Origin of the sequence: Pseudomonas sp. OV546, assembly GCF_900116845.1 — a bacterium.
Taxonomy (GTDB): Bacteria; Pseudomonadota; Gammaproteobacteria; order Pseudomonadales; family Pseudomonadaceae; genus Aquipseudomonas; species Aquipseudomonas petroselini.
The window spans coordinates 856,132-911,473 of sequence record NZ_FPCE01000001.1 but is presented as its reverse complement, the minus strand read 5'-3'; the positions used below and the strand labels follow the sequence as shown (position 1 = coordinate 911,473).

At 60.8% G+C, this 55,342-nt stretch carries 56 protein-coding genes (1 of these 56 cut by a window edge); 25 read left to right on the top strand and 31 right to left on the bottom strand.

Annotation, left to right across the window (positions count from 1 at the left end):
• The 3 genes in view from BM403_RS04310 to BM403_RS04300 are tightly spaced (each overlapping or abutting the next) and all read right to left on the bottom strand, a layout consistent with a single transcriptional unit that may run on beyond the window.
• Positions 1-237, bottom strand: partial view of an ABC transporter permease gene (locus BM403_RS04310; protein ID WP_012724724.1) — the start only. 582 nt of this gene lie to the left of the window's left edge; 237 of the gene's 819 nt are visible here — the first part of the coding sequence; it begins with the start codon at positions 235-237; its stop codon lies beyond the left edge, outside the window.
• Positions 238-1,242: an ABC transporter substrate-binding protein gene (locus BM403_RS04305; protein WP_093541726.1), complete on the bottom strand. Its 1,005-nt coding sequence runs from the start codon at positions 1,240-1,242 to the stop codon at positions 238-240.
• Positions 1,226-2,245: a LacI family DNA-binding transcriptional regulator gene (locus tag BM403_RS04300; RefSeq protein ID WP_012724726.1), complete on the bottom strand. Its 1,020-nt coding sequence runs from the start codon at positions 2,243-2,245 to the stop codon at positions 1,226-1,228. Before BM403_RS04300 ends, BM403_RS04305 begins: the two co-directional genes overlap by 17 nt.
• 397 nt (positions 2,246-2,642) lie before the next feature.
• Between BM403_RS04300 and BM403_RS04295 the strand changes: the two genes are divergently transcribed.
• Positions 2,643-3,740, top strand: a complete 1,098-nt coding sequence (locus tag BM403_RS04295) for a carboxynorspermidine decarboxylase (RefSeq protein ID WP_012724727.1) — start codon at positions 2,643-2,645, stop codon at positions 3,738-3,740.
• 28 nt (positions 3,741-3,768) lie between these two features.
• Positions 3,769-5,013 (top strand): saccharopine dehydrogenase family protein, encoded by a 1,245-nt coding sequence (locus BM403_RS04290; RefSeq protein ID WP_012724728.1) that lies wholly within the window; start codon positions 3,769-3,771, stop codon positions 5,011-5,013.
• A gap of 134 nt (positions 5,014-5,147) precedes the next feature.
• Here the strand turns inward: BM403_RS04290 and BM403_RS04285 are convergent, their stop codons facing one another.
• A complete protein-coding gene (locus tag BM403_RS04285; RefSeq protein ID WP_093541724.1) occupies positions 5,148-5,927 on the bottom strand; it encodes an IclR family transcriptional regulator in 780 nt (259 codons plus the stop codon).
• Between the two features lie 215 nt (positions 5,928-6,142).
• Here BM403_RS04285 and BM403_RS04280 point away from each other — a divergent pair, with 215 nt between their 5' ends.
• The 5 genes from BM403_RS04280 to BM403_RS04260 all read left to right on the top strand — a co-directional run bounded on the left by BM403_RS04280 (position 6,143) and on the right by BM403_RS04260 (position 10,309).
• Positions 6,143-6,925, top strand: coding sequence for an ABC transporter substrate-binding protein (locus BM403_RS04280; RefSeq protein WP_012724730.1), 783 nt, complete (start codon positions 6,143-6,145; stop codon positions 6,923-6,925).
• Positions 6,922-7,590: an amino acid ABC transporter permease gene (locus tag BM403_RS04275; protein WP_093541722.1), complete on the top strand. Its 669-nt coding sequence runs from the start codon at positions 6,922-6,924 to the stop codon at positions 7,588-7,590. The genes BM403_RS04280 and BM403_RS04275 overlap by 4 nt, the downstream gene beginning before the upstream one ends.
• Positions 7,587-8,339, top strand: a complete 753-nt coding sequence (locus BM403_RS04270; protein WP_012724732.1) for an amino acid ABC transporter ATP-binding protein — start codon at positions 7,587-7,589, stop codon at positions 8,337-8,339. The genes BM403_RS04275 and BM403_RS04270 overlap by 4 nt, the downstream gene beginning before the upstream one ends.
• A complete protein-coding gene (locus BM403_RS04265; protein ID WP_093541720.1) occupies positions 8,336-9,604 on the top strand; it encodes an NAD(P)/FAD-dependent oxidoreductase in 1,269 nt (422 codons plus the stop codon). Before BM403_RS04270 ends, BM403_RS04265 begins: the two co-directional genes overlap by 4 nt.
• A gap of 465 nt (positions 9,605-10,069) precedes the next feature.
• Positions 10,070-10,309 (top strand): DUF6124 family protein, encoded by a 240-nt coding sequence (locus BM403_RS04260; protein ID WP_093541718.1) that lies wholly within the window; start codon positions 10,070-10,072, stop codon positions 10,307-10,309.
• A gap of 38 nt (positions 10,310-10,347) precedes the next feature.
• Here the strand turns inward: BM403_RS04260 and glsB are convergent, their stop codons facing one another.
• Complete coding sequence (gene glsB / locus BM403_RS04255; protein ID WP_012724735.1) at positions 10,348-11,256, bottom strand: glutaminase B; 909 nt, start codon at positions 11,254-11,256, stop codon at positions 10,348-10,350.
• 55 nt (positions 11,257-11,311) lie between these two features.
• Positions 11,312-11,656 carry a hypothetical protein gene (locus tag BM403_RS04250; RefSeq protein WP_012724736.1) on the bottom strand — a complete coding sequence of 115 codons (345 nt, stop codon included), beginning with the start codon at positions 11,654-11,656 and terminating at the stop codon, positions 11,312-11,314.
• Between the two features lie 91 nt (positions 11,657-11,747).
• Between BM403_RS04250 and BM403_RS04245 the strand changes: the two genes are divergently transcribed.
• Positions 11,748-12,083, top strand: a complete 336-nt coding sequence (locus tag BM403_RS04245) for a hypothetical protein (protein ID WP_093541716.1) — start codon at positions 11,748-11,750, stop codon at positions 12,081-12,083.
• 33 nt (positions 12,084-12,116) lie between these two features.
• Here the strand turns inward: BM403_RS04245 and BM403_RS04240 are convergent, their stop codons facing one another.
• A complete protein-coding gene (locus BM403_RS04240) occupies positions 12,117-12,527 on the bottom strand; it encodes a hypothetical protein (protein ID WP_093541714.1) in 411 nt (136 codons plus the stop codon).
• 109 nt (positions 12,528-12,636) lie between these two features.
• Here BM403_RS04240 and BM403_RS04235 point away from each other — a divergent pair, with 109 nt between their 5' ends.
• The gene (locus BM403_RS04235; protein WP_093541712.1) at positions 12,637-13,503 is read left to right on the top strand and encodes an AraC family transcriptional regulator; all 867 of its coding nucleotides are present in this window, start codon (positions 12,637-12,639) and stop codon (positions 13,501-13,503) included.
• On the opposite strand, the gene BM403_RS04230 is transcribed toward BM403_RS04235, so the two are convergent.
• Positions 13,494-14,123 (bottom strand): ribonuclease T2 family protein, encoded by a 630-nt coding sequence (locus BM403_RS04230; protein WP_012724740.1) that lies wholly within the window; start codon positions 14,121-14,123, stop codon positions 13,494-13,496. The genes BM403_RS04235 and BM403_RS04230 overlap by 10 nt on opposite strands.
• A gap of 42 nt (positions 14,124-14,165) precedes the next feature.
• A complete protein-coding gene (locus tag BM403_RS04225) occupies positions 14,166-15,146 on the bottom strand; it encodes a Gfo/Idh/MocA family protein (RefSeq protein ID WP_093541710.1) in 981 nt (326 codons plus the stop codon).
• Between the two features lie 127 nt (positions 15,147-15,273).
• On the opposite strand from BM403_RS04225, the gene BM403_RS04220 reads away from it, so the two are divergent.
• The gene (locus BM403_RS04220; RefSeq protein WP_064054544.1) at positions 15,274-15,636 is read left to right on the top strand and encodes an NUDIX hydrolase; all 363 of its coding nucleotides are present in this window, start codon (positions 15,274-15,276) and stop codon (positions 15,634-15,636) included.
• 21 nt (positions 15,637-15,657) lie between these two features.
• On the opposite strand, the gene BM403_RS04215 is transcribed toward BM403_RS04220, so the two are convergent.
• Both BM403_RS04215 and BM403_RS04210 read right to left on the bottom strand, forming a co-directional pair.
• On the bottom strand, positions 15,658-18,297 hold the full coding sequence (locus BM403_RS04215) for an MGH1-like glycoside hydrolase domain-containing protein (RefSeq protein ID WP_093541708.1): 2,640 nt from the start codon (positions 18,295-18,297) through the stop codon (positions 15,658-15,660).
• 69 nt (positions 18,298-18,366) lie between these two features.
• Positions 18,367-19,776 carry an OprD family outer membrane porin gene (locus BM403_RS04210; protein ID WP_012724744.1) on the bottom strand — a complete coding sequence of 470 codons (1,410 nt, stop codon included), beginning with the start codon at positions 19,774-19,776 and terminating at the stop codon, positions 18,367-18,369.
• A 289-nt stretch (positions 19,777-20,065) separates the two neighbouring features.
• Here BM403_RS04210 and BM403_RS04205 point away from each other — a divergent pair, with 289 nt between their 5' ends.
• Positions 20,066-21,442 (top strand): 2-oxoadipate dioxygenase/decarboxylase HglS, encoded by a 1,377-nt coding sequence (locus tag BM403_RS04205; protein WP_093541943.1) that lies wholly within the window; start codon positions 20,066-20,068, stop codon positions 21,440-21,442.
• 156 nt (positions 21,443-21,598) lie between these two features.
• Here BM403_RS04205 and BM403_RS04200 read toward each other — a convergent pair whose 3' ends face one another.
• Entirely contained in the window at positions 21,599-21,823 is a 225-nt protein-coding gene (locus BM403_RS04200; protein WP_046034724.1) for a DUF465 domain-containing protein, read from the bottom strand.
• Between the two features lie 174 nt (positions 21,824-21,997).
• Between BM403_RS04200 and tkt the strand changes: the two genes are divergently transcribed.
• Positions 21,998-24,061 (top strand): transketolase, encoded by a 2,064-nt coding sequence (gene tkt / locus BM403_RS04195; protein ID WP_093541706.1) that lies wholly within the window; start codon positions 21,998-22,000, stop codon positions 24,059-24,061.
• 144 nt (positions 24,062-24,205) lie between these two features.
• Here tkt and uvrA read toward each other — a convergent pair whose 3' ends face one another.
• The 6 genes from uvrA to lexA all read right to left on the bottom strand — a co-directional run bounded on the left by uvrA (position 24,206) and on the right by lexA (position 34,280).
• Positions 24,206-26,725, bottom strand: coding sequence for an excinuclease ABC subunit UvrA (gene uvrA, locus BM403_RS04190; RefSeq protein WP_012724748.1), 2,520 nt, complete (start codon positions 26,723-26,725; stop codon positions 24,206-24,208).
• Positions 26,722-28,434, bottom strand: coding sequence for an ATP-binding protein (locus BM403_RS04185; RefSeq protein WP_046034722.1), 1,713 nt, complete (start codon positions 28,432-28,434; stop codon positions 26,722-26,724). The genes uvrA and BM403_RS04185 overlap by 4 nt, the downstream gene beginning before the upstream one ends.
• A gap of 126 nt (positions 28,435-28,560) precedes the next feature.
• Positions 28,561-31,632: an error-prone DNA polymerase gene (locus BM403_RS04180; protein ID WP_093541704.1), complete on the bottom strand. Its 3,072-nt coding sequence runs from the start codon at positions 31,630-31,632 to the stop codon at positions 28,561-28,563.
• Positions 31,629-33,041: a Y-family DNA polymerase gene (locus tag BM403_RS04175; RefSeq protein WP_012724751.1), complete on the bottom strand. Its 1,413-nt coding sequence runs from the start codon at positions 33,039-33,041 to the stop codon at positions 31,629-31,631. The genes BM403_RS04180 and BM403_RS04175 overlap by 4 nt, the downstream gene beginning before the upstream one ends.
• Positions 33,042-33,048: 7 nt before the next feature.
• Entirely contained in the window at positions 33,049-33,663 is a 615-nt protein-coding gene (imuA, locus tag BM403_RS04170; RefSeq protein ID WP_012724752.1) for a translesion DNA synthesis-associated protein ImuA, read from the bottom strand.
• Positions 33,663-34,280, bottom strand: a complete 618-nt coding sequence (lexA, locus tag BM403_RS04165; RefSeq protein WP_034106295.1) for a transcriptional repressor LexA — start codon at positions 34,278-34,280, stop codon at positions 33,663-33,665. Before lexA ends, imuA begins: the two co-directional genes overlap by 1 nt.
• A gap of 201 nt (positions 34,281-34,481) precedes the next feature.
• Between lexA and BM403_RS04160 the strand changes: the two genes are divergently transcribed.
• Genes BM403_RS04160 through BM403_RS04150 form a run of 3 tightly spaced genes read left to right on the top strand, consistent with a single transcriptional unit; the run spans position 34,482 to position 40,110 of the window.
• The gene (locus tag BM403_RS04160; protein WP_093541701.1) at positions 34,482-39,272 is read left to right on the top strand and encodes an RHS repeat-associated core domain-containing protein; all 4,791 of its coding nucleotides are present in this window, start codon (positions 34,482-34,484) and stop codon (positions 39,270-39,272) included.
• 3 nt (positions 39,273-39,275) lie between these two features.
• The gene (locus BM403_RS04155; protein ID WP_046034718.1) at positions 39,276-39,665 is read left to right on the top strand and encodes a hypothetical protein; all 390 of its coding nucleotides are present in this window, start codon (positions 39,276-39,278) and stop codon (positions 39,663-39,665) included.
• 31 nt (positions 39,666-39,696) lie between these two features.
• Positions 39,697-40,110 carry a hypothetical protein gene (locus BM403_RS04150; protein WP_046034716.1) on the top strand — a complete coding sequence of 138 codons (414 nt, stop codon included), beginning with the start codon at positions 39,697-39,699 and terminating at the stop codon, positions 40,108-40,110.
• Between the two features lie 197 nt (positions 40,111-40,307).
• Here the strand turns inward: BM403_RS04150 and BM403_RS04145 are convergent, their stop codons facing one another.
• Both BM403_RS04145 and BM403_RS04140 read right to left on the bottom strand, forming a co-directional pair.
• Positions 40,308-40,895, bottom strand: a complete 588-nt coding sequence (locus BM403_RS04145) for an NUDIX domain-containing protein (protein WP_093541699.1) — start codon at positions 40,893-40,895, stop codon at positions 40,308-40,310.
• A gap of 32 nt (positions 40,896-40,927) precedes the next feature.
• The gene (locus BM403_RS04140; RefSeq protein WP_012724757.1) at positions 40,928-41,773 is read right to left on the bottom strand and encodes an SDR family NAD(P)-dependent oxidoreductase; all 846 of its coding nucleotides are present in this window, start codon (positions 41,771-41,773) and stop codon (positions 40,928-40,930) included.
• Positions 41,774-41,935: 162 nt separating this feature from the next.
• Here BM403_RS04140 and BM403_RS04135 point away from each other — a divergent pair, with 162 nt between their 5' ends.
• Positions 41,936-42,862 (top strand): alpha/beta hydrolase, encoded by a 927-nt coding sequence (locus BM403_RS04135; RefSeq protein WP_012724758.1) that lies wholly within the window; start codon positions 41,936-41,938, stop codon positions 42,860-42,862.
• A gap of 192 nt (positions 42,863-43,054) precedes the next feature.
• Here BM403_RS04135 and BM403_RS04130 read toward each other — a convergent pair whose 3' ends face one another.
• Positions 43,055-44,215 carry an alpha-hydroxy acid oxidase gene (locus BM403_RS04130; protein ID WP_093541697.1) on the bottom strand — a complete coding sequence of 387 codons (1,161 nt, stop codon included), beginning with the start codon at positions 44,213-44,215 and terminating at the stop codon, positions 43,055-43,057.
• Positions 44,216-44,336: 121 nt separating this feature from the next.
• Between BM403_RS04130 and BM403_RS04125 the strand changes: the two genes are divergently transcribed.
• A complete protein-coding gene (locus tag BM403_RS04125; protein ID WP_012724760.1) occupies positions 44,337-45,122 on the top strand; it encodes a DeoR/GlpR family DNA-binding transcription regulator in 786 nt (261 codons plus the stop codon).
• A gap of 40 nt (positions 45,123-45,162) precedes the next feature.
• Here the strand turns inward: BM403_RS04125 and BM403_RS04120 are convergent, their stop codons facing one another.
• Positions 45,163-45,597: a hypothetical protein gene (locus tag BM403_RS04120; RefSeq protein WP_012724761.1), complete on the bottom strand. Its 435-nt coding sequence runs from the start codon at positions 45,595-45,597 to the stop codon at positions 45,163-45,165.
• 2 nt (positions 45,598-45,599) lie between these two features.
• A complete protein-coding gene (locus BM403_RS04115; RefSeq protein ID WP_012724762.1) occupies positions 45,600-45,812 on the bottom strand; it encodes a hypothetical protein in 213 nt (70 codons plus the stop codon).
• 203 nt (positions 45,813-46,015) lie between these two features.
• On the opposite strand from BM403_RS04115, the gene BM403_RS04110 reads away from it, so the two are divergent.
• A complete protein-coding gene (locus BM403_RS04110; protein WP_093541695.1) occupies positions 46,016-46,576 on the top strand; it encodes a type 1 glutamine amidotransferase domain-containing protein in 561 nt (186 codons plus the stop codon).
• A gap of 252 nt (positions 46,577-46,828) precedes the next feature.
• On the opposite strand, the gene BM403_RS04105 is transcribed toward BM403_RS04110, so the two are convergent.
• The gene (locus BM403_RS04105; protein ID WP_012724764.1) at positions 46,829-47,035 is read right to left on the bottom strand and encodes a PLDc N-terminal domain-containing protein; all 207 of its coding nucleotides are present in this window, start codon (positions 47,033-47,035) and stop codon (positions 46,829-46,831) included.
• Between the two features lie 256 nt (positions 47,036-47,291).
• On the opposite strand from BM403_RS04105, the gene BM403_RS04100 reads away from it, so the two are divergent.
• Both BM403_RS04100 and BM403_RS04095 read left to right on the top strand, forming a co-directional pair.
• Complete coding sequence (locus BM403_RS04100; protein WP_012724765.1) at positions 47,292-47,768, top strand: hemerythrin domain-containing protein; 477 nt, start codon at positions 47,292-47,294, stop codon at positions 47,766-47,768.
• Positions 47,769-47,833: 65 nt separating this feature from the next.
• On the top strand, positions 47,834-48,112 hold the full coding sequence (locus tag BM403_RS04095) for a hypothetical protein (protein ID WP_093541693.1): 279 nt from the start codon (positions 47,834-47,836) through the stop codon (positions 48,110-48,112).
• Between the two features lie 95 nt (positions 48,113-48,207).
• Here the strand turns inward: BM403_RS04095 and BM403_RS04090 are convergent, their stop codons facing one another.
• The 4 genes from BM403_RS04090 to BM403_RS04080 all read right to left on the bottom strand — a co-directional run bounded on the left by BM403_RS04090 (position 48,208) and on the right by BM403_RS04080 (position 50,798).
• Positions 48,208-49,470, bottom strand: a complete 1,263-nt coding sequence (locus BM403_RS04090; protein ID WP_012724767.1) for an oxygen-independent coproporphyrinogen III oxidase — start codon at positions 49,468-49,470, stop codon at positions 48,208-48,210.
• 77 nt (positions 49,471-49,547) lie between these two features.
• Positions 49,548-49,721 carry a hypothetical protein gene (locus BM403_RS31845; protein WP_012724768.1) on the bottom strand — a complete coding sequence of 58 codons (174 nt, stop codon included), beginning with the start codon at positions 49,719-49,721 and terminating at the stop codon, positions 49,548-49,550.
• An 85-nt stretch (positions 49,722-49,806) separates the two neighbouring features.
• A complete protein-coding gene (locus tag BM403_RS04085) occupies positions 49,807-50,352 on the bottom strand; it encodes a putative natural product biosynthesis protein (protein ID WP_012724769.1) in 546 nt (181 codons plus the stop codon).
• 62 nt (positions 50,353-50,414) lie between these two features.
• Positions 50,415-50,798 carry a DUF2946 domain-containing protein gene (locus tag BM403_RS04080; protein WP_012724770.1) on the bottom strand — a complete coding sequence of 128 codons (384 nt, stop codon included), beginning with the start codon at positions 50,796-50,798 and terminating at the stop codon, positions 50,415-50,417.
• A 164-nt stretch (positions 50,799-50,962) separates the two neighbouring features.
• On the opposite strand from BM403_RS04080, the gene BM403_RS04075 reads away from it, so the two are divergent.
• Complete coding sequence (locus tag BM403_RS04075) at positions 50,963-51,571, top strand: SCO family protein (RefSeq protein WP_093541941.1); 609 nt, start codon at positions 50,963-50,965, stop codon at positions 51,569-51,571.
• A complete protein-coding gene (locus BM403_RS04070) occupies positions 51,571-52,038 on the top strand; it encodes a copper chaperone PCu(A)C (RefSeq protein ID WP_012724772.1) in 468 nt (155 codons plus the stop codon). The genes BM403_RS04075 and BM403_RS04070 overlap by 1 nt, the downstream gene beginning before the upstream one ends.
• A gap of 28 nt (positions 52,039-52,066) precedes the next feature.
• Here the strand turns inward: BM403_RS04070 and BM403_RS04065 are convergent, their stop codons facing one another.
• From BM403_RS04065 to BM403_RS04055, 3 genes are all read right to left on the bottom strand, one after another.
• Positions 52,067-52,396, bottom strand: coding sequence for a DHCW motif cupin fold protein (locus BM403_RS04065; protein WP_012724773.1), 330 nt, complete (start codon positions 52,394-52,396; stop codon positions 52,067-52,069).
• Between the two features lie 68 nt (positions 52,397-52,464).
• Complete coding sequence (locus tag BM403_RS04060) at positions 52,465-52,971, bottom strand: GNAT family N-acetyltransferase (protein ID WP_012724774.1); 507 nt, start codon at positions 52,969-52,971, stop codon at positions 52,465-52,467.
• Positions 52,972-53,015: 44 nt separating this feature from the next.
• Positions 53,016-53,450 carry a GNAT family N-acetyltransferase gene (locus tag BM403_RS04055; RefSeq protein WP_093541691.1) on the bottom strand — a complete coding sequence of 145 codons (435 nt, stop codon included), beginning with the start codon at positions 53,448-53,450 and terminating at the stop codon, positions 53,016-53,018.
• Between the two features lie 240 nt (positions 53,451-53,690).
• Between BM403_RS04055 and BM403_RS04050 the strand changes: the two genes are divergently transcribed.
• From BM403_RS04050 to BM403_RS04040, 3 genes are all read left to right on the top strand, one after another.
• A complete protein-coding gene (locus BM403_RS04050; protein ID WP_093541689.1) occupies positions 53,691-54,182 on the top strand; it encodes a GNAT family N-acetyltransferase in 492 nt (163 codons plus the stop codon).
• 321 nt (positions 54,183-54,503) lie between these two features.
• A complete protein-coding gene (locus BM403_RS04045; protein ID WP_093541687.1) occupies positions 54,504-54,767 on the top strand; it encodes a hypothetical protein in 264 nt (87 codons plus the stop codon).
• Positions 54,768-54,839: 72 nt separating this feature from the next.
• The gene (locus tag BM403_RS04040; RefSeq protein WP_093541939.1) at positions 54,840-55,265 is read left to right on the top strand and encodes a GNAT family N-acetyltransferase; all 426 of its coding nucleotides are present in this window, start codon (positions 54,840-54,842) and stop codon (positions 55,263-55,265) included.
• Positions 55,266-55,342 lie beyond the last annotated feature (77 nt).

Here is a 55,342-nt window from a genome sequence, read left to right as displayed (position 1 = left end):
GCTGATGCCGCCTATCACCAACGCGACCAGCGTCACCACCACCGCCAGCACCAGGGTTTGCCCAAGGCTGCCCAGGTACTGCGCGCTGCTGAGTACCTGCCAGTAACCGCTGCCGTTGCTGTCACGGCTTTCGGCACCGAGCAGCACCAAGTGCGCAAGCGGCAACAGCCAGAACGCGAGCAGCACCGCAAACGCCGGGGCCAGTGCCCAGGCGGCATGTCTTGCCGATGCTGCCACTTACTTGACCTCGTTCAGGTAACGGGCGGCGAAGGCTTCCTGCACAGCGGCCATTTTTTCGTAGTCCACCACCCCGGCGCGCGCGTAATCGCTGTCGGGCAGGAACTGCGCGGCGACGTCGGCCGGCATTTTCATCGGGCGCACAGGGCGCAGGTACGCCTTGGCCCAGAGTGCCTGGCCTTCGTCCGACAGCACGAAGTCGAGGACTTTTTCGGCATTGGCGCGGTGCGGCGCGTTGGCCACCAGGCTCATCACGTAAGGCACGCTGATGCTGCCTTCCTTGGGGATCACGAAGGCGACATTGGCCTTGTCTTTGTAGCGCGCGCGGTAGGCGTTGAAGTCGTAGTCCACCAGGATCGGCAACTCACCGGACAGCACTCGTGCATACGCGGTTTGCTTGGGCACGATGGGCGCGTTCTTTGCCAGTTTCTGGAAGTAGTCGATGGCCGGGGCAAAGTTGTCGAGGTCGCCGCCCATGGCGCGGTTGATCGCCACTGCCGACACGTAGCCGACGAAGGCGCTGGACGGGTCGAGGTAACCGACCATGCCTTTGTACTCTGGCTTGAGCAGGTCGGCCCAGCTTTGCGGCACCGGCAAACCACCGAGTGCATCGACGTTGACCATAATGCCCAAGGTGCCGGAATGGATCGCGAACCAATGGCCGGCCGGGTCTTTGAGGCCCGCCGGAATCTGCTCCCAGGCCTTGGGTTTGTAGGTGTCGACCACCTGGGCTTTTTGCGCCTGCAGGCCGAAGGTCACGCCGTAGTAGACGACGTCGGCGACCGGTGCGGCTTTTTCCGCCACCAACTGCGCCAGGGACTGGCCGGAGTTCTTGTTGTCCAGCGGCACGTGCACGCCGGTGCTGGCGGCGATGGCCTTGAGCTGAGTGCCCCAGTCAGCCCAGTCCGGCGGGCAGTTGTAGCAAATCGCGGTGTCGGCGGCCTGGGCCAGGCTGGCCGTACCGCACAGCAGCAGGGCTGCCAGGGTTTTACTGAGTGCGCGCATCAAGGGTCTCCTCATGGGGTTGGGTACTGTCGCCTGGTCGAATGTGGCAAGGCAGGCAATGGGAAATCGGGGCGTTGCCGGCGATCTGCGCCAGCAATTGGTCAATCACGGTGCTGGCAAGCAGCGCAATGGGCTGCACCACGCTGCACAGGGTCGGGTGCATCTGGGTGCCGAGGCTGATGCCGTCGAACCCCATCACCGAGAGTTGTTCGGGTACGTTCCAAGCGTTGCGGCGCAACTCAGCGATCAGGCTGATTGCCAGGAAATCGTTGGAGCACACCAAAGCGGTGGGTGCCTCGGCCCCCTGTAGGAAAGGTTCGATAGCAGCGAATTCAGCCTGGGTGTGGGCCGGCATTTCGATCACCGGGCGGCTCTTGAGGCCGTATTCCTTCATCGCATCGCAGTAACCGGCGTAACGCAGGCGGGCACGGTCCGATTGCAAAGCGGGGCCAGCGACCATGCTGATGCGCCGGTGTCCGGCGTCCAGCAGATACCGGGTTGCCATGGCCATGCCGGCGCGGTTGTCGACCGACACGGCGCTGTAGTTGGGGTTGCTAGGTTGGTGGTAGGCCAGTACGAACGGCGTCTGTTCGGTGTTCAGGCTGCTGAGCACGCTATTGCTCTCGGCATCGGTGACCGTCAGCACCAGGCCGTCGACGCGCTGGCGCAGCAGCTCTTCCACCACAATGCACTCGCGTTCACTGCTGTAGTCGGTGGTTGCCAGCAACAGGCTGTAGCCGCGCGACCGTGCAGCGCGCTCCATGGCCTGGAACTGCTCGGCAAACACCGGGTTGAGCAGGTTAGGCACCACCACGCCGATCAATTGGGTGGTTTGCAGGCGCAATTGGCGGCCCAGCAGGTTCGGCCGGAAGCCCAACTCACGGGCGGCGGCGAACACCTGCTCGCGGGTGGTCGGGCGCACTTGGTCGGGGGAGGCAAAGGTGCGGGCGGCGGTGGCGCGGGATACACCAGCCAGGCGCGCAACGTCTTTCAGGTCAGTCATTGTCACTCGCTTGAGATCGATCTCATTGGCGAGGACAGTAGCGGGGGAATGTGGCAGTTCAGTGCCGAGAACATGACGATTTGATGTCAGCCAAGGACTGCTTCTATGCACCTGTGGTGAGCGGGCTTGCCCCGCGCTGGGTGGCGAAGCCACCCCAATAAGGACGCCGCGGAGCTCCAGAAAAATCGTGGTGCCTGGATTCAGGACGGCTTCGCCCCCCAGCGCGGGGCAAGCCCGCTCACTACAAAAAAACGGTGTCGGCCCCTGAACAGTCACACTCCGGCGCTACGCTCGTAAACCAAGGGCAGCAAAATCCGCCCACTAACCTTTCGATTCGATCCAAGTGCGGGCACAATGCGTGTCCTTTTTTGGCAGGCACCGCCGCAGGCTCTCAAAAATGATCAAAACGCCGTACTACCTCATCGATAAACAGAAGCTTCTGGTCAACATGCAGAAGATTGCTTACGTGCGCGAGCAGTCCGGCGCCAAGGCCCTGCTGGCGCTCAAGTGCTTTGCCACTTGGTCGGTGTTCGACCTGATGCAGCAATACATGGACGGCACCACCTCGTCGTCGCTGTATGAGCTCAAGCTCGGCCGCCAGAAGTTCGAAGGCGAGGCGCACGCCTACAGCGTGGCCTGGGCCGACGATGAAATCGAAGAGATGCTGGATAACTGCGACAAGATCATCTTCAATTCCATCAGCCAGCTGCAGCGCTTTGCCGAACGCTCCGAAGGCAAGACCCGCGGCCTGCGCGTCAACCCGCAGGTGAGCAGTTCCGACTACTTGCTGGCCGACCCGGCGCGTCCGTTCAGCCGCCTGGGCGAATGGGACCCGGTGAAGATCGAGGGCGTGATCGAGCAGATCTCCGGCTTCATGTTCCACAACAACTGCGAGAACGGCGATTTCAGCCTGTTCGACAACATGCTCGGCACCATCGAAGAACGCTTCGGCGCGCTGCTGCACAAGGTCGAGTGGGTCAGCCTCGGCGGCGGCATCCACTTCACCGGTGAAGACTATGCCGTGGACGCGTTCTGCGCGCGCCTGAAGGCGTTCTCCGAAAAGTACGGCGTGCAGGTCTACCTGGAACCCGGCGAAGCGGCGATCACCAACAGCGCCTCCCTGGAAGTCACCGTGCTCGACACCCTCTACAACGGCAAGAACCTCGCCGTGGTCGACAGTTCCATCGAAGCCCACCTGCTGGACCTGCTGATCTATCGCCTCAACGCCAAGCTGGCGCCGAGCGATGGCGAACACACCGTCATGGTGTGCGGCAAATCCTGCCTGGCCGGGGACATCTTCGGCGAGTATCAATTTGATCGTCCGCTGGCCATCGGCGATCGGCTGTCGTTCATCGACACCGCAGGCTACACCATGGTCAAGAAAAACTGGTTCAACGGCCTGAAAATGCCGTCCATCGTAGTGAAACAACTCGACGGTACAGTCGAGGTGGTTCGTGAATTTGGTTACGACGACTACCTGTCCAGCCTTTCGTAAGCTGGCGGATAAAGGAGAGATAAAGCAATTGAAAAAGAACGTTCTTATCATTGGTGCAGGAGGTGTCGCCAAGGTGGTGGCCCACAAGTGCGCGCAGCACAACGACGAACTCGGTCGTATTGCTATCGCGTCGCGCAACATCTCCAAATGCCAGGCCATCATCGACAGCGTCAAGGCCAAGGGTAGCCTCAAGGTTCCCGCCGATATCCAAGCCTTCGCGCTGAACGCCCTGGACGTGGAAGCGACCAAGGCCCTGATCCGCGAGACCGAATCGCAGATCGTCATCAACGTCGGCTCCGCGTTCCTCAACATGTCGGTCCTGCGGGCCTGCATCGACACCGGCGTTGCGTACCTCGACACCGCCATCCACGAAGAGCCGGGCAAGGTCTGCGAGACCCCGCCGTGGTACGGCAACTACGAGTGGAACCACCTGGAAGAGTGCAAACAGAAGAACATCACCGCCATCCTTGGCGTGGGCTTCGACCCAGGTGTCGTCAACGCGTATGCCGCGCTGGCGCAGCAACAGCATTTCGACCGCATTGATTCGATCGACATCCTCGACGTCAATGCCGGCTCCCATGGCAAATACTTCGCCACCAACTTCGACCCGGAAATCAACTTCCGCGAGTTCACCGGACAGGTGTGGAGCTGGCAGAACAGCCAGTGGACCAGCAACACCATGTTCGAAGTCAAACGCACCGACGACCTGCCGGTCGTCGGTTCGCAGAACCTTTACCTCACCGGCCACGATGAAGTGCACTCGCTGTCGAAAAACCTCGACGTGCCCAACGTGCGTTTCTGGATGAGCTTCGGCGAACACTACATCAACGTGTTTACCGTGCTGAAGAACCTCGGCCTGCTCTCCGAAAAGCCGGTCACCACCGCCGAAGGCCTGGAAGTCGTGCCGCTGAAACTGGTCAAGGCCGTGCTGCCCGACCCGTCTTCGCTCGCGCCGGGCTACACCGGCAAGACCTGCATCGGCGACCTGGTCAAAGGCACCAAGAACGGCCAACCCCACGAGATGTTCATCTACAACGTGGCGTGCCATGAAGAAGCCTTTGCCGAGACCGACAGCCAAGGCATCTCCTACACCGCAGGTGTTCCACCGGTCGCCGCCGCGCTGCTGGTGGCGCGTGGCGAATGGGATGTGAAGCACATGGCCAACGTCGAAGAACTGCCGGCTGAGCCGTTCCTGAAAGCGCTGGACGTGATGGGCTTGCCGACTCGGATCAAAGACGAGCACGGTGATCGGGCTTGGGATGCAATTGCCTGAATAGGCGATCGCTGACCGAACAAAACGGTGGGAGGGGGCTTGCCCCCGAGAGCGGTAGATCAGTCACAGCTGTATTGACTGACACACTGCAATCGGGGGCAAGCCCCCTCCCACATTTTGTTTTAGGGTGTCTGTTACTCCAAGTTCCGGGCCGAGTTGCTCAGCGCCCTCGAACATTGTAAAAGCGCCGGCGCCAACTGCCGCTCCGCATCTGCCCTGCTCCACCGACTGGTGGGCGCCACCACATGCACCGCCGCCACCGGCCGGCCATTGGCGCCCAGCACCGGCGCACCAATGGTCATGTCGCCCAGGAACAGCTCCTGGCCATTCACCGCATAGCCCTGCTCGCGCACTTGCTGCAACGACTCCATGATTTTGTCGACTTCCGTCAGCGTCTGGCTGGTGTGCGCAATACGCTGGCTGTTCTCGATCAACACCAACGCCTCGTCCTGCGGCAAGGCACTCAAATACGCTCGCCCCGACGCCGTGCAATACATCGGCACCCGCGAGCCGATCGGCATATGCACCGGCACAAAGCCCGAGCTGACGAACCGTGCGATATAGGTCATGTCGTAGCCCGCAGGTTCGGTGAGGCACGAGGTCTCACCGGTCAATCGCGTCAACTCCGAGAGAAACGGATTGGCCACCTCGATCAACGAATGCGCATCCAGGTAACTGAAGCCCAACTCCAACACGTGCGGTGTGAGTTGGTAATGCCGTGTGCGGGAGTGTTTCCGAAGGTAACCCAGGCTCTCAAGGGTAAACACCATGCGCTGGGCCGAGCTTTTGGTCATGCCGACGGCCTCGGCCACCTCTGCAAGGCTCATGCTGCGGCGTTGGGCACTGAAGGCCTTGAGCACCGACAGGCCCTTTTCCAGGGATTGGTTGTGCAGACTGTTGCGTTCTTCGGACATGGAGGACTCGCGGTCAGGTCGATCAGGCGTGGCGATACTTCTACTCTAAATCATTAAAATAGACCACTAAATATCGCATATCGATACGAATAGTTCATTTTATCTACTTTTTATAGCGATATTCGATTTTTTTAAATCGAAATGGCACAGAGCTTGCGATTTCATCGGCAGCCGCTTGCGGTACTGACTTTCCGTTTTCCTTCTGGAGTAACCCGATGAACAGTCTTTCGCCCTTGTTTCGCCGCCTTGCCTTCGGTCTCTGCGCCACGTTCTGCGTCAGCGCTGCGCACGCAGAAAGTGCGTCCTCGTACAAAGTCGGTGCAACGGCCAGTGGTTCGCCGTTTACCTTCCTCGACATCAAGAGCAACAGCATCCAGGGCGTGATGGTCGACGTGGCTGAGGCCGTGGGCAAGGCCGGCGGTTTCACCAGCCAGATCGAGCAGACCAACTTCGCCGCACTGATCCCCTCCCTGACCTCCGGCAAGCTCGACTTCATTTCCGCGGGCATGCTCAAGACCGAAGAGCGCACCAAGGTCGTCGACTTCAGCGCCCCGGTGTATGCCTACGGTGAAGGCCTGATCATCAACACCGATGACAACACCGCCTACCCCGACCTGATGCCGCTGAAGGATCAGGTGGTCGGCGTACAGGCCGGCACCGTCTTCTATGACCAGTTGAACAAGCTCGGCATCTTCAAGGAAATCCGCACCTACGACTCCATCGGCGAGATGGTCCGTGACCTGTCCCTGGGCCGCATCAAGGCCGCCGTGGGTGATCAGCCGGTGGTCGCCTACCAGATCCGCCAGAAGCTGTTCAAAGGCGTGAAACTGGCGCCGGACTACAAGCCCACCAATGTCGGCGAAGTGTGCCTGGTGGTGCGCAAGGGCGACACAAAAACCCTCGAACGCCTGAACACCGCCATCGCCAGCATCAAGGCGGATGGCACCCTCGACAGCATCCTGAAGAAGTGGGGACTCGATACCCAGGTGCGCCCATGAACCCGGCTGAGTTCCTGCAAAACGCCCAGGACTTCTTGCCGATTTTGCTGCAAGGCGCCTGGGTGACGATCCAGATCACCGTGCTGTCGTTCCTGCTCAGCAGTGCCATCGGCCTGGTGCTGGCGTTGCTCAAGCTGTCGCCGATCCGTGCGCTGTCGTGGACGGCGAGCACCATCATCAACGTGATCCGTGGCCTGCCGATCATCGTGCAGCTGTTCTACATCTACTTCGTGCTGCCCGACATGGGTGTGCACCTCACCGCGTTTTATGCAGGCGTGATCGGCATGGGCATCGCCTACTCGGCGTACCAGGCCGAGAACTTCCGCACCGGCATCATTGCCGTTGAACAGGGCCAGCGTGAAGCCGCCGAAGCCTTGGGCATGTGCTCGACGCTGATGATGCGCCGGGTGATCCTGCCGCAAGCGTTTCGCATTGCGTTGCCGCCGTATGGCAACACGCTGGTGATGATGCTCAAGGACTCGTCGCTGGTGTCCACCATCACCGTCGCCGAGATGACCCGCCAAGGCCAACTGATCGCCTCGTCGACCTTCCAGAACATGACCGTCTACACCTTGGTCGCCCTGCTCTACCTGCTGATGAGCCTGCCGCTGGTGTATGGCCTGCGCCGCATGGAACAGCACCTGGGCCGGAGGAAAAAAGCATGATCGAGATTCGCCAACTGCAAAAACACTACGGCAGCCACCGCGTGCTGCACGGCGTCGACTTGGACGTGGCCAAGGGTGAAGTGGTGTGCCTCATCGGCCCCTCGGGCTCTGGCAAATCCACCCTGCTGCGCTGCATCAACGCGCTGGAGGCCTACGACGGTGGCGCGATTACCGTGTTCGGCGAAACCGTGCAGCGCGGCAGCAAGACCGTGCACGCCCTGCGCAGCCGCATGGGCATGGTATTCCAACGCTTCAACCTGTTCCCTCACCGCAGCGTGCTGGAGAACGTGATGGAAGGCCCGGTGTACGTCAAAGGCGAGTCGCCCAAGCAGGCCCGCGAAGAAGCCCTGGTACTGCTGGAAAAAGTCGGCTTGAGCGCCAAGGCCGACGCCTACCCGGAACAACTCTCCGGAGGCCAGCAACAACGCGTGGCCATCGCCCGCGCCCTGGCGATGAAACCCGAAGCCATGCTGTTCGATGAACCCACCTCGGCGCTCGACCCAGAACTGGTCGGCGATGTATTGGCGGTGATGCGCACCCTCGCCGATGAAGGTATGACCATGATCGTAGTCACTCACGAAATGGGTTTTGCGCGGGAGGTGGCAGACCGTGTGTGCTTCCTGCATGGCGGCTACATCGTAGAAAGTGGCGCGGCCGAGCAAGTGCTGGGAAATCCGCAGCATCCGCGCACCCAGGATTTCCTGCGGCGGGTGCTGCACCCCACTGGTGATACGCGGAGCCTGTCATGAAGTCATTGTGGTCAGCGACTGCGCCCTCGGTGGTGCCGACGCCTGCGTTGAGCGAATCGGTGAAGGTGGATGTGGCGATTGTCGGCGCGGGGTATACCGGCTTGTCGACGGCGCTGCATTTGGCCGAGCGTGGCGTCAGTGTATGTGTATTGGAGGCCAACGAGCCGGGCTGGGGCGCGTCGGGACGCAACGGTGGGCAGGTCAACCCGACGCTCAAATACGACCCCGAGCAACTGGTGCAAATGTACGGTCCGGAGCGCGCCGAACCGTTGATCTCAACCGTGTCGAATTCGGCCGACCAGGTGTTCAGGCTGATCGAAAAGCACGGCATTGATTGCGCGCCGGTGCGCAAGGGTTGGATGCAGGTGTCGTACACCGAAAAAGGCGTGGCAGGGTTACATGCACGCGCGGATCAATGGGCCCGACGCGGCGTGCCGGTGCAGCGTTTGAACGCAACGGCGGTGGCCTCGCGCATGGGCAGCGACGCTTTTGCCGGCGGCTGGCTGGACGGTCGCGCGGGTGCGATTCAACCGCTGGCGTATGCCCGGGGGTTGGTGGGCGCGGCGCTGGCGGCGGGTGTGCGGATTCATGGGCACAGCGCGGTGACGGGCTTGCATCGCCAGGGCTCCGGCTGGCAGTTACAGACCGCTAACGGTGCACAGGTCACGGCCGATCAAGTCGTGCTGGCCACCAACGGCTACAGCGGCAACCTGTGGCCGGGCATGGCTCAAAGCATATTGGCGGCGAACAGTTTTATCGTCGCGACCAAGCCTTTGAAAGGCCATGCAGTCGACAGCATTTTACCGGGCCAGGAAACCGTCTCCACCGCGCAAAGGCTGTTGCTGTACTTTCGCAAAGACAGCCATGGCCGCTTGCTGATGGGCGGACGCGGGCTGTTCAACGACCCCACCTCGCCCACCGATTTCGCCCACCTGGAACGCTCGCTGGCGTTGCTGTTTCCGCAGTTGGGGCCATTGGAATTTGAGTATCGCTGGGCGGGCCGTATCGCAATCACCCGCGACTTCATGCCCCATGTTCACCAGCCAGCGCCGGGGCTCACATTGGCACTGGGCTGCAATGGCCGGGGGATCGCACTGTGTACCAGCCTGGGCCAGCAATTGGCGGTCAAGCTGTGTGACAGCCAGGCAGAGTTCGCCTACCCGGTGACACCGTTGCAGCGCTTGCCGATGCATGGGTTGCAGCGGTTTTACATTGGGGCAGGCGTTGCGTGGTATAGCGTGTTGGATCGGTTCAATATCAGCTGAAATACGTCCCCTGTAGTGAGCGAGCTTGCTCGCGCTGGGCTGCGCAGCAGCCCTTAAACCCGACAACCGAGCCGCATCAGGTATACCGCGCAAACCGTCTTGGGGCCGCTTCGCGGCCCAACGGGAGCAAGCTCCCTCGCCACAGGGGATCGCATTTAGCCATGAGTTCCAGGACTTTTCCCACAAGGGTTTCAGGTTGTCGCTCGGAACTTCGCTGACTAACCTCTGCGCCGTCGCTGCCAATTCAGCGGCCGGATTTGACCGTCCGAACCCAAAGTGCATCTGCATCAACATCGATCCAGGCGTTTCTTTTGCGTCTGCTGTATCGTGTCGCGGCAGCTGTACGCGGGATACCTTCGGGTATGCCGGGCTACTTTGGGACCGGTCGGTCAACCCGCGTATAGCTGCCACCCTCTTTCGCTTGACCGCGAATCGTGGCGGCTCAACTCCCAAAGAGATTTGACCATGATCAAAGACAGCCCCAATCCCCCAGAAACACTCTTCACCGTCCGTGCCGACTTAGACACGGAAACCTTGCTGGCCAACGCCTCCCAAGACCTCGCCTCCATCAACGACATCGCGGCCCACCTGGCATTTGAAGTAAACGGCGCCCAACGCAACATCGCGCTGGGCATCTGTCGCATGCAGGAAGGGGTGCAACTATTGGTCGACAAGGCGCTGAATACGGCTTACCCCGCAGCCTGAATCGTCAAAGACGATCGTTCCCATGAACGGGAACGATCTCAAAACACCGACCACCCAATCCGCTCACTCAACAACTCCAACGCCTTCATCCCCGCCAGCGAATTTCCCGCCGCGTTCAACTCCGGCGACCACACGCACACCGTAAACTGCCCCGGCACCACGGCAACGATCCCGCCACCCACTCCGCTCTTGCCCGGCAGGCCGACGCGATAAGCAAAATTCCCTGCCTCGTCATACAGCCCGCTGGTGGCCATGATCGAGTTGACTTGTCGGGTCTGTCGGGCGGTCAGAATCTGTTCGCCGCTGTGGGCACTCGTGCCCTCGTTTGCCAGGAAGCTGAACGCCTTGGCCAGATCCACGCAGCTCATTTGCAGCGCGCAGTAGTTGAAGTAGCTGTGCAGCACGGCATCCACGTCGTTGTGGAAGTTGCCGAAGGATTTCATCAGGTAGGCCATGGCGGCGTTGCGCGCGCCATGCTGGGCTTCGGATTCGGCGACGACGCTGTTGACCAGGATGTGTGGGTTGCCCGACAGGCGCCGCACGAAGTCGCGCATCGACAGGATCGGCACGGCGAAGCGCGACTGGTTGATGTCGCAGATCACCAGCGCACCCGCATTGATGAACGGATTGCGCGGGCGCCCGCGTTCGAATTCCAACTGCACCATGGAGTTGAACGGCTGCCCTGACGGCTCGTGGCCCAAGCGCTCCCAGATGGTTTCGCCGCCGTGGTCGATGGCCTGCACCAGGCTGAACACCTTGGAGATACTCTGCACCGAAAACAGCGTATCGGCATCACCGGCGCGGTAGGCCGAGCCGTCGTTGCCGTACACGGCGATACCGAGTTGGTTGGCCGGTACATCGGCCAGCGCGGGGATGTAATCGGCGACTTTGCCGAGGCCGATCAGTGGACGCACTTCGTCGAGAATCGACGAGAGCATCGCCTGCATGTCTTGTCCTGTCATCTGTGTTGGAATCGCTGGTAAACGGGTCGCGGAGGATACTTCAATGCGCGCGGAAGCCCCACATAATCTCAACCACCCGCTCGGCAATCACCAGGTACACCAGGATCAGCAACAGTTGCAGCGCCAGGTGATAACGCAGCTTGGCCAGCCGGCGAATGCCATCGCTGATATTCAACACCGTCAGCAATGCGGACAGGATGATCAACCCCCACCCCGCGACATCGGACGCAAACACGCCGATAAACAGTTCACGTTGCCCGACCAATGTGTGCGTCCCCGCCGCAAACAACAGTGCACACACCAGCAGGTTCTTCACGTTGTCGAAGATCTGCGTGCTCAGGTCGTTTTCCAGCAGCGCCATATAGCGCTTCCATAAGGTCTGTATCGCTCGGTACCGATCAGGGATGGCTCGTCACTCAAAGTAGTCCAATTGCCCGTACACTGCACCGCTGCGCTCACCCTTTGAGGACCTTTGCATGAAACTGATGATCGCCCTGGCCGCCCTGTTGTTGGTATCGGCATGTACGTCGACGCCGCCGCCCCAAGACGCCACCGCCTCTGTTTGCCTGGCCGGCGGCGGCAGCATGAAGCAAGTCGGCAAACTGCAGAGCTGGAAGTGCATCACGCCCTACAAGGACGCGGGCAAGGCGTGTACCGATTCGAGCCAGTGTGAAGGCGAATGCCGGACCAGCGTGACCACATCCTCCGAAAATCGCCCGGTAACAGGCGCATGTCAGGCGGATAACGGCCGCTTTGGTTGCTCGGCCACTGTCGAGAAAGGCCAGCTGGGCCGGGCGATGTGCGTGGACTGATGAGCGCCACATTTTTGCGGACTGTAGGCCGCGTTAAAAATGCGCCACATCCGACACCCGATCATCCAGCACGTCCCGCGCCAGCGCCCAGGCGCGGTCTTTGGATTCCACCACCAGCAACGGGTAGCCCCACGCCTTGCCAAACATCACGGCAAACGGCTTGAGCGCCAGCCGCTGCGCAGCGCTGGGCTCGACCTGGATCATGCCCTTGACATACGTGCGCAGGGCCGGCCTGTTTTTCTTCATCCAGATCGACGCCTGCTTGCGCTCTTCGTGGGAGTGTTCGTGACTGTTTTCATCTTCGGCCTTTTCATGCAGCAGCACAAAGGCTTGCTGGCGGGCCAGCAGGCCTTCGAAGACCACGAATGCATCGTCGGGCCCGCCTTCGTTTGGCGCATCAAAGACGATTTTCACCACTGGGAATGTTGAACTGTCGAGTCGCATGGCAGAGCTCCTTAATGAGAGTGGATCTCATCATAGGGATCTACCTGCTGGACGGCATTGCACAGAATAGCCAGAATGTTTCGCAATTCAGCCAAGCTGTGAAACCGCCATGAAGCGCCACCGCCTTGATCAATTCGACCCCTCCCGGGCCAAGGACGCCGACATGATCCCGCGCGCCGTGGTGGCCGTGGGCGCTACCAGCACGTCCCAGACCTGGGAGCATGCACCGCATGTCCATCGCAAGGGCCAGTTGATGTACACCCTGCGCGGGGTGATTCATTGCCAGATCGAGGCCGGTATCTGGATTGTGCCGCCCCAGTGCGCGCTGTGGATCCCCGGCGGCCTTTCACATGCGGCGCGGGGGGCCGGCGAAGCCGAGGTGTATTGCCTGCTGATCGACCCGCACGCCGCTGGCGCCCTGCCCCCGCAATGCTGCACGCTGGCGGTGTCCGGCCTGTTGCATGAGTTGATTACTAAGGCGGTGAGTTTTGAGCATTGGTACGAAGAGGACGGCGCTCAGGGCCGGTTGATCACCACGCTGCTGGACGAGTTGGCCCAGGCGCCCATCGAAGACTTGCACCTGCCAATGCCCCAGGACCCACGGTTGCGGCGCCTGGCCGACAGCCTGCTGGCCAACCCCGGCGACAAGGCCACCCTCGGCCAGTGGGCCGTGCGCATCGGCATGAGCGAGCGCAGCATGACGCGCCTGCTGCTGGAAGAGTTCGGCCTGAGTTTCGGCCGCTGGCGCCGGCAGTTGCATGTGATCCTGTCATTGCAACGCCTGGCCAGGGGTGAAAGCGTGCAGCGGGTCGCCCTGGACCTGGGTTATGAGAACGCCAGCGGCTTTATCACCATGTTTCGCAAGGCAATGGGCCAACCGCCCGCGCGCTACCTGGCGGATCGCGCCGGGGCCTCCAGTGCGAACGCGGCCGCGACCATTGCGTTGCACGCGCTCCAGGCGCAGGCTCAACGCTGAACCGGGATCCGGATGTCACCGTCCCGGCACTGGGTCTTCACGCTCCTGGGGCAACCGGCAAAGCGCAATTCCTTGCTCAGGCATATCCGTACTTCAGACAACACCTTGCCCTTGCAGATCACCGCCACACTGTGGTCGCCCATGGCGGGGTTGCTCTCGCGGAACAGCTGTTCGATGTCCCGCGCTTGCAAATAATTAGGCACATTGAACGGCTGCAGTTGCGGTGGGATCTGCACGGCGCCCAACGCCGCATCAGTGGCCTCCAGGTAGCGCGAGGCCTCCAGGCCGCTGCAGGTGCCGTGCTTGGCCCATTCATGCTTGAGCAGTGAGCGCGTGGGAAACATCAGCGCGCCCTTGGCCATGTCTTCGGCCGAGAGTTGCGATTGAGGCTCGCACGACGCCGGCCACCCGCCCCGAGCGTATTGCGGCCACAGTCCGTGCAACACGAAGCCGTAGCCTTTGCCCGAGCACTGCTCGTTGTCCGGGTGCGTCAGGCAGAACGTCGGCGACCATGACAGCGACAGCACATAGAAATCAAAATCCCCCGCCGGCCGCTGCTCCCGTGGCGCCGCCATTGCACTTGTGGCAATGGCCAGCCACAACACCATCCAGTATTTCATCCCCGTGTTCCTTAAGAAAAATGAATCACTACCCTATTGCAACTACCCAGGATGATGGGGGTTACGTTGTAGCACCTTGTCGAGGATCCGATCGGTCTTCAACGCCTCGATCGCCTGTGAAGGGTGTTCGGCTTCCCCACGGATATGGGCGTTCATGGCCAACACATGGTGCCACTGGATATGCGCGTGGCAAGGCACGTCCAGCACCTCGTCGACCTCGCCTTCCAGGCGCAGCGGCTGGTCCTCGAATACTGCAAAGGTAATGCGCCCCTTGCTGCCAATCAGCTCGACCCGGTCTTCACGACGGTCGGCGACAAAGTTCCAGCAGCCCATGCCCAGCGCGCCGGACGCAAATGTCCAACAGGCCGTCACGGCATCCTCGGCGGCATACTGCCCGGCCTGTCGCGCGGTGAAGCCCGAGACCTCGACAATATCCCCGGCCAGGTACTGGAACAGGTCAAACCCATGGCTGGCCAGGTCGGCAAAGTAACCGCCGCCGGCAATCAGCGGGTCGGTGCGCCAATTGGCGGCGTCGGCGTCATCGGCGCCCGGTGGCTTGCACAGGGTCCAAGTCAGGTGGCGCAGTTGGCCGATGCGCCCCTCTTGCAGCCACTGGCGCACTTGTTGGAAACGCGGCAGCGAACGGCGGTAGTACGAAACAAACAGGTCCAGGCCGGCACGCTCGAAGGTGCGCTGCATCAATGCGCTTTGCTCGGCATTCAATGCCATCGGTTTTTCGACACAGCAATGCTTGCCCGCTGCGGCCACCATCAGGCTGTATTCAAGGTGGCTGTCGGGTGGCGTGGCGATGTACACCGCGTCCACCTCGGGATCGTCGATCAGGGCCTGGGCGTCGGTATAGAAGCGGGCAATGCCATGGCGCGCCGCATAATCGCGCACGGCTTCCTCGCGGCGCCCCATGACGGCCACCAGCGCCGAACCTGGCGCTTTGTAGAAGGCGGGTCCACTCTTCAATTCAGTGACACTGCCACAGCCGATCATGCCCCAGCGTACGGTGTTCATCGGTTTCCCTCGTGCGTTTTCGTCAATCGGGCAGTATCCACATCCCCACACGTCAGCGCCATAACCACTTAGCATGACAATTGCATTACACTTTTATGACACTCATCTCACTGCGGGGGCACAGACGATGAAAATCAGGGCCACGGTCATTTGCGAACACGAGGGGCATATCCTCTTCGTGCGCAAGGCCAGATCGAAATGGGCGTTGCCGGGCGGCAAGGTTGAACGCAACGAGCGCCCGGTCGGCGCTGCCGAGCGCGAGCTGGAAGAAGAAACCGGATTGAACGTGGACGGCTTGCTGTACTTGCAGGAACTCAAGGCCCGCGACACCCTGCACCATGTGTTCGAGGCCTCGGTGGTGAACATCGAAGACGCGCGGCCTCGCAACGAAATCGTCGACTGCCAGTGGCATGCCTATGGCGCCATGGATGAACTGGACACCACCGACGCCACCCGGCATATCGTCAGATCCTTTCTACGTCGCCTGTAGTTCAGCGCTCTGTCCGGCGTATTACTCAACCCCAGGCTGCAGCAGCAACGCCACCAACGCACTCCACCCCGTCTGATGGGACGCCCCCAACCCGCGCCCGGTTTCCCCATGAAAATATTCATGGAACAACACCAGGTCACGGCTGGCCGGGTCCGCCTCCAGCTGCGCATAGCCCGCCATCGACGGTCGCGAACCGTTTTCATCCCTGAGAAACAACCGCGTCAGCCGCTGACTGAGGCTGTCGGCCACTTCCTCCAGGGAGGACAGATAACCGCTGCCGGTCGGGTACTCCACCGAGAAGTTATCCGCGTAGTAGCGGTGAAATTCCCGCAACGACTCGATCAGCATGTAGTTCACCGGCATCCACAGCGGCCCGCGCCAGTTGGAGTTGCCGCCATACAGCCGCGAGTCGGATTCGCCGGGTTGGTAGCGTGCACTGAGGGTGTTGCCGTTCATTTGCAGCGCCAGGGGTTGCTCGGCGAACGCCTTGGACAAGGAGCGCACGCCAAACGTCGACAAAAACTCGCTGTCATCGAGCATGCGCCGCAGCAGGTCCTTGGTGCGCTCACCGCGCAACAGCGCCAGTAACAGGCGGTTGCCCTGCCCTGGCTCATTCCAGCGCGAGACCAGCTTGGCCAGGTCGGGCCGGTGCTTCATGAACCCGAGCAGGCGTTCGCGCAAGCCTTCCAACCCCTCATGCTCGCGCTGCTCCAGCACCAGCACGGCAAACAGGGGCATCAGCCCGACGATAGAGCGCAGACGCACCGGCTCGTTCTGGCCGTCGGGCCGGTGCAGCACATCGTAGAAGAACAGGTCCTGCTCATCCCACAGGCCTTCGGCGCTCTCGTCGACGCGGTTGATGGCGCCCGCGATGTACAGGAAATGCTCAAAGAACTTAACGGCGATGTCGACGTACACCCCATTGCGCTTGGCCAGCTCCAGGCCGATACGCATCAAGTCCAACGCATAGGCCGCGACCCACGCCGTGCCGTCGGCCTGATCCAGCTGGTACCCCGGCGGCAGCCCGGCCGAGCGGTCGAACAAGGCGATATTGTCCAACCCCAGGAAACCGCCCTGGAACAGGTTGCGCCCTTCGGCATCCTTGCGGTTGACCCACCAGGAAAAATTCAGCAGCAGCTTGTGGAAAATCCGCTCAAGGAAATCCATGTCGCCTACGCCGTTCAGCGCCTTGTCCTGCTGGTACACCCGCCAACTGGCCCAGGCGTGGACCGGCGGGTTGGCGTCGTCGAAGCGCCATTCATAGGCCGGCAATTGCCCGTTGGGGTGCATGAAGCGGTCTTTCACCAGCAGTAACAGTTGCTGCTTGGCGTACCCCGGATCGATCAGCGCCATGGCCACCGCCTGGAAGCCTTGGTCCCACGAGGCATACCACGGGTATTCCCAGGTGTCGGGCATGGAGAGGATGTCGAAGTTCGACAGGTGCCGCCAATGAGTATTGCGGATATGCAGGCGCTCAGGCGGCGGCGCAGGTTGCGCCGGGTCGCCGTCGAGCCATTGGTTCACATCGAAATAGTACAGCTGCTTGGACCACAGCAAGCCAGCCAATGCCTGGCGTTGCACATTGCGCGCATCGTCGTCGTGGATGCCGTGTTGCAAGGCGGCGTAGAAATCATCCGCCTCTTGGCGGCGTTGTTCGAACAGCTTGCGGGCGTTGACCGGCGGCGCGTTAACGGGGGCAAACCGCAGGTAGAGGGTTTTACTCTCAAGGCCTGCCAATTCGAGGATGAAGCGCGCCGCGACTTTGGTGCCGCTGTCACGCCGAATCGCCGATTGAACACCCTCGACCACGTAATCATTGATGCCGTCCTTGAACGGCCCCGTCGCCGGCTGGCCATCCAGGCGGGGAACGTTGGTTTCGTTCTCGCAGAACAACCACTCCACCCCCTCCTGGCCCCAGGCGCTGAGATGCCGATCCGGCCGTTCAGGATGGCGCGCCAGCACCTGCTCCCCGTCCATCTTCAACTGCGGCTTGGGCGCATCAAAGGTCCAGCTCCAGTCATTGCGCGCCCACAACTGCGGCATCACCTGCAAGCGGGTCGGCTGCTCGGAACGGTTGTGCAGCGTGATACGCATGAAGAGGTCGTCGGGCTGATGCTTGGCGTACTCGACGCTGACATCGCAGTAGCGGTTGTCTTCGAACACGCCGGTGTCAAGGATCTCGTACTCGGCATCCTCCAGGCCACGGCGGGCGTTTTCGCGGATCAGGTCCTCGTAGGGAAAGGCTGCATGGGGGTATTTGTAGAGCATGCGCATGTAGGCATGGCTCGGCACGCCATCGACGAAAAAGTACAGTTCCTTGACGTCTTCACCGTGGTTGCCCTCGGCGTTATTGAGGCCGAACAGGCGCTCCTTGATGATCGCATCGCACTCGTTCCACAGGGCCAGGCCCAGGCACCAACGTTGCGCCTTGTCGCTGAAACCGGCGAGGCCATCCTCACCCCATCGGTAGGCGCGGCTGCGTGCGTGTTCGTGGGGGAAGTAAGTCCAGGCATCGCCATCGGCGCTGTAGTCTTCGCGCACCGTGCCCCATTGGCGTTCACTCAAGTAAGGGCCCCACTCGCGCCAACGCTCGGCATCCTGCTGCGCCAGGCGCTGGCCTTCGAGGGTTGCAAGTATTCGGTTGTCGGGTGTGGCCGTCATCGGGTCCTCCATCGCCTACCAGGTGAGAGGCAGTGTAGAACCCAATGACGCCCGGATGCACATGAAGACTTAGAAGATGGCGTAGGTGTAGTTGAAGATCAGGCGAGTCTGATCCTGGTCGGGGGTGCCGGTGTTTTTGCCGTGATAGGTGCCGGTGCGCAAGGTGGTACCGAAGCCTTTCAGAGGACCGGCTTGCACCACGTAGTCCAGACGGAAGTCGGCTTCGTTTTCTTTCTGGTCAGGGCCGCCGGCAACCTTCGACTTGATGTCCGAACCGTCGAGGTACGCCACGGAAGCCTTCAGGCCAGGCACGTAGGCCTTGAAGTCATACGAGTACTGACCAAAGTTGACCTGCTCGCCCGCGCGGGAGAACTGGCCCACCACAGCGTCGGTAAACAGGTAGAAGTCGCTGCCGCCGGCGCCTTGTGCGTGCGGGTCGGCCAGGCTGCCCTGGTTGACCCACACAAAGCCGCCGTCGTCACCCACGCCAATATGGCCGAGCATCAAGCTGCTGCCGCCCAGTTGGTAAGTGAAGGCCGCACTGTAGGTTTTGTTGTCCACTTCGTTGGCATGCTTGGCAAAGCCACCGTTGTTGTTGAACTGGTAGCCGCTCTCGCCGTTCTTGCCGTCGCTGGTGCTGTCGAAGTAACGCAGGTCGGTCTTGAACGACTGGTCATTGCCCAGCGGCAGCACGTGGACCAGGCCGACGTAGTTCTGTTTGTAGAAGTCTTGCAGTTGGGCGTAGTAGTACTGCAACGTCAGGTTTTTCGCGATGGCGTTGTCGGAAGAACCAAACGGTTTGTAGTCCACCCCGCCGAATTTGAAACTGTCGCTGTCGCGGGTACCGCCTGCCACGCTCAAGCCTGTGGAGTTACTGGAGGCACGGCCTTCGGCGCGGTTCAACTCACCGCCGGTGAAGGTGACATTGGGAATGTCATTCGAGGTAAGGATGCCACCGTCAAAGGTCTGCGGTGCCACGCGGCTGTCGTTGGAAACCAGGATCGGCAGAACCGGCGCCAAGCCACCACCGACGTGCAACTCGGTCTGGGAAACACGGAACTTCACGTTGCCCGCCGCGCGACCGAAGGAATCGGCAGGCTCGGTGCCGTTGTTCTTGGTCGGAAAAAAGCTGTTGCCGTTGCCCGCCAGGCCTGCGCCCGCCGTGTGACCATCGCCGCCGTCCAGGCGCAGCGCGCCGAAGGCCATGACGTCGAAGCCCAGGCCAATGGTGCCCTGGGTAAAGCCGGATTTGTAGTCAAAACGCAGCGCAGTTGCCGCTTCGCGCAGGTCGTTGTTGGTCCCCGAGCGGTTATCCGCGCTGTAGTACATGCTCCGTGAGCTGACAGACGCATGGCTGTCTTCAAGGAAACCGCTGTGACCATTGCCGGTGCCCAGGGCACCGAGCCCGAAATCATCAGCGAATGCGTGTTGTGCAAGAACGGCGGCGGTGATCGACAGCGCCAGTGTAGAAATTTTCATTAACGACGGCCCCTAAACATTTTTTTATGTGTGCGGTGTGCATAACGGCGTTTTCATCCTTGCAAACGTGACGATTCTTTCATGCCGGCCGGGGCGGACTCCGTGAAGAATTAGTTAGGAAAACCGCGCGGAAATGAAATTTTCCGCGGGCTGTTTTTTGTCATATTCACGTCATCTCATTCATTTGCAGAATGAAGTCCTGAGGAATCTTCGTTTGCAAGCACGCCCTGCGCTCAACAAAATCCAGGCAAAGGCCACCTTCACCGTCATCGCCATCAGGAATTTTTCTATGCCCACCACCGCACATGTCTCCCCCGATGAGATCCGCAAGGGCTTTTCCAAGGCCATGTCCGACATGTACCGAGATGAAGTTCCGCTGTATGGCGCGCTGATGGAGTTGGTGGCCGAGACCAATACCCGCGTGCTCGACACTGAACCGGGCCTGGCGCAGCACCTGCAACGCACCGGCGAAATCCAGCGCCTGGACAGGGAACGCCACGGCGCGATCCGCCTGGGCACCGCCGCCGAGCTGGCGACCATCAGCCGCCTGTTCGCAGTGATGGGCATGCAGCCGGTGGGCTATTACGACCTGACCCCGGCCGGCGTGCCGGTGCACTCCACCGCCTTTCGCGCCGTGCACGAACAGGCGCTGCAAACCAGCCCGTTTCGGGTGTTCACGTCCTTGCTGCGCCTGGAACTGATCGAAAACCCCGACCTGCGTGCGTTTGCCGAAACGGCCCTGGCCAAGCGCTCGATCTTTACCCCAAGAGCCTTGGCGCTAATCGAACAAGCAGAAAAGGACGGCGGCCTCAATGCCGTGGACGCGGATGAATTCATCCACCAGGCCCTGGAAACCTTCCGCTGGCACCACACCGCCACCGTCACCGGCGCGCAGTACCAGCAACTGAGCGACCAGCACCGCCTGATCGCCGACGTAGTCGCGTTCAAAGGCCCGCACATCAACCACCTGACCCCCCGCACCCTGGACATCGACCAGGTCCAGGCCGCCATGCCAGGCAAAGGCATCACACCCAAGGCCGTGATCGAAGGCCCACCCCGCCGCCGCTGCCCGATCCTGCTGCGCCAGACCAGCTTCAAGGCCCTCGACGAACCCATCGCCTTCACCGACGCCCAAGGCAGCCACAGCGCACGCTTTGGCGAGATCGAACAGCGCGGTGTGGCCCTTACGCCCAAAGGCCGCGCGCTGTACGACCAACTGCTGAACGCCGCGCGCGACGAGCTGGGCGCTTTCCCCAATGAAGGCAACGCCGCACGTTATGTCGAATTGATGGAACAGCACTTCCAGGCCTTCCCGGACAACCACGCCCAGATGCGTGATCAGGGCCTGGCCTACTTCCGCTACCTCACCACCGAGCAAGGTGTGGCGGCGCGCGGCAGCGCCGAGCAACCGCGTACCCTGGAAGCACTGATCGCAGCGGGCCACATCGATGTGGAGCCGTTGGTGTACGAGGATTTTCTGCCGGTGAGTGCAGCGGGGATCTTTCAGTCGAACCTGGGGGATGCGGCGCAGAGTCACTACGCGGCCAATTCGAACCAAGCCGAGTTTGAACAGGCACTCGGCCGCCGGACGATTGATGAATTGAAGCTGTATGAGGAAACGCAGCAGCGCTCTATTGATGAATGCACCCAGGCACTGCTGGCCTGAATTGAAGTGCCCACCCGGCTCAACAGCGCAGTCCTTGCGCCGCAACAGTCCCCAGAGCCGGGTGGGCGGTGGGCATCATAGGCAGTGAAGAGAAGCCTGTCCTTCAGACAATTCTGAACAAATGTGCGCGCCCCCTGTAGGAACGCGAACGATCCCCTACCCCAACTTCGCCACAATGTCGTCTTTGATCAACAACCGTTTCTTCTTCAGCTTCTCCACCTCTTCATCGCCGGCGCTTGCTGATTCTGCCTTCAGTACCTCCTTGTCAGCGTCGTCGTATTGAGTGAGCAGCGAGTCCAGGCGTTTGTCATTTGCCCTGCGTTCGTGAACGACTTCCTTGCTGAACCCCAAGTCCTGATACAGGTCGTGTTTCACTGGCATGGCGTACCTCCGCAAGTTGATCAATGGCTTACGCCCTAGAAGCTAGACCATTGCGAGGGGTCTTGTCATGTTCAAGGTCAATACATCCCCGTTCGTCGCAACATAGGCGATGGGATCAAACCTTTGGCGCACTGTGCCCTCCACTGTAGATCGCCACCCGAGGGAGACCGGTTCATGAAGCAAGCTGCCACCGCCGTCGACACCCAATGCATCAACACAATCCGCACCCTGGCCATGGATGCCGTACAAAAAGCCAATTCCGGCCATCCCGGCACGCCCATGGGCCTGGCCCCCGTGGGGTATACGCTGTGGAGTCGCTTCCTGCGCTATCACCCCCAACACCCCGACTGGCCCAGCCGCGACCGTTTTGTATTGTCGGTCGGTCATGCATCGATGTTGCTGTATTCGTTGCTGCACCTGGCAGGCGTGGTGGAGTTGGATGCTGATGGTGAGCGCACCGGCCAGGCCGCTGTCAGCCTGGACGATATCAAGCAGTTTCGGCAGGCGGGTTCGAAAACCCCCGGCCACCCCGAGTACCGCATGACCACCGGTGTGGAGACCACCACCGGCCCGCTCGGCCAGGGCTGTGCCAACAGCGTCGGCATGGCCATTGCCGAGCGCTGGCTGGCCAAGCGGTTCAACCGTGAAGAAAAAACCCTGTTCGACTACAACGTCTACACCCTGTGCGGCGACGGCGACATGATGGAAGGCATCAGCAGCGAAGCGGCGTCGATGGCCGGGCATTTGAAGTTGGACAAGCTGTGCTGGATCTATGACAACAACACCATCAGCATCGAAGGCCACACCGAGCTTGCGTTCAGCGAAGACGTGATCAAACGCTTCCAGGCGTATGGCTGGCACACCCTGCACGTGACCGATGCCAACGACTTGCAAGCCTTGGGCAATGCCTTGAAGGCCTTCCATTGCAACCGTGGCGCACCGACCCTGATCGTGGTCGACAGCGTGATCGGCTATGGCTCACCGCACAAACACAACACGGCCGCCGCCCATGGCGAGCCTTTGGGCGAGGATGAAATCCGCCTGACCAAAGCCGCATATGGCTGGCCCGAGGACTCCAGCTTCCTGGTGCCCGATGACGCCCGCATGCACTTGCGTGATGCGCTGCTGGATCGCAGTGAGCCGCTGTATGAAAAGTGGAGCGAGCACCTGGCGCAGCTTGAGCAGTACGAGCCGGAACTGGCCGATGAATTGCGCCGTATGCGGGCCGGGGAAATGCCCGAACACTGGCAGAAACATCTGCCCAGCTTTGACGCCGACGCCAAGGGCATCGCCAGCCGTGCCGCCGGCGGCAAGGTGCTGAATGCGTTTGCCGAGCAAATCCCGTGGTTGCTGGGCGGCTCGGCGGATTTGTCGCCTTCGACCAAGACTAACCTCACGTTCGAGGGTGCCGGGCGCTTCAGCGCTGACGACTACACGGGGCGCAACCTGCACTTCGGCATCCGTGAACACGCCATGGGCGCCATTGCCAATGGCATGGCGTTGTCCTACCTGCGCCCGTACACCTCGACCTTCCTGGTGTTCAGCGACTACATGAAGCCGCCGATCCGCCTGGCGGCGATCATGGAGTTGCCGGTGGTGTTTGTCTTCACCCACGACTCGATCGGTGTGGGTGAAGATGGGCCGACGCATCAACCTATCGAACATCTGACCCAACTGCGCGCCACGCCGGGGTTACTGACCCTGCGCCCAGGCGATGCCAATGAAACGCTGGCGTTGTGGACAGTAGCACTGGCGCAAACCCATCGGCCGAGTTGTGTGGTGTTGTCGCGTCAGCCATTGCCTACGCTGGATCGTAGTAAGTATGCCGCCGCATCGGGTGCTGCCAAGGGCGCCTATGTGCTCGCAGGTGCCGATCATCCTGAGGTCCTGCTGCTGGCGACGGGCAGTGAAGTCAGCCTCGCGGTGGACGCTTACGAGCAACTGAAAAGCGAAGGGATTGCCGCGCAAGTGGTCTCGATGCCCAGCTGGGAACTGTTTGAAGAACAGGACCAAGCCTACCGCGACAGCGTGCTGCCGCCAGCGGTGAAAGCACGGGTGGTGGTGGAACAGGCGGGCCCATTGGGCTGGGACCGCTACGTCGGTCAAACCGGAGCCAAGGTAGTGATGAACAGCTTCGGCGCATCGGCACCGTTGGCCAAGCTGCAGGAGCAGTTTGGGTTCACCGTGGACAACGTGGTGAAGCAGGCCAAGGCACAAATCCACCTGACTCAACAGTGATCAACCTGTGGGAGGGGCGGTGCGACGATTCGACTTGCCCCCGATGGCGATGGTTCAGACACTTATTTAGTTGACTGACACACCGCTATCAGAAGCAAGTCGAATCGTCGCACCGCCCCTCCCACACTTGATCTGTTTTGATTGCTAGATCAGCTCTCGGGCCAGGAATGGTGCGGTGCGGCTGGTCTTGCTTTTAGCAACCTTCTGCGGCGTACCGCTGGCAACCACCTTGCCGCCCAAATCCCCCGCGCCCGGTCCGATATCGATCACCCAGTCACTCTGCGCCACCACGCGCATTTCATGTTCCACCACAACCACCGTATGCCCCGCGTCCACCAGGTGATTCAACTGGCTGAGCAAGCGGTCGACATCCCGTGGGTGCAGCCCGGTGGTGGGTTCATCCAACACATACAGCGTGGCGCCTCGGGCATTGCGTTGCAGCTCGGTGGCGAGTTTGATGCGCTGCGCTTCGCCGCCGGACAGTTCGGTCGCCGGTTGCCCCAGGCGCAGGTACCCCAAGCCGATATCGCGCAGCACCTGCAATGAACGCAATACGCCGGGCTGTTCGGCGAACACCTCCACGGCCTGCTCCACCGTCAGCCCCAGCACCTGGGCGATGCTCAAGCCTTGCCATTTAATCGCCAGGGTCTCGGGGTTGTAACGCGCGCCATGGCAAGTCGGGCATGGCGCGTACACGCTGGGCATGAACAGCAATTCAACACTGACAAACCCCTCGCCCTCGCAGTTCGGGCAACGGCCCTTGGCAACGTTGAAGGAGAACTGCCCGGCATCGTAGTGGCGTTTTTTCGCGGCAGGTGTGGCGGCAAACAGTTTGCGCACGTTGTCGAACAAGCCGGTGTAGGTCGCCAGGTTGGAGCGCGGCGTGCGGCCGATAGGTTTCTGGTCGACCTGCACCAGGCGGCGGATGTGCTCCAGCCCGGCGCTGATCCATCCGCCGCTGGTTTGCGGAGTGTCGTCTTCCAGGCTTGGCTCTTCGTCGCTTTCCAACACACGTCCCAGCCCGCTGCCCACCAGCTCCAGCAGTGCCTGGCTGACCAGGCTGGACTTGCCCGACCCGGAAATCCCGGTGACTGCCGTGAAGCAGCCGAGCGGGAAATCGACGTTCAAGCCGTCGAGGTTATTGCGCGTCACACCTTCCAGTTTCAGCCAGCCCGTGGGCTCGCGACGCACCGGGTTTGCCACGCGTTTTTCAGCGAACAGGTACTCACGGGTCTGCGACGCCTCCACCTGCGCCAGCCCCGCCGGCGGACCGCTGTACAGGACTTGCCCGCCATGCTCACCGGCGGCCGGGCCGACGTCGATCAGCCAGTCGGCGCGGCGCATGGTTTCCAGGTCATGCTCCACCACAAACAGCGAATTACCCGCCGCTTTCAACCGCTCGAGCGCCGTGAACAACGCTTCGCCATCCGCCGGATGCAAACCCGCCGAGGGCTCATCCAGCACATAAATCACACCAAACAACTGCGAGCCCAATTGGGTCGCCAGGCGCAAGCGCTGCAACTCACCGGATGACAAGGTCGGCGTACTGCGCTCCAGGGACAAATAGCCCAAGCCCAACTCGGTCAAGGTGCTGACCCGCTCGAGCAGGTCCTGGGCGATACGCTGCGCGGCCAGGCGCTTTTCCACCGAGAGTTTCATTTTGTCCTGCCCCGCCGCCACCGGCCGCAACAATTCAGCCAATTGCGCCAGCGACAATTGCGACAGCTCACCAATGTCGACCCCGGCAAACTTCACCGACAGCGCCGCCTTGGTCAGCCGCTTGCCCTCGCACAGCGGGCAGGCGCTGCCTTGCATATACTGCGAGACGCGCTTTTTCATCAGCGCACTTTGGGTGTGGGTGAAGGTGTGCAGGATATAGCGCCGCGCCCCACTGAAGGTGCCCTGGTAGCTGGGCTCGAGTTTGCGTTTCAACGCCTCGCGGGTTTGCTCGGGCGTAAAACCGGCGTACACCGGGACCGTGGGGGTTTCTTCAGTGAACAGGATCCAGTCGCGCTGCTTTTTCGGCAGCTCGCGCCAAGGAATGTCCACGTCATAGCCCAGGGTCACGAGGATGTCGCGCAGGTTCTGGCCTTGCCACGCCAGCGGCCAGGACGCCACTGCGCGCTGGCGGATGGTCAGCGACGGATCGGGCACCATCAGCGCCTCGGTCACTTCATAGACGCGGCCCAGGCCATGGCATTGTGGGCACGCACCTTGGGGCAGGTTCGGCGAAAAATCCTCGGCATACAGCATCGCTTGACCCGGCGGGTAACTGCCGGCGCGGGAGTACAGCATGCGGATCAAGCTCGACAAGGTGGTCACGCTGCCCACCGACGAGCGCGCACTCGGCGTGCCGCGCTGCTGTTGCAGGGCCACGGCGGGCGGCAAGCCTTCGATGCTGTCGACATCCGGCACCCCGACCTGGTCGATCAGCCGACGCGCATAAGGCGCCACCGATTCGAAATACCGCCGCTGGGCCTCGGCGTACACCGTGGAAAAAGCCAGGGACGACTTGCCCGAGCCCGACACCCCGGTGAAGACCACCAAGGCATCGCGGGGAATATCCACATCGACGTTTTGCAGGTTATGTTCGCGGGCGCCACGCACGCGGACGAAGCCGTGCTGCTGGGCAGTGATCGGGGGGAGAGTGCGCTGTGAAGTCATGAACAACCTTGTCTGACGCTGAGCACGCTGCGTATCCGTTGCGCCAGGGCTTCGGGGCTATAGGGCTTGCTCAACAGGTGAATATCGGGGCTCAGCAGGTGATTGCTGGAGAGAATGTCGCGGGTGTGGCCGGAGGTGAACAGCACCGCGACCGGCGGCGTCTGCGCACGAGCCCAGGCGGCCAGGTCGGTGCTCTTGATGCGGCCGGGCATCACCACGTCGGTGAAGATCAGCTCGGGTTGCACGCCGGCTTGCAGCATGTGCATCGCACGGTCACCGTCTTCGGCCGTGAGCACGGTGTAACCCGATTGTTCCAGCAACTCCACGACCGTCGCGCGCACGTCTTCATTGTCCTCAACCACCAAGATGGTCTCGTGGCCATTGGCATGCGACACCGGCTCGGCGTGGGCTTCCTCAGCTTCGTCACCGAGGCTGCGCGGGAAATACATTTGCACCACCGTGCCCTTGCCCTCCTCGCTCCACACCTCGACATGCCCGCCGCTTTGGCGCACGAAGCCAAACACCATGCTCAGGCCCAGGCCTGTACCGTGGCCGTTGCGCTTGGTGGTGAAGAACGGCTCGAATACCCGCGCCAGGATCGCCGGCGGCATTCCTACGCCGATATCGGTGACAGCCAGGCGCACATACTCACCGGGCTTGATACTTTTACCGGCACAATCGCCGGGATTGAGGATGATGTTCTCGCCGGTGATACGAATCACGCCCTCGCCTTTCATGGCATCCCGGGCGTTGATGGCCAGGTTGAGCAGAGCGTTTTCCAGCTGGTTGCGGTCAACGTTGATGCACCAGGAATCCTGGGGCAATTGCACGTCGATATGGATGGTTTCCCCCAGCGCCCGTTGCAGCAGTTCGCCGAGGCCCGCGTAGATGCGTTGCGGGTTGTACACCGCCGGTGACAAGGGTTGGCGACGAGCGAAGGCAAGCAATTGTGACGACAGCTTGGCACCACGCTCCACCGCCGCAATGGCCGCCGCAACACGACGCTGCACCTGGGGGTTGTCCGGTTCATGGCGCGACAGCAGGTGCAGGTTGCCGGCGATGACTTGCAGCAGGTTATTGAAGTCGTGCGCCACGCCGCCGGTGAGGCCGCCGATGGCTTCGAGTTTTTGCGATTGGCGCAGTTGGTCTTCGGCAGCAGAACGCGCCTGCACTTCGTCGGCGACCCGCTGTTCCAGGTTGTGCGTCAGTTCCTGGCGCACACGCTCGGATTTCACGTGCTCGGTGGTCTCAGTCACGATCACTAGGACGCCGGCGGGTTGCTGGTTGTCGTCAGCCACCGGACTGTAGGAAAGATCCATCCAGACTTCTTCCGGTTGGCCGTTACGTGACAACTCCAAGGGAAAGTCACGGTACGACAACGTGCCACCGGCAAGGCACGTGTCCAACACATGCCGATTGAAATCGGCCACTTCCGGCCAGCCCAGTTCCACCGGTTTGCCCAGCAGATACGGGTGGCGACCACCGGCAAACACGGAGTAACTGTCGTTGTAGATCATGTACCCCACCGAGCCCCAGAGCATCACCATGGGCATGGGTGAGGCCAGCAGCATCTGCACCGTGCTGCTCAGGCTGCAAGGCCACTTGTCAATCGGGCCCAACTCGGTGGTCGACCAATCGAAGGCGCGGATTCGCTGGGCCATTTCACCGCCCCAGCCTTCGCAGCCGTGGGTATTGGATAAAAATTGCATGTTGGGCTCTTGGCGACGTTAGCGTTGTTGGGGAGCGCTGTTCCACTGTTAAAGCGTTGGAGCCTGGCCGCAATGAATCGTTTCATTTGCGTATAGCTTATCCGTGGCAACCGCTGCAAGGCCTCTTCAGTGGAAATCGCGACTGCGCACAGGGATCCCTTCCAACAGCGACGTCAGGTCGGTCAAGCGCCCGGCGATCAGGTGTCGCACTTCGCCCACCGCCTCCCAGCGCCCATCCACTTTCAGCAACCGCGAGCCCACCAGCGCTTGGCGTTGACGCTCGGCAAGATCACGCCAGACCACCACATTGAGGTTGCCGAATTCATCTTCCAGGGTCACGAAGGTCACCCCGCTGGCGGTACCGGGGCGTTGCCGTCCGGTCACCAACCCGGCGATGCTGACGTTGCGCCCATGCTCGACCAGCATCAGTTCCTGCGAGCTGCGGCAGCGCCGTTTGCGCAGCTCGGTGCGCAACAACGCCAGTGGGTGTGGCCCCAAGGTCGTGCCGACAGTGGCGTAGTCGGCCTGCAGGTCCTCGCCCACCGTCGGCGCCGGCAGTGCCACCACGGCTTCATCAGGGCTTGGCAGGCCGGCGAACAGCCCGAGTTGCTTGTGCACCCCCGCCACCTCCCAGCGCGCCTTGTGCCGGTTGTCGGCCAGGGCGCGCAAGGCACCGGCATCCGCCAACAATGCCTGGGTGCGCGCATCCAGCCCGGCGCGCGCGTCCAGGTCGGCGATGTCGCTGAACACCCCGCGTTCGCGCGCCGTTTCGATACGCCGGCCCTCCTCTTCGCGTAACCCCGCGATCATGCGCAAGCCCATTCGAATCGCCGGCTGCGCGCCGTCGATGGGCTCCAGGCTGCAATCCCAGTCACTGGCCTGCACATCCACCGGCCGAATCTGCAAACGATGGCGCCGCGCATCCTGCAGGATCTGGTCCGGGCTGTAGAAACCCATGGGCCAGCTGTTGATCAGCGCACAGGCAAACGCCGCCGGCTCATGGCATTTGAGCCAGCAACTGGCGTAGGTCAGCAAGGCGAAACTGGCCGCATGGGATTCGGGGAAACCATAGCTGCCAAAGCCCTTGATCTGCTCGAAGATCTGCGCGGCAAAGGCTTCGCTGTAGCCGTTTTTCAGCATGCCGGTGCGCAGGCGCTCCTGGTGCGGTTCCAGGCCACCGTGGCGTTTCCAGGCCGCCATGGAGCGGCGCAGCTGGTCGGCCTCGCCGGGGCCGTAGTCGGCAGCGACCATGGCGATCTGCATCACCTGCTCCTGGAACAGTGGGATGCCCAGCGTGCGCTGCAACACCACCTCCAGCTCCGGTGACGGATAGGTGGTTTCTTCTTCCTTGTTCCGACGCCGCAAATACGGGTGCACCATGCCGCCCTGGATCGGCCCCGGCCGCACGATGGCGACCTCGATCACCAGGTCATAGAACGTCTGCGGCCTGAGCCTGGGCAACATCGACATCTGCGCCCGCGACTCGATCTGGAACACGCCGATGGTATCGGCCTTGCTGATCATCGCGTAGGTGGCCGGGTCTTCCTTGGGAAGGCTCGCCAAAGAAAAGTCCCGGTTGCGATGGCGGCGCAACAGATCGAAACAGCGGCGGATCGCGCTGAGCATGCCCAGGGCGAGGATATCCACCTTGAGCAGGCCGACGGCATCGAGGTCGTCCTTGTCCCACTGGATGATGGTGCGCTCGGCCATGGCGGCGTTTTCCACCGGTACCAGGGTGTCCAGCGGGTATTCGGAAATCACAAAGCCGCCGGGGTGCTGGGACAGGTGCCGGGGAAAGCCGATGAGTTGTTGGGTGAGCGTGAGCACGCGACGCAGGATCGGGCTTTGCGGGTCGAAGCCGCCCTCGCGCAGGCGCTCCAAGGGCGGCGCATCATCACTCCAGCGCCCGCAGCAGTCGGCCAAGGCGTTGATCTGGTCCGGCGGCAAGCCCAGGGCCTTGGCCACATCCCGCACCGCGCCGGCCGCGTGGTAACTGCTGACCACCGCCGTCAGCGCCGCGCGGGTGCGGCCGTAACGCTGGAACACGTACTGCAGCACTTCTTCGCGGCGCTCGTGTTCGAAGTCCACGTCGATGTCCGGCGGTTCATTGCGCTCCTTGGACAGGAAGCGTTCGAACAGCATGCTCGTCAGGCTCGGGTCGATCTCGGTGATCCCCAGGGCAAAACACACCGCCGAGTTGGCCGCCGAGCCCCGGCCCTGGCACAGGATCGAACGGCTGCGGGCGAAGCGCACGATGTCGTGCACGGTGAGGAAGTAGCTTTCGTAGCCCAGCTCGCTGATCAGCGCCAGTTCTTTGTGGATCTGCTGCAAGGTGTGGGCGTCGACACCCTGCGGCCAACGCTGGGCGATGCCTGCTTCGGTCACGGCGCGCAGCCAGGATTCGGCGTCGTGGCCCTCGGGCACCAGTTCGCGTGGATAGTGGTAACGCAACTGGCTCAAATCGAACGTGCAGCGGCGGACGATGGCCTGGGTTTCGTCGAGCAAGGCGTGCGGGTACAGCGCGGCCAGGGCGTCGAGGCTGCGCAGATGCCGCTCGCCATTGGGGTGCAGGCGCGTGCCGGCCTCGGCCACCGGCACGTGATGACGGATGGCGGTCATGGTGTCCTGCAGGGCGCGGCGGCCACGCGCATGCATGTGCACATCGCCGCAGGCCACGGCCGGAATGCGCAGGCTGGCGGCCAGGTTCAGGCGTTGTTCCAGGCGGTGCGCATCGTCCTGGCCGCAATGCAGGTGCACCGCCAGCCACAGCCGCTCGGCGAAGGTGCGGCGCAGCCATTGGATCGAGGCCTGGGTGTCGCTATCCTCGGCAACCCACAGCGCCAGCAGGCCGGGCAGCGGTTGGTCGAAGTCCTCCAGCAACAGGCGATAGCTGCCTTTTTCTGCGCGCCGTCGGGCAAGGGTGATCAAGCGACACAGGTGCTGGTAGCCGCTGAGGTCTTCCACCAGCAGCACCAGTTTCGGGCCGTTCTCGATGCGCACCTCGCTGCCGATAATCAGCGGCAGCTCCACGGCCTTCGCCGCCTGCCACGCACGCACGATGCCCGCCAAGGTGCACTCATCGGTGATCGCCAGGGCACTGTAGCCTTGGCGTTTGGCCCGTTCGAACAACTCCAGCGCACTGGACGCGCCGCGCTGGAAGCTGAAGTTGGACAGGCAGTGCAGCTCGGCGTAGCTCATGCAAACCAGCCTTGCAGCCACAGCCCATCGTTCTGCCCCACGGTGCGGTAGGCCCAGCCTTGCTGGCCGGCGCGGGTCTGGATCAGGTAGTAGTCGCGGCGCACATCGGCGCCGTCCCACCAGCCGGACTCAATGCGTTCCGGGCCCATCAGGATATGCACACCGTGCTCGGCCAGCAGTGTGGGCGTGCTCAGCAGCCAACCCGGACGGTGCACGTTGTTCAGGGGCGGGCACGGGTGTTTATCCGTCGCCGCTTGCCAGGCGCATTCGGGGCGGTGGTCGGCGTGAAAGCGCAGGCCTTGCACCGCCTCATCGCCCAAACGGGCACGCAGGCGCTCGCGCAATTGCGCCCACGGCAACGTCTGCTGCGGACGGTCGTCGAACAGGTCCTGGCGTTGCGGCACGAACACCGGCAAGTCCTGGGCCACCAGGCGAACACCGCGCACCGGCGAGGTGACTTGGACGTGCTCCAGACGGCCACGGGCCAATTCAAACAGCATCGCCGGTTCGCGCTCGGCGCTGAGCAGGCCGACCTTGATCACTGTGTCGGTTGCCTGGGCGTGTTCCAGGTGCAGGTCGAAGCGTTGCACGCCACTGTCACGGCCACACAGGAAGGCGGACAGATCGCCAGTCAGACGTCTTAGCGGAAACAGCAGCGCCTGGTGGGATTGCACATCGAAATTCAGCTCGATGCGCACATCGAACCGGTCGGGCGGCTGGTAAAACGCCAAGGCCAATGGGCGCTGCCCGCTCAATGCATCCAGGTGCTTGAGCAGGCTGGCATCAAAGCGGCGCGCCAAGGTGTGCCGGGGCAACGCCTGCACCTGGGCCAGGGTGCGCAGCCCCATGCGCGACAAGGCCGTGGCGGCCTGCGGGTCAAGGCCGGCGCGGTCGATGGGCAGCGGCCCCAGGGCCTGCATCAAGCCGTCATCCTGCACCGCCAGGCCATCCTCGATATTCGCCAGCGCCCGCGCGGCGGCGGGGTTGGGCGCAGCGACAATGCGGTGACGAAAGCCCAGTTCAGCCAGCTCCTTGCGCAAACGCGCTTCGAACTGCGGCCACGGCCCGAACAGACCCAGGCTCGACTCGATTTCGAACAACAAGGCACGTGGGTAATACAGGCTGACCTGGGAGCTGAACTGGTAGGCCCAGGCGGCGAGGAATTGTTGGTGGCGTTCGATCTCGGCGGGGTCATATTCGGCGCTGGCAAAGGTCTTGGTCAGGGCCTGCGCCGCCGTCAGGGATTGACCGGGACGCAAGCCCAAGGCGCGGGCAGCGTCATTGACGGTTTGCAGGACGCGGCGCTGTGGCGTGCCGGCCAGCAGGGCCAGGGGTTGGTCCGGCTCGGGGTGCACACGCTGCACCCCGTCCAGCGCCAATTGCGGGAAGACAATACACACCCAGCGCATGGCAACCTCAGTGCCCCGCCAGCGCAATCGGCGCCGGATGGGCCAGCCCGCCCCGGCACTTGAGCACCCGCACTTGCGCGGGTTTCGCCTCGACGGCAAGGCGCAAGGCGGCGGGCGATGCATTGATCGCCTCACTCAAGGCGCGCCAGGCAAACGCCAGGGTCTGCCCGGTTTCCGCCGCAACTTGCAGGCGCCGCAGCGCCCGGTCATCGGCCTTGCGCGGCCAGCACAACACCGCGCCGCAACTGCCGGAGCGCAGGCACTGCTCCACGGCCCACAAGGCATCGCGCTCCTCGGCCTGGATCACTGAGAGCAGGCGCAAATCCACTCCGGCGTTCTGCCAGGCGTGGGGGTACGGCGTGTACGGCGGCGCCACCAGCACAATGCGCTCGCCTGCCTTTGATAAGCGCGCCAGGGTCGGCAGCACCAGCTGCAACTCACCCACGCCGTCCTTGGCCATGAGGATTTCACTCAACGCCGCTTCCGGCCAGCCGCCCGAGGGCAGCACCGCGTCCAGCGCCGCCAACCCAGTGGGATAGACACTGGCCGGGGGCGCGGCGGGCCGGCCTTTCCACACGCGCCCGCCATTGAACAGCGTGTCCAGTGCAACGACGGCGCCCATCAACCTTGCCTCACCAAACCGCAAAACACGCCTTCAATGGCCAGGTCCTGATCGGGCCCGACCACGATGGGTTGATACGCGGGGTTGCGCGGCAGCAGGCGCACGCTGTCGCCGCTGCGTTCGAAACGCTTGATGGTCACTTCGCCGTCCAGGCGCGCCACCACAATCTGCCCATTCAAGGCCTCGGCACTGCGGCGTACGCCCACCAGGTCGCCGTCAAGAATGCCGTCTTCGATCATCGAGTCACCTTGTACCCGCAGCAGGTAATCCGGGGTTTTCGCAAAGGTAGACGGGTCCAGTTGCAGGCGGCTGTGCACTTCAGCATCGGCGCCGATGGGCAAGCCTGCGGCCACTCGGCCGAGCACCGGCACATCCAGCCATTCCGGGCGTGCCGGTTGGTTGAGCAGCCGAATGCCTCGGGCCTGGTTGGGGTTGACCTCGATAAAACCGGCTTCGGTCAGCGCCAGCACATGCTTGCGCGCCACGCTGCGCGAGGCAAAGCCGAACGCCTCGGCGATCTCGGCGAGGCTGGGGGGCTGGCCTTGCTGCGCGATGCGGTCGCGGATAAAGGTCAGGATGGCGGTACGGCGGGGGGTCAGAGTCGTCATGGAGTACATTTGTACTCCTGCGGGAAATTTCTGACAATAGCCGCCAGTCGCTTGGGAGCCGACGAGCGTTATCGAAACGTCCCACATAACCGCCGGATAAGCTCTACTCCCCTCCCCTGAAAAGGTCCGCAAAGTCCCTCGCCTGACTACACAGTGCGAGGGATTGCAGATGGCGTTATTGGTTTGGGCCCCGGTTGATGGGGCGGCCTCATGATCGAATTGACCAGCCAAACCATTGGTTTTTTGGTACTGGCCGCCCTGGATTCAAAAACGCGAGACGTCGACTCCGTGATCAGCGACTTCAAGCGCTGCCTCAATCACTACGACGCCTGGGCGGAGAGCTTTTTCAGCTTTTCGGCGCTGGATATCGAGCAAGTCTTCAAGGTTGGACATGACGTGGCGCTGGTCGCGCCGATCAACCACTCCCTGTTTCCCAGCACCACCACCGCAACCTGCCAGGCCAACGGCACGTTGACCCTGGTGCATATGTTCCAGAGCGCTCGATTCGTGCCCATTGGCAATACGCCAGTGATGCTGCAACGCATCGACCCCAAGGGTGGCCCGCTGGGCGACCCCCTCCATAAGACCATCGGCCCCAGCGGCATTCTCGAAATCACGGAATGTGATCGCAACCAGCAGTACCGGGTCAGTTTCTACCCCAACGTGTCCACAGCGCATTTCAAGGCGTTGTACGCCTCTTACCAGTCGGTTATCGAACCGCTGGAAGGCTGGCTGCGCGGTGAATGGGGCACCACCTTCGAACCGTTGTGGAAGGGCTATTCCGAGGCCAACGCTCTCAAGCGCTACCTCTCACTGCATCAAGGCTACGCACGCGGGTTTGGTGAGGCGCTGTACTCACTCTGGGACAACATTCAGCAGATGCTGCAGTGGTTTTTGGACCCATTGGGGCATGCCGAAAAACTGCTGCATTACCTGTCCCAGGATGAATTTGAAAAGCTGTTGAAGCTCGGTACCGAAAGCCTTGCAAAGGGCTTGATGGTGCTGAGCGATGAGCCGCTGTTGTTCGTCTATCTGTCGGCAATGGTCAGTTGGATGCGGATGTTGCCGCCGCCCTACATGAACGAGTTGCTGGGGGAAATCAGCGCCGAAGTATTGATCAATGTGGTGCTGTGTCTCGCTACCGCCGGGATGGGGATGGCGGTGCGCATCGGTACGAAGGTGCTGGGCAGCATCAAGTCTCAGCGTGCGCGCAGATGGTTGGAGCACATGGCTGGGCAGTTCGGGAAGTTTCGTGCGGATGATCACACGCAGGTGGCTAAGCCGGTATTGCTCAGTAGCCAGGCAACGACGATCAAGACGATTCCGGATGTGCCGTTGAAGGCTGGGGATCAGGTGGTTGCCAACCCGGTGCCGGTGGTTCGGGACAAGGCCAAACAACGGACGGTGTTGGTTCGGCAAGAGCCTGTGGATGACGTGCCGGCTGTTGCTAAGAACCCGGCTGGAGAGGCGGCCGCGTCTTCGGACAAAACAGCCACTAACGGTTGCCCGGTGTCGATGGTCACCGGCGAGGAACTGCTGACGCTGACCGATGGGACGCTGGACGGGGTGTTGCCGTTTGAGTGGACGCGGTTGTACCGCACCAGTGCGGTGGAAGTGGATTGCGGGTTGGGGTTTGGCTGGAGTCACTCGCTGGCGCATCGGTTGAGTGTTTCCGGTGATTCGGTGGTGTGGACGGATCATGAAAATCGGTCGACCACCCTGCCCTTGCCTACGGTTTCTCGGCCTGCGATTACCAATAGTTTGGCGGAAGCGGCGATCTACTTGGGGTCGTTGCCTGATGAACTGGTGCTGGCGCAGGCGTCACGGTTCTACCACTTTCGCGACGGTGCGCTGACGGCGATCAGCGATGCGTATGACAACCGGTTGCGCATTTCCCGCAATTATCTGGGGCAGATTGAGCGGCTGGATAACGGTGTCGGGCGTTCATTGTTTTTGCGCTATGCATCGGGTCGGATCGTGGCGGTGGACTACCAAATTCAACGCATCGTCGATGAGGGTCCGTATGTTTGGGTGACGGAACAGACCGTTGTTTCCTACGCCTATGACGGTGCTGGGCGACTGGTTTCTGCGACCAATGCTGTCGGTGAACGCGAGGTTTATCGGTACGACGATCAGCACGTCATTCTTGAGCGTGGCTTGGCCGGTGGGGCGAGTTTCTACTGGGAGTGGGAACGGGCTGGTAAGGCGGCGAGGTGTGTCCGGCATTGGGCCAGCTTTTCGCAGATGGACACGCGGTATGCCTGGGATGACAACGGGCAGGTCACGGTGTTTAACGCCGATGGCAGTCAGGAAGTCTACGTGCATGACCAGCGGGCGCGGCTGGTGCAGCGGGTGGATCCGGACGGTGCCGAGCACTTTAAATCTTACGATGACAAAGGCCGGCTGACGGTTGAGCAGGACCCGCTGGGGGCGGTGACGGCGTATCAGTACGACGAAGCTGGACGCTTGGTGGCGTTGTTTCCGGGGGAGGATGAGCCGACGACCTACGAGCATGACAACGGGTTCGTACGGGTTGTAAGGCGTGGTGAAGCGGTTTGGAAGTATGAGCGGAATGATCAGGGTGATGTGACGCGCAGGACCGATCCTGACGGTAACGCTACTGACTACAGCTACAACAAATATGGGCAGTTGGTTGGGGTTTGGTATCCGGATCACAGCTGTCAGAAGTTGGTTTGGAATGAACGTGGGCAGTTGCTTGAGGAGCAGTGTCCGAATGGCGGGATCAAGCGCTATCGCTATGACGATCTTGGCCGGCAGGTGGCCCGGGAGGATGAACATGGGGCGCTGACCCAGTATCAATGGGACAGTGTTGGGCGGTTGATTGGCGTTGGGCTGCCGGGCGGTGCGCTCAGGGAATACAGCTACAACCCCTACGGAAAAATCACTTCCGAACGCGATGAACTGGGGAACGTCACCCGCTACGAATACGCCGACAGCCTGCACCTGATCAGCCGCCGCCTCAACGCCGATGGCAGCCAGGTCAACTACCGCTACGACAACGTGCGTTTGCTGCTGACCGAGATCGAAAACGAGGTTGGCGAAACCTACCGACTTCAGTACCACAGCAACGGCCTGATCCAGCAGGAAACCGGGTTTGACGGCCAGCGCACGGCCTACGTTTACGACCTCAACGGCAACCTTCAGGAAAAGACCGAACACGGCGATGATGGCAGTCAGCAGGTTACCCGCTACGAGCGCGACCATGCCGGTCGACTCGTAAGAAAAACCCTGCCTGATGGTGGTGCCGTCGACTATGCCTACGACCGTCAGGGCAATCTCCTCAGTGTTGACGATGGTAATTGGTTTTTAGCCTACGAATACGACGTCCAAAACCGCCTTACCGCCGAACACCAAGGCTGGGGCACCCTGCGCTACGGCTACGACGCCTGCGGCCAACTAACAAACCTGCGCCTGCCGGACAACAACCGCCTCACCTTCAACCACGACAAAGGCGGTCACCTTTCCACGGTTGAACTGAACGGCACGGTACTGACCTCACACCAATTCAACGCTGGCCGCGAACAACAACGTACCCAAGGCAAACTGCTCAGCACCTACCAACACGACCAACAAGGACGCCTGTTCAACCAGAGCATCGGCGATGCCGAAGGCCCGTTGTACCGCCGTCATTACGACTACGACAAATCCGGCAACCTCACCCGCCTGCTCGACACCCGCAAAGGCGAGCACCACTACCACTACGACCCACTAAACCGCCTCACCCGCGCCGACCACTCCCAAGGCGAGCAAGAACGCTTCGGCCACGACCCCGCCGGCAACCTGCTCATGCAAGACCGGCCGGGCCCCGACATCGTGGCGGGCAACCGCCTGATAATCCAAGGCGACCACCACTACGACTACGACGCCTTCGGCAACCTCATCCGCGAACGCCGCGGTAAAGGTCATCAACTCGTCACCGAATACCGCTACGACTGCCAGCACCGCCTGATCGGCACTACCCAACCCGACAGCCAAACTGCCAGCTACCGCTACGACCCGTTTGGGCGGCGTATCAGCAAAACCGTTGATGGCCTTACGACCGAGTTCTTCTGGCAAGGCGACACACTGATCGCCGAGCACCACGCGGAGCGACACCGCAGCTACCTCTACGAACCGGACAGCTTTCGTCCACTGGCACTGCTGGAAGGCTTCGGCCCAAAGGAAACCAAGGCTTACCACTATCAACTCGACCACCTCGGCACCCCGCAGGAACTCACCGCCGCCGACGGAGAAATCGTCTGGTCCGCGCACTACCGCGCGTACGGCGAAATCACCCGGCTCGACATCGGAAAAATCGACAACCCGCTGCGCTTCCAGGGCCAGTACTTCGATCAAGAAAGCGAACTGCACTACAACCGCCATCGCTACTACAATCCGGATATTGGTCGGTACCTGACGCCGGACCCGGTGAAGCTGGCGGGGGGGATCAATGCGTACCTGTACGTGCCCAACCCTACGGGTTGGATAGATCCGCTAGGTTTGAGCACGTGTCCAGGCGGGGCTGGATACGAACCACACACAAATACAGAAAACTCAAACACACAGCTTAAGGTAGACGACGGCACTCCTTCGCTACCAGCATCGAGTAAAAGACAAGAGTATTTATATCGAGGAGACTCAAGGCACCCGGACGAAATTTTTGAAACCGGCTTTGAGAGCAGAGGAAAAAGCACTGACCTCTATTTGCACTCGCAAAACAATGCGAGTCCACCAAGCAAATTTGTGAGCACATCAATATCAAGAGAGCAAGGGTTAATGTTCGCAACATCCTTTGGGTTTGAGGAAGGCTATCTTTACACCCTAAAGAAAATCCCAGGTCGGGATGTCAACAAAGAACTAGGCATCTTATCGGACTATAAAAAGGAGCGCGAAATTGCCATACCAAACCGAATAGATACTAAGGATATTCTAGGCGCCACACCCGTCCACGACGATGGAACGCATAAAGGCTACTCACTAATTAATCCAAATAGAAAATAACCAATGAAAAAGATCGACATCACCATAATTAAAAACGCACAAAGAGAGACCGCCACACTTGAGCTCGACAGAGCGCACTCAACGCTATCTATAGCGTTTGCTGACGGTATAAAAAAGATATATTCAGACATAGATATATATACATGCTTTGGGTTACTAAGAAGAGAATTCAGTGAAACAACCTTCTTATGTAAAGGCTCGAAGGTGAATGTTTACCCTTCAGCAATGGCATCACAGATGTCAAGCGGATTAGTTGCTTACGAGGTAACGATTGGCGAGCCAGATGCAGAACTCGTCCGTATATTCGACTACGAAGAAAGCAACCTTACAAACGACATTAATGATCAGATCGCTTACCGTAGAAAATGGGCTGAGTCTCTAAAAATCAATTAACACCCTCTGCACCACTAGAGCTGAAACGATAATGGAAAGCAAAAAAATACTAGTCATTTCCAAAAACAAAAAAATTGAAACGACCGTAAAATATGACTCAATCAACCGCCTGATGACATTTTCAGAATCAAGTAACTTCGGAAAAATCTATCATGGGAAAGATATATACATATGTTTAGCGAAAATCAGAGCAGAGTTTCCAACAATGACATTCTTGTGTAAGGGCGCAAAAATAAATGTCACCCCTTCCAGAATGGCTTCCCAGATGAGCGCCGGTCTCGTCGCGTATGAATTGACTTTAGGCAAGCAGGCTACATTCGACGACATAGTTCACCTATTTGACTATGAGGAAAACAACCTAACCAACAATCCGCAAGAGCAGGTTGACTTCTATAAAAAATGGCTAGCATCTTTAGGTGCGCAAGATTATGAGAAATTCAACTAGATTTTACAAAAAAATCACCATTCAAAAAAATCTACTGATGGAGAATAAACTTACGCGCGCTGGGCTGCGAAGCAGCCCCAATCCAGACAAAGCATTTTTTCAGGTAAATGGGCATCGTCTGTTTTAGGGCTGCTTCGCAGCCCAGCGCAGGGCAAGCCTGCTCACTACAGATCGTGTTCACACACCAATAGGCGGGGTTACCAGCCTTCTTTAAGCATCCGCAATTCCAGATGCTGCAACAGCATGATGGTCTTGCCATCGGCAATCTCGCCGTTTTGCACCTTTGCCAAAGCCTCTTCAAAGCCCAACTCCAGCACTTCGATATCTTCGCCCTCTTCTTCCAAGCCACCGCCAGTCCCAACCCGGTCACCCGGCTGGTATTCACCCATGAAAAAGTGAATCCGCTCCGTCACCGACCCCGGGCTCATGAAGGCCGCATAGATCTTCTCCACATGCCCCACGCGGTAGCCGGTTTCTTCTTCCGCTTCCAGGCGGATCCGCTCTTCGGGGCTGGCATTGTCGAGCAAGCCGGCCGCCGCTTCGATCAGGTAGCCGTGGTAATCGTTGACGTACGTGGGCATGCGAAACTGGCGAATCAGCAGCACCGTGCGCTGCTCGCGGTTGTACAGCAGGATGGTCGCGCCGTTGCCGCGGTCGTACACCTCGCGGGTTTGGGCTTGCCAACTGCCGTCTCGGCGGCGCAGGTCGAAGCTGTACTTTTTCAGCAGGTACCAGTTTTCCGAAAGCGTCTCTTCGGCGGTGATGCGAACGGGGCTGTTGTCCATGGTGGGGTCTTTACTCAAGGGAGTGATCGTTTTCACGCTTGTTTGATACGCGGCCAGGCGGCGGCGACGGCTTCAGCACTGTCCGCTTTGATGCGGGCCAGGTTGCGTGGGTATTCCACACCAGGATTTTCCGTAAACCGCGTGGCCGTGAATTGCCCATTGCTGGCCCGCACGATGTAACCCGTGTCTTCGCACTGCGTCGAGGCGAGAAACAGCACACCCGGCGTCACCCACTCCGGCTTGAGTTCATCCGGCTCGTCAGTCACACCCCACATGCGGGTCTTGGCCACAGGCGAGATCGCATTGACTTTGATCCCCGCGTCCAAGCCTTCATGACTCAACGCGTTCATGATCCCTAATTGCGCCATCTTGCCGGCGCTGTAGGCCACCAGGCCGGTTTGCTCGTACTGCGCGTACATGGCGCGGTCGGAGGTGGTGAGGATGATGCGCGGCGCCGATGAGTGCAGCAGGTGCGGCCAGGCGTGCTTGCACAGCCACAGCGGCGCGTAGAGGTTGATCGCCATGGCACGCTCAAGGAACGCGGCGTCGAGGTCTGCGATGTTCTGGTAACCCACCCAGCCGGCGTTGTGGATCAGGATATCGAGTTGGCCGAATGCCTCAAGGGTATACGCAATCAGTTGCTCGCAGCCCTCGTTCGTGGACAGGTCACCCCCGTGGCCGATCACCGTCAGCCCTTCGGCCTGCAAGGCCTCGGCCGCTGCCAGAACCACCGACGCATCGCTGCCTGCACCGGCAGTGTCGGCGCCGATATCACTGATCACCACGCGCGCACCGCCCAGGGCCAGTGCCCGTGCATAGCTGAGTCCCAGCCCGCGTGCACCGCCGGTGACGATAGCGGTTTTGCCTGTGAAATCCATGTGCTTGCTCTCCTGTTCGGCTGCCCACCCTAACAACCCGTGCACCGTTTGTTCAATGCTGTAACACTTTGCAAGCAATCCCGGTGGACGGCTGTCGAATTAATTCCTGCCTCTGCAAACCATCTGGTAAAACCCCTGCTTCACCTTTTTCCAGGAACCTTCATGTCTTCACGTTTTCTGTCGCGCCTGAGCCTGCGCTGGTTTCCCCTGCTGTGCATGGCACTGTTGATCGTCGGCCTGCCGGTGGGTTGCGCGATGCTGCAACACAAGGAGCGCGAGCTGGTATTTCGCATCGAACCGGGCACCGCCAGTTGGTACAGCGGCTTGCCCAAGGCCGTGCAGGAGTTCGAACTCAAGCCCGCCAGTCTCAAATCGGGGCAGAACATTCATGGCTGGTGGTACCCGGCGGACAACAAGGACGCACCTGCGATTCTCTACCTGCACGGCGTACGCTGGAACCTCACAGGGCAGCTGTTTCGCATCGAGCAATTGCATGCGCTGGGCTACTCGGTGCTGGCCATCGACTATCGTGGTTTCGGCCAAAGCCGCGGCGAGCTGCCGTCGGAAACCACGGTGTACGAAGACGCGCGTATCGCCTGGGAGCGTTTCCAGGTGCTGCAACCCGATCCGCAAAAACGCCTGATCTACGGGCACTCGCTCGGTGGCGCGGTGGCCATCGACCTGGCTGCAGAACTGGGTAAACAGATGCCGTTGCCCGTACGCGGGCTGGTGATCGAATCCACCTTTACCTCGCTGGCGGATGTGGCCACCGCCGTAGCGAACACCTCTCTACCGGTGCGCTGGCTGCTGTCGCAGAAATTCGATTCCATTGACAAGATCGCCGACATCCATATGCCACTGCTGGTGGTGCATGGCCTCGACGACCGCTACGTACCGCCGCGCTTCAGCCAACAGTTATTTGAAGCCGCCCGGGAACCCAAACGGCTGTTACTGGTGCCCGGCGCCAGCCATAACAACAGCATGAGCCTGGCCGGTCGCAGCTATGGCCAGGCATTGGAGAAACTGATGCAAGCGAAGATGCCGGCCCAGGTGGTCACGCACTCCACAGGTCGCAGCGGCGACTCATAAAAACGCTTTTCGGCACTGGGTTCGCGCTTGCCTGTCAAGCGCAAACCCAGCCCATGCTGGGCCAAATCAGAAGTTGATCAAATATTGATCTCGGCTTAAATCGCCAACCCTGCCGGGGCTTCGCAAAGTTATCCACAGAGATACCCACGGTTTTCGTGGACAACTCTTTTTATATTTTTACGTTTTTTTTGCTCAATAAACGCTTTCAGGAAATGTACCCGGCAACAAAATCTCGCGATTCACATCGCGTATATCGTTATACCCACATAACGCCATCGACACGTCCAACTCACGGGCGATGATCTGAAGCGCCTTGGTCACACCCGCTTCGCCCATCGCACCCAAGCCATACAAATGCGCTCGACCGATCATGGTGCCTTTAGCGCCCAACGCCATCGCCTTGAGCACATCCTGACCGGAACGAATGCCACCATCGAGCCACACTTCAATGCGCTCACCCACTGCCTCCACAATCGCCGGCAACTGGCTGATGCTCGACGGTGCTCCATCCAGCTGACGGCCGCCGTGGTTGCTCACCACCAGTGCATCGGCGCCGGAGTTCGCCGCCAGGCGCGCGTCTTCCACATCGAGGATGCCCTTGATGATCAACTTGCCACCCCAGCATTGCTTGATCCACGCCACGTCGTCCCAGCTCAGGCGGGGGTCGAATTGCTGGGCCGTCCAGGAAGAGAGCGAACTCATGTCGGCGACACCTTTGACATGCCCGACAATGTTGCCAAAGCCACGCCGCTGGGTGCCGAGCATGCCCATCACCCAACGCGGCTTGGTGGCCATATTGAGGATATTCGGCAGGGTCAGTTTAGGCGGCGCCGACAGGCCGTTGATCAGGTCTTTGTGGCGTTGCCCGAGGATCTGCAGGTCGAGGGTCAGCACCAATGCGTCCACACCGGCAGCTTTGGCACGTTCGATCAATTGTTCGACAAAGGCGCGGTCGCGCATCACATACAGTTGGAACCAGAACGGCTGGCCAACCTGTTCGGCGATGTCTTCCAAAGAGCAGATGCTCATGGTCGACAAGGTGTAGCGCAGGCCGAACGCGGCGGCGGCACGGGCAGTCAGGATCTCGCCATCGGCATGCTGCATACCGGCCAATCCGGTCGGTGCCAACGCCACCGGCATGGCCATGTCCTGGCCGATCATAGTGGCGCGGATTGAGCGCTCATCGATATTGCGCGCCACGCGCTGGCGGAATTTTATGCGGGCAAAATCGCTTTCGTTGGCGCGGTAGGTGCTCTCAGTCCAGGAGCCGGAATCGGCGTAGTCGTAGAACATGCGTGGGACACGTTTTTGCGCCAGCTTGCGTAAGTCTTCGATGGTGGTAATCAACGACATCTAGGTCACCTCTCCCTGAACTGAATGCTGAGAGTAACCGCCCATCGGCCGTGCAACCAGCCATTGCGTTTATATCGGTGCGCGTCTAATCTCGCACAAACCCGCATAAAGACGCAAAACAATGCATAACACTCATCACGCCATCGACCTGCCTTCTTTGCGCAAACAAAAGATCCTGTTGCTGCTGGAACGCGACGGAAAAGTTACCGCGTCGGAATTGGTCGAACACTTCGCCGTGTCCCAGGACACCATTCGCCGTGACCTCGGCGAGCTCGCTGCCGCCGGCCTGTTGCAACGTGTGCACGGCGGCGCCCTGCCCCGACCGAAGGACACCGGCAAAGACTTCTTCACCCGTGTCGGCGAGACCAACGAGGCCAAGCGCCGCCTCGCACGACTGGCCGCTGAACGCGTGGAAGAGGGCCAGATCGTGCTGTTCGATTCCGGCTCCACCACGTTGCAGATCGCCCAGTCATTGCCCCGTTCAATGCGCCTGACCGTGGTCACACCGTCGCCCATGATCGCGATCGCCTTGGCCGACCATCCCGATGTGAAGGTGATACTGACGGGTGGCCAACTCAACCCGGCGACCCTTTCCACCAGCGGCCAAGAGACCGTGCGCATGATCCAGAGCATCAAGGCCGACCTGCTGTTTACCGGTGTCTGCGCGCTGCACCCGCAAGTCGGTATCAGCTCGCTGCATTTTGATGAAGTGGCGGTCAAACAAGCCCTGCTCGACAGCGCCTCCCACGTGGTGGCGGTGACCATGGCCGACAAACTCGGCGCGGTGGAACCCTTTGTGGTGGCGCCGTGCAGCCGCATTCACACATTGATTACCGAGTGGCACGTGCCGAGTGTGGAGGCGTATGAGCAATTAGGGTTGGAGGTGCTGCGGGTAGAGGTTGAGTGAGCAAAACAGTAGTGTGTCGGCCCTGGACTGACGGCACCCTTCACCAGCGCAACACCTTGGCTGCATCGCGCATGAAAATCTCGATGGTTTTAGGCCCCACGCCTTCGAATTCGCCCAGGCGTTTTTCAAAGGCTTCACGGTCTTCGCTGGCACTGCGCATCCGCGTGATCCGACCGGCGTACTCAGCGTTCAATTTGGCACTCAGATCCAACAGGCGCTGCGCGGTGGTTTCGTCATAGCGCACGTAATGGGCACGCCCCAGCATCGTGACCAATTCCCGCGAGGTGCAATGCTGCAACTTGCGCGCAGTGTCACGCCCCTCCTCCTCGACGATCACCTTGTACGCCTGCGCGGCAATCGGTGCCTGGATGCGCTTGCCCATCAGGAAACTGGCCACAAACCACTTGAACAGGCTGGCGTCATCGTCGGGCTTGAGTTCAATGCCCAACTCCGAGGCGCTGATAGCACGGGCCATGCTCAGTGGCCCAGCTTGCGCTCGGCCTTGGCGGCCTGTTCGTTGATCGCATCCGTCTGGCGTTCGATGTCTTTGATCGAGGTGGGCGTGAGGACTTTATCGACGGTTTCGGTCTTCGGGTTCGGGCGTTCCAGGGTCTGGCCCTTGGCGGGTTTTTCCGTGCCTTTTTGAGCCTCTTCAGAGCTGATCGGCGCAGGGGTTTTGTCGGTGGTCATGGTCTATCTCCAAGTCATTGAAGGCCCACGAAAAAAACGCGGGCAGGTGTTCAGCAGAACTCAGTGAATTTGGATAGTTCAAGGAAATTGCGCGCGCCAACCGTCCAAGAAATAAGCGCAAATTAATTTAAACCTTTGCCTCCTGAGCCCAATCAACTCTCCCATATCGCCTCTTTCCTTCACCCATCAGGAGACACTCGATCATGAGTTCACACCTCAACGGCAAAAAGATTCTGGTCATCACGTCCAACACCGGCATCGAGCGCGACGAACTGCTCAAACCGTTGGAAGCATTGCGTGGCTATGGCGCGACGGTGACACACGGCTCCAGCGATGGCGGCACCACCCAAACCTTCGTCGGCGACACCGAGAAGGACCAGACCGTAGAGTCCGACGCCAAACTGTCCGAGCTCTCGGGTGCGGATTTCGATGCGTTGGTGATCCCCGGCGGCACCGTCAACGCCGACACTCTGCGTCAAGATACGACCGCGTTGAAGCTGATCAATGAGTTCGTCAAAGCGGGTAAAACCGTGGCGGCGATCTGTCACGGCCCGTGGGCGCTGATTGACGCCGGCGTGATCAAGGGCAAAACCCTCACCTCCTACAAAAGCGTACGCATTGACCTGGAAAACGCCGGCGCGGCTGGGTGGGTCGATGCCGAGGTCAAGGAATGCCAGGCCAACGGTTGGACATTGATTACGTCGCGCACGCCGGATGACCTGCCGGCCTTCAACCAGGCGATTGCCAAGGCCGTCGCCGGTTGATAACGCCGCTGAACGAAAACAGGCGCCTCGATGGCGTAATGCCAGTCCGTTAAGACGTAGAAAGGGTAAAAAATAACCTGTGGCGAGGGAGCTTGCTCCCGTTGGACTGCGCAGCAGTCCCAGCCTTTTTAAACAAAGTGCTGGGGCCGCTTCGCGGCCCAACGGGAGCAAGCTCCCTCGCCACAGGTACAGTGTTTGCCCTTAACTGACTGGTATTAGCCTCGATGGCGCCTGTTTTTTTTCACTTATGGATTAACTCTTACGCTGCTCCGGCATCTCGCGTTTAGGCCCGAACATCGCCCAGGCGATCAGGCCAAGCAGCGGCACAAAGATCAGAATCACCAGCCACAGCCCCTTAGTCTCCCAGCCCCCGGTGCTGCGCAGGACGACATTGATTGCCCACAATTCCAACAGCAGCAGAATCACCGCCAAGCCGATCCAGATATATTGAATTTCCATGCTTCACCTCCTAGGTCGTATGCGTTAGGTCAAGCATCTGCGCCGAGGGTTCATTAAAATTTTCCGACGTGGTGGAATGCAACGCGTCTGGGGGCCCACCATGCAACCTGCACGACAGGCACTGTTGCTCATCATCGGTAGCCCATTGAATTACAACACGATTTCAAAAAGCTCAAGTTGGTACAACTGATGCACTACTCCACTGGACGAGGCGTGCATGTCGACGCGCCCTGAGTTTTCCCGTGAGGTGTCACCCATGAATGCCATTGACCTGCTCAAAGCCGACCACGAACGCGTGAAGGCCCTGTTGACTCAACTGAGTGAGTCCACCGAGCGCGGGGTTAAAAAGCGCACTGAGCTGCTGGCCAAGCTCGAAGCGGAAATCAGCCTGCACACTAAGCTGGAAGAAGAAATCCTCTACCCGGCCTTCCGGAAGGCGGGCGGCAAGGAACAAGACATCATGTACCACGAGGCCAAGGAAGAGCACCGCACCGTCGACGCCCTGGTGCTACCGGACCTGAAACAGACCGAGCCGTCGACAACCGAGTTTTCCGGCCGCGTCAAAGTGGTCAAGGAGCTGCTCGAGCACCATATTGAAGAAGAGGAAACCGACATGTTCCCGCAGGCTAAAAAACTGCTGGGCAAGGCGTTGCTTGAAGAGTTGGGCGCTGAGATGGAAGCCATGAAAGCAGCGCATAAAAAGTCGCAGTCGACCAAGCCAATGGCGGCTTGATCGCGGCATGACCAGAGCCTGGAGGTTTTCCAGGCTTTTGATCCATCACGATAGGGGATTGCGTCATGAAGACCACATCGTCCCAAAGGATTTTGCTTATCGTCGGCCTGTCAGCCTTGCTCACCGGCCCTGCCCTCGCCGCCTTCGGCGATAACCCCGAGCCTGCCGCCAACGCCTTGAACGGTGACAGCGCCGCCGGTTCCGCCCTGCCGCCGGGGACCTACCCCAGCAGCCCCTCCTACAGCGCCAAGAAAACCAAAGTGCCCGACAAGCAGCCGGCCAAAACAGCTAAGCCTGTCGACCGCCAAAAAGCCCCCCAGGAAAAACCCCGTTCAGGCAGCTGATGCTCTAAAGGGAGCCCCCCACCCGTGGCGAGGGAGCTTGCTGCCTCACCACGGCATTACGTGCTGCTGAGCATCTGGGCCACTGATGAGGCCTGCTAGGGCGCTTCGAACAACCGGCACAATCTATCCACCTGGGTACGCCCGGCTGGCAGGACACACAGGAACTGTGCCGACAATTCAATCAGGCCATCACGGTTCCACTCTTCCAGCAGCGGCCAGATCGATGAGAAGTAGCGTGCAAAGATCACGCCGTATCGCCGCTCGATGCCCTGGATGTCCAGTTCCAGGTCACAGGCCAGGCGTTCCACTACGCAGTCGCGCAGTGCATCGCCCGCGTCGCGTTGCCAGCCCTGGCAGGTGGCGAGTTGGCCGTTCTCCAACGCCTGTGCGTAGACATGTTCGTCCGTGGCGTTCTGCGCGCACAGCGTGTCGATCTGGCTGATGGCGCCCAGGCCCAGCCCGATATGGTCGCAGTAACCGTGCAGGGTAAAACCTTCGCAGGTGCGACTCAGCCGACCGCGCTCCTGGGCCTGGGTGAGGTCATCGTCGCCACGGGCAAACTGGCCCAGGCCGATGTAGTGGTAACCCGCTGCGTCCAGGTGTTCGTAGCACAGCTGGCGCATGGCGGTTTTATCCGCCGCGTTGCACAGCGCCGAGGGCGATTGCGCCAGGTAACGGCTTGGCGGCCGGGCGTAGTCGAACACCTGCAGGCGGTCCGGTTCCAGGGCGATCAGGCTGGCCAGTTTCAGCTCGAAACTGGCCAAGGTCTGCCAGGCGCTCCCATAGCCCAGGTCGACACTGACCGAGCGAAAGTCAAAGGTGCGCGCCGCATCGATCAACGATTGGATCGGCGCCGGGTCGCGGTAGTACGCCTGGGAATAGGCATCCTCGGCACGCGCATCGGGCACACCAATGCACATGCGGTTGAACCCAAGGTCGCGCAGCAGGCCGACGCCGGCCCAATCGGTGTGGCGAGGGTCGAGGTCGATGCCGTAGTCGCCGCGGTCATGCTCATGGAAGTGCAAACGTTCAAGCAGAGGGGTCATGAGCGCTTGCACATCGCCAATCGGCGCTGCCCCGCGCCACTGGAGGTAGTCCACCGGCTGGCGGCTGCCGAGGTGGCAGCCGATCAAATGAATCTCCTGGGCCAGGCTGCGCCGGTAAGCATCGCTGGGGGTGCTGGCCGGCCAGTGCAGGGTCAAGGCCAGCGGGCGTTGCCGTTGGCGACTGCTGCGCAATGCACGCAATACGTCGAGGGAGCCGATGCCCGCGTGAAACCTGCGGACATCGGCCTGCTCATTCGGGTCCAGTACACCTTGATCGTGGCGCGCACGTACGAGAGGAATGACGGTGTGCATGACGGGCTCCGGGGCCGGCGACGGTCCGTCATTGTCCGGTGCGACGCCACGGCGCACCTTGATATGCATCAAGGGCTTTACCCGCTGAGGTAAAACATGCTTTTGGCCAACAGCACAATCGCGACCATGTGGGCGAACAGGCTCAAGTGCAGCAGCACACTGGCGGCGAGGATCAGTACTTCGAAAAACACCGTGCCGATAAAGATCAGCGCCGCGAACAGGTGAGCCAGCAAAAACAGCAGGTAAAGCATGATGGCCTCGCAGAAGGGCCCGCCGTGGGGAGCCCACTAATGCAGGCCCGCACGCCGAGCGACCTTGATGTCGATCAAGCGCCTCTCATGGCACGCGCAACCAACCACTGAATTCGCCTCGGTCTGTCAACGGGCACCAGGCGAAATCCCATAACGGCGCCGGCAGCACCTGATGTTCGGTGTCCTTGAACGGGGCGCCTTTCCAATCGAATACGCGCATGCCCTGCCAGGCCAGCACCACGCCATGGGCCTCACTCTGATCGGCATTGACCCATCCGGCAGCCGCAGCGGCCATGAATGCCTCGATCGGTTCATCGTCGATCTGCGCACGGTACGGCGAGCCCAGCAGCCAGCGACAGACGTTCAGGTGATAGGTCCAATCCAACGGCGGACGGTTGCGATACGCCCAAGTCATGAAACTGCGGAACAGGTTCAGGCCCTCGGGCGGGTCGAGTTTTAGCAGCGCCGGGCAGAGGTCGAACAGGCTGTGCCAATACGGCAGCAGGCGTGCATCCAGATGCACGAAGCTACGCGAGTTGCTGGGGTAGTCCGGCGGCGTGGGTTCCGCGCGCAGACGACGGGACGCCTTGCTGACCAGGCGGCAGGCGCCTGCAGGCAATAAGGGGTGCATGAAATGTACTCACAGTCGTGACGATAGAACGCCTCCTGGTCTCAGGAGGCCCAAGGCACACGTCAGAATGCGGGGGATGCGCGGGGGTTGGCCGAGGGCCAGAGGTATCGCGGCGGCGCCTTGTTACGCCGTTCATGGGCCGGGCGCGGGGTTTGCCCCAGGCCCAGCAGCCAGGCGAGGCCGATCAGGAACACCAGCGCAACGGTCACGGCGTTGCATACCGGGCAGGCAAAGTAGTTCGAGATGTTGCTGGAAGCCGGGCTGCCCAACCCTTTGTCGGAAAGTGGCGCCTGCTTGCCGTCCACCGAACAGAACGCCCCGCCGATGCCATTGAGTGCCTGCCCCGTCATCTGCCCATGCCCCAAACCGCAGGCGAACAGGTTCATCAGCACGCAGAAGTACAGGGCCCAGGCGATCAGCGAACGGTCGGGGTGGCTCAATTTCATGGCGGCGACTCTACCACCAGCGCCGCAAAAGGATGAAGCGCGGCATGCCCCTGTGGCAGAACGTCGCAGATTACGTGCGCTTCCCAGGGTTGGTAGACTGGGCGCCCTCAAAGCCTGATGTGTCGATCCAGAGCAATGCAGGCGTTTCACAGGATGCACCGTTGATGAGTACGTTATTCACCCGCCGCAAAGTGCTGACCGGTATGGGCCTGTTGGGCCTGGGCGGCCTGCTGGGCGGCTGTGACTACAGCCCCAAGCTGAATTTCAAGTACGGCAAGGACTTGAGCGACAAGATCATGGGCCGCACCTTCAAGCTCAAGAACACCGCCGGCGAAACCGTCACCCTGAGCTCGTTCCGAGGCCTGATGCCGGTGGTGTTCTTCGGTTTCACCCAGTGCCCGGCCGTGTGCCCGACCACCCTGGCGCGCGCCGCCCAGGCCAAGAAGCTGATGGGCCGCGACGGTGAAATCATGCAAGTGGTGTTTATCACCCTGGACCCGGAGCGCGACACGCCAGAGATCCTCGACAGGTACGTCAAGGCCTTCGACCCCAGCTTCGAAGCGCTGTACGGCACCCCGGAAGAAATCGCCGCCGCCGCCAAGGAGTTCGGGATCTTTTATGAAAAGATCCCCGCCGGCGACACCTACACCCTGTCCCACACAGCCACCAGTTTCGTGTTCGATACGCGTGGCAACCTGCGCCTGGGCCTGCAGGCATCCCTTACCGCTAAAGAGTGCGCAGAAGACCTGCTCACCGTCATGGAGGTCTGCTAATGACTGCCGTTCAACACCTCAAACGCACCCTTATCGGCATGACCCTGCTGGGCCTTGCGGCGCACGCCAGCGCCCAGGTGCAAGTGACCGACGCGTGGGTGCGCGCCAGCGTGCCGGGCCAACCGTCCAGCGGTGCGTTCATGACCGTCACCGCCGACACCGACAGCCAGTTGCTGAGCGTGACCTCGCCGGTGGCCAAGGACGTGCAGATCCATGAAATGAGCATGAAGGACGACGTGATGCGCATGGGCCCGGTGGACTCGGTGGCCCTGCCTGCGGGCAAAGCGGTGACCCTCGACCCCAACGGTTACCACGTGATGCTGATGGGCCTGACGGGCCAGATCAAGGAAGGCGACCAGGTGCCGCTGACCCTGACCGTGCAAAACGCCAAGGGTGAGAAACAGGCGATTGAAGTGAACGCGCCGGCGCGTGGCCTGGATGGGATGGACCACAGCAAGATGCACTGATGCACTGCTCGCCACACTGCTCGCCACCTCAATCGACAATAAACAGCTTCGCCCCAACGCTCGTCGATGAACGATGGCCTTCCATGTCATCGCCCACCTGGTAACTCATTCCGGCCGTCAGGATGAACTGGCGGCCATCTTCCAGTTCCGTGTGCAATTGGCCTTCCAGGCACAACAGCACATGCCCTCGCCAGCACCAATGATCCGCCAGGTAGCCGGGGGTGTATTCGACCATGCGCACGCGGGTAGTGCCGAAGTGGCAGGTGCGCCACAGCGCGTTGCCGGTGACACCTGGGTGAATCACAGGTTCGACCGTGGACCAGTCGGTGGTGCCAAAGGGGACGGCAGTCAGATCCATGTCGGGCTCGGTGGTTGTTTAACGGGGCTTGAGGCTAGCCACTTGGAGCAGCGGGCGATAGACACAGATCAAGCGCTTTTGTGGGATACAGGTATCCTGCCTGCACTGCTGTTCAGTGGTTTTGTCATTGCAATACACGCCAACGCCAACCCCGAGGGCGAGTGATAAATCGCCTGCTCATCCCCCACATACCCGCACGCCCGATAGAAACCCGCTGCGTTCAAGGTCGCATCCAGCACCACCTCTTCAATAGCCAGTTCCCGCGCAACATTCTCAAGATGATCAAGCATCGCCTTGCCATATCCGCAGCCGGTAAACCCAGGCAATACAAACAGTGCGCCCACTTCGTGGTTGTCCAGGTCAAGCATTCCGGTGACTACCGGCTGTCCCTGCACCCAGCCCAGGTAAAACAGTTTATCCATCAGGGTGCTGTAGCCGTCTTCGGCTTTACCCCGCGTCCACATCATCATTTGCTCGTGCGTATAGGCGCCAATGCATTGGCTGCGGATGGCCCGCAAGCGGATGTCGAACGCTATTTGGGCATCCTGCGAGGTGGCCCGTTTGATCTCCAGCATGTCAATTTCCTTCCATGAAATCATCGCCCTATTAACGCATGCCCCTAGGCGTTTTCGTCACCGGGGCGGGTGAAGGAATAGCGGTCGATATCGGTGCGCAGGTTCCAACCCTGGCCTTGCCAATAGCGGGCGGCGTGGGTGTTGGTCTTGAACACGTCGAGGTGGCATTTGTGGATACCCAACGACGCCAGTGCGTCGAGGCAGCGTTGCGTTAGCGCCTGCGCAATACCCTGGCGACGATAGTCCGGCAGTACCAGCAAATGCTGCAGGTAACCACGACGCCCGTCGTGGCCGCACATTACGCAAGCGATCAACCGGCCTTCGGCTTCGGCGACAAAACTCAAGCCAGGGTTGCGCGCAAGATAACGCTCGGTGGCGTCACGGGAGTCGGCGTCGCGCAGGGAGATACCGGGGGTATGTTGCATGAGGTGGAGAACGGCGTCGTAGTCGGTCGGGGTCATGATGCGAATGCTGGGCATGGCGTGAAACCTTGTGGGAGCGGGATTGACCTAATGCGAGTCAGTCAAGGGCGAACACTTTACCTGTGGCGAGGGAGCTTGCTCCCGTTGGGCCGCGAAGCAGCCCCAAAAATGGGACTGCTGAGCAGTCCAACGGGACGGTGCGACGATTCGACAGCGCCCACCGAAGATAGCGTTTCAGTGCCAGGCAAGTGATGTTTCTTTATGATGTGGCCTTCGCTTAATGCCTCAGGAAATACCATGCCCGCCCTCAGCTTCCGCAACGCCCTCCCCGCCGACGCCGCCCGTTGCTTTGAAATCGAGATCAGTGCCTACGAAGGCGACGAAGCCGCGACCCTGGAAAAGATCGCCACGCGGATTGCGCAATACCCGCAAGGTTTTTTGATCCTGGAGGCCGACGGTGAGGTAGTGGGTTTCATCAACTGCGGCTGTGCCCATGATGTGGTGATGTCGGACGAGGCGTTCAAGGAGTTGGTGGGCCATTCGGCCGAGGCGCCGAATGTGGTGATCATGTCGGTGGTGGTCGATCCGGCGCATCAGGGCAAAGGGTATTCCAAGGTATTGATGACTGAGTTTGTGGCCCGCATGCGGACGTTGGGCAAGCAGACGATTCATTTGATGTGCAAGGAACAGCATGTGTCCCTGTACGAGCGCATGGGCTATCAATACACCCGACCTTCGCCTTCCGATCACGGCGGGATGGCGTGGCATGAAATGGTGATGGCGCTTTAGACGGTCACCGTTGTGGCCTGATTTATGTGTCTAGACATCTAACGGTGGGCATCCGGTTCAACCGGCTGCTGTCTGCCGATAAGCAAAAACCGGATCGGCGTCGCCTTTTCTGACGCAAAACCTGAAACATCGCGAGCGAACACAGACTTCGCCTGACAGCCAGGCAGCTGATGTTATGAATGTGCTCAGAGCCGGTTTTAACCCGTTACATCCACCCCAAAACACCTCGTTGAATGCCTCTGAAGGCCTCGGTAGCCTGCGAAGCACTCCGCCGAACCAGCGTCTGGCGGGCCTTCAATTGCCTATCAAAGAGGTGCAGTCATGTCTTCAATCAACGGTTTCTCGCCCTACGCTCCGATGCCCCCGGCCTTCAACATAGACCGGATCGATAACGACCATCCACGGCACAACCCTCTCGACCAGACGGCCGGGGAGGATGCAGAAGTATTCGATCCGAACACGCAAACCTGGCAACCCACCCAGGCCTCTGGCAACGGCCGGCCTATGCCGCTTGGCGATCCTTACCGCGAGGCGATAGATTTCGAGATCAGGGCCGATGATATGGGAGGATGGCAGCGCGCTTAAGGCAACCGGCGATGAGGGGCGGTACTTATCCGCCCCCTTCTGCCCAAAAGGTACCCATCGAGAAGCCCTATGATGACGCCACACCGGATAGAAATCAGCGACCAACCCAACACCGAAGCCGAGCACCTCCTCGGCAGCAGCCTCGCGGCGTTCAACGAGGCCATCACCGGTTTCAACGATCGCCAGCCGCTGACGGTGCTGATCAAAGACCCCGACACCTCACAGATCGTCGGCGGCATCACCGGTAAAACCACGCTGGGCATGGCCTTCCTCGACCTCTTCCACCTGCCCGAACACCTGCGTGGTTCGGGCTTGGGCAGCGAGTTGCTGCAAGCCTTCGAAAACGAAGCCCGCCGCCGTGGCTGTCGCCATGCGGTGCTCTATACCCTCAGCTTCCAGGCCCCGGGGTTTTACGAGAAACATGGCTGGGTAAAATTCGGTGAAGTGCCCTGCGAACCGGCGGGCAGCAGCCGGGTGTTTTTGTCTAAACCGCTGTGACAGTCGACGAGGGATGCAGCGGTCCGTCGTGTCGACAGGCTCAAACGGGACACGCCGCGGTTTTAGCCTGAATGCGC

Bases quoted from the DNA above. Each gene is read 5' to 3' on its own strand.
- BM403_RS04305 (WP_093541726.1), bottom strand. From the start codon at position 1,242: ATGCGCGCACTCAGTAAAACCCTGGCAGCCCTGCTGCTGTGCGGTACG.
- BM403_RS04300 (WP_012724726.1), bottom strand. From the start codon at position 2,245: ATGACTGACCTGAAAGACGTTGCGCGCCTGGCTGGTGTATCCCGCGCC.
- BM403_RS04295 (WP_012724727.1), top strand. From the start codon at position 2,643: ATGATCAAAACGCCGTACTACCTCATCGATAAACAGAAGCTTCTGGTC.
- BM403_RS04285 (WP_093541724.1), bottom strand. From the start codon at position 5,927: ATGTCCGAAGAACGCAACAGTCTGCACAACCAATCCCTGGAAAAGGGC.
- BM403_RS04280 (WP_012724730.1), top strand. From the start codon at position 6,143: ATGAACAGTCTTTCGCCCTTGTTTCGCCGCCTTGCCTTCGGTCTCTGC.
- BM403_RS04275 (WP_093541722.1), top strand. From the start codon at position 6,922: ATGAACCCGGCTGAGTTCCTGCAAAACGCCCAGGACTTCTTGCCGATT.
- BM403_RS04270 (WP_012724732.1), top strand. From the start codon at position 7,587: ATGATCGAGATTCGCCAACTGCAAAAACACTACGGCAGCCACCGCGTG.
- BM403_RS04265 (WP_093541720.1), top strand. From the start codon at position 8,336: ATGAAGTCATTGTGGTCAGCGACTGCGCCCTCGGTGGTGCCGACGCCT.
- BM403_RS04260 (WP_093541718.1), top strand. From the start codon at position 10,070: ATGATCAAAGACAGCCCCAATCCCCCAGAAACACTCTTCACCGTCCGT.
- glsB (WP_012724735.1), bottom strand. From the start codon at position 11,256: ATGCAGGCGATGCTCTCGTCGATTCTCGACGAAGTGCGTCCACTGATC.
- BM403_RS04245 (WP_093541716.1), top strand. From the start codon at position 11,748: ATGAAACTGATGATCGCCCTGGCCGCCCTGTTGTTGGTATCGGCATGT.
- BM403_RS04240 (WP_093541714.1), bottom strand. From the start codon at position 12,527: ATGCGACTCGACAGTTCAACATTCCCAGTGGTGAAAATCGTCTTTGAT.
- BM403_RS04235 (WP_093541712.1), top strand. From the start codon at position 12,637: ATGAAGCGCCACCGCCTTGATCAATTCGACCCCTCCCGGGCCAAGGAC.
- BM403_RS04230 (WP_012724740.1), bottom strand. From the start codon at position 14,123: ATGAAATACTGGATGGTGTTGTGGCTGGCCATTGCCACAAGTGCAATG.
- BM403_RS04225 (WP_093541710.1), bottom strand. From the start codon at position 15,146: ATGAACACCGTACGCTGGGGCATGATCGGCTGTGGCAGTGTCACTGAA.
- BM403_RS04220 (WP_064054544.1), top strand. From the start codon at position 15,274: ATGAAAATCAGGGCCACGGTCATTTGCGAACACGAGGGGCATATCCTC.
- BM403_RS04215 (WP_093541708.1), bottom strand. From the start codon at position 18,297: ATGACGGCCACACCCGACAACCGAATACTTGCAACCCTCGAAGGCCAG.
- BM403_RS04210 (WP_012724744.1), bottom strand. From the start codon at position 19,776: ATGAAAATTTCTACACTGGCGCTGTCGATCACCGCCGCCGTTCTTGCA.
- BM403_RS04205 (WP_093541943.1), top strand. From the start codon at position 20,066: ATGCCCACCACCGCACATGTCTCCCCCGATGAGATCCGCAAGGGCTTT.
- BM403_RS04200 (WP_046034724.1), bottom strand. From the start codon at position 21,823: ATGCCAGTGAAACACGACCTGTATCAGGACTTGGGGTTCAGCAAGGAA.
- tkt (WP_093541706.1), top strand. From the start codon at position 21,998: ATGAAGCAAGCTGCCACCGCCGTCGACACCCAATGCATCAACACAATC.
- uvrA (WP_012724748.1), bottom strand. From the start codon at position 26,725: ATGACTTCACAGCGCACTCTCCCCCCGATCACTGCCCAGCAGCACGGC.
- BM403_RS04185 (WP_046034722.1), bottom strand. From the start codon at position 28,434: ATGCAATTTTTATCCAATACCCACGGCTGCGAAGGCTGGGGCGGTGAA.
- BM403_RS04180 (WP_093541704.1), bottom strand. From the start codon at position 31,632: ATGAGCTACGCCGAGCTGCACTGCCTGTCCAACTTCAGCTTCCAGCGC.
- BM403_RS04175 (WP_012724751.1), bottom strand. From the start codon at position 33,041: ATGCGCTGGGTGTGTATTGTCTTCCCGCAATTGGCGCTGGACGGGGTG.
- imuA (WP_012724752.1), bottom strand. From the start codon at position 33,663: ATGGGCGCCGTCGTTGCACTGGACACGCTGTTCAATGGCGGGCGCGTG.
- lexA (WP_034106295.1), bottom strand. From the start codon at position 34,280: ATGTACTCCATGACGACTCTGACCCCCCGCCGTACCGCCATCCTGACC.
- BM403_RS04160 (WP_093541701.1), top strand. From the start codon at position 34,482: ATGATCGAATTGACCAGCCAAACCATTGGTTTTTTGGTACTGGCCGCC.
- BM403_RS04155 (WP_046034718.1), top strand. From the start codon at position 39,276: ATGAAAAAGATCGACATCACCATAATTAAAAACGCACAAAGAGAGACC.
- BM403_RS04150 (WP_046034716.1), top strand. From the start codon at position 39,697: ATGGAAAGCAAAAAAATACTAGTCATTTCCAAAAACAAAAAAATTGAA.
- BM403_RS04145 (WP_093541699.1), bottom strand. From the start codon at position 40,895: ATGGACAACAGCCCCGTTCGCATCACCGCCGAAGAGACGCTTTCGGAA.
- BM403_RS04140 (WP_012724757.1), bottom strand. From the start codon at position 41,773: ATGGATTTCACAGGCAAAACCGCTATCGTCACCGGCGGTGCACGCGGG.
- BM403_RS04135 (WP_012724758.1), top strand. From the start codon at position 41,936: ATGTCTTCACGTTTTCTGTCGCGCCTGAGCCTGCGCTGGTTTCCCCTG.
- BM403_RS04130 (WP_093541697.1), bottom strand. From the start codon at position 44,215: ATGTCGTTGATTACCACCATCGAAGACTTACGCAAGCTGGCGCAAAAA.
- BM403_RS04125 (WP_012724760.1), top strand. From the start codon at position 44,337: ATGCATAACACTCATCACGCCATCGACCTGCCTTCTTTGCGCAAACAA.
- BM403_RS04120 (WP_012724761.1), bottom strand. From the start codon at position 45,597: ATGGCCCGTGCTATCAGCGCCTCGGAGTTGGGCATTGAACTCAAGCCC.
- BM403_RS04115 (WP_012724762.1), bottom strand. From the start codon at position 45,812: ATGACCACCGACAAAACCCCTGCGCCGATCAGCTCTGAAGAGGCTCAA.
- BM403_RS04110 (WP_093541695.1), top strand. From the start codon at position 46,016: ATGAGTTCACACCTCAACGGCAAAAAGATTCTGGTCATCACGTCCAAC.
- BM403_RS04105 (WP_012724764.1), bottom strand. From the start codon at position 47,035: ATGGAAATTCAATATATCTGGATCGGCTTGGCGGTGATTCTGCTGCTG.
- BM403_RS04100 (WP_012724765.1), top strand. From the start codon at position 47,292: ATGAATGCCATTGACCTGCTCAAAGCCGACCACGAACGCGTGAAGGCC.
- BM403_RS04095 (WP_093541693.1), top strand. From the start codon at position 47,834: ATGAAGACCACATCGTCCCAAAGGATTTTGCTTATCGTCGGCCTGTCA.
- BM403_RS04090 (WP_012724767.1), bottom strand. From the start codon at position 49,470: ATGCACACCGTCATTCCTCTCGTACGTGCGCGCCACGATCAAGGTGTA.
- BM403_RS31845 (WP_012724768.1), bottom strand. From the start codon at position 49,721: ATGCTTTACCTGCTGTTTTTGCTGGCTCACCTGTTCGCGGCGCTGATC.
- BM403_RS04085 (WP_012724769.1), bottom strand. From the start codon at position 50,352: ATGCACCCCTTATTGCCTGCAGGCGCCTGCCGCCTGGTCAGCAAGGCG.
- BM403_RS04080 (WP_012724770.1), bottom strand. From the start codon at position 50,798: ATGAAATTGAGCCACCCCGACCGTTCGCTGATCGCCTGGGCCCTGTAC.
- BM403_RS04075 (WP_093541941.1), top strand. From the start codon at position 50,963: ATGAGTACGTTATTCACCCGCCGCAAAGTGCTGACCGGTATGGGCCTG.
- BM403_RS04070 (WP_012724772.1), top strand. From the start codon at position 51,571: ATGACTGCCGTTCAACACCTCAAACGCACCCTTATCGGCATGACCCTG.
- BM403_RS04065 (WP_012724773.1), bottom strand. From the start codon at position 52,396: ATGGATCTGACTGCCGTCCCCTTTGGCACCACCGACTGGTCCACGGTC.
- BM403_RS04060 (WP_012724774.1), bottom strand. From the start codon at position 52,971: ATGCTGGAGATCAAACGGGCCACCTCGCAGGATGCCCAAATAGCGTTC.
- BM403_RS04055 (WP_093541691.1), bottom strand. From the start codon at position 53,450: ATGCCCAGCATTCGCATCATGACCCCGACCGACTACGACGCCGTTCTC.
- BM403_RS04050 (WP_093541689.1), top strand. From the start codon at position 53,691: ATGCCCGCCCTCAGCTTCCGCAACGCCCTCCCCGCCGACGCCGCCCGT.
- BM403_RS04045 (WP_093541687.1), top strand. From the start codon at position 54,504: ATGTCTTCAATCAACGGTTTCTCGCCCTACGCTCCGATGCCCCCGGCC.
- BM403_RS04040 (WP_093541939.1), top strand. From the start codon at position 54,840: ATGACGCCACACCGGATAGAAATCAGCGACCAACCCAACACCGAAGCC.